This is a genomic window from Pseudomonas sp. PDM32 (genome assembly GCF_019219225.1).
GTDB classification, from domain to species: Bacteria; Pseudomonadota; Gammaproteobacteria; order Pseudomonadales; family Pseudomonadaceae; genus Aquipseudomonas; species Aquipseudomonas laurylsulfatiphila.
On the sequence record NZ_JAHUWE010000010.1, the window covers coordinates 230,013 to 287,683 of the forward strand.

The 57,671-nt window shown below is 60.7% G+C and carries 53 protein-coding genes and 1 pseudogene (2 of these 54 cut by a window edge); 27 read left to right on the top strand and 27 right to left on the bottom strand.

All coding sequences use genetic code 11. The features are described 5' to 3' along the window. Together KW846_RS20280 and KW846_RS20285 are read left to right on the top strand one after the other, a co-directional pair. Positions 1-123, top strand: the 3' portion of a protein-coding gene (locus tag KW846_RS20280) for a response regulator (RefSeq protein ID WP_218484652.1). The gene continues 4,740 nt to the left of window position 1, outside the view; only the last 123 of its 4,863 coding nucleotides appear in the window; its start codon lies off the left edge, out of view; it ends in the stop codon at positions 121-123. Then, positions 120-1,250: a response regulator gene (locus KW846_RS20285; protein WP_218484654.1), complete on the top strand. Its 1,131-nt coding sequence runs from the start codon at positions 120-122 to the stop codon at positions 1,248-1,250. The genes KW846_RS20280 and KW846_RS20285 overlap by 4 nt, the downstream gene beginning before the upstream one ends. Before the next feature lie 66 nt (positions 1,251-1,316). Here the strand turns inward: KW846_RS20285 and KW846_RS20290 are convergent, their stop codons facing one another. The 3 genes from KW846_RS20290 to galB are packed head-to-tail and all read right to left on the bottom strand — an operon-like array spanning position 1,317 to position 3,855. Beyond that, positions 1,317-2,405, bottom strand: a complete 1,089-nt coding sequence (locus tag KW846_RS20290; RefSeq protein WP_218484656.1) for a 4-oxalomesaconate tautomerase — start codon at positions 2,403-2,405, stop codon at positions 1,317-1,319. A gap of 2 nt (positions 2,406-2,407) precedes the next feature. After that, on the bottom strand, positions 2,408-3,124 hold the full coding sequence (locus KW846_RS20295; protein ID WP_218484658.1) for a 4-carboxy-4-hydroxy-2-oxoadipate aldolase/oxaloacetate decarboxylase: 717 nt from the start codon (positions 3,122-3,124) through the stop codon (positions 2,408-2,410). Next, entirely contained in the window at positions 3,121-3,855 is a 735-nt protein-coding gene (galB, locus tag KW846_RS20300) for a 4-oxalmesaconate hydratase (RefSeq protein WP_218484659.1), read from the bottom strand. Before galB ends, KW846_RS20295 begins: the two co-directional genes overlap by 4 nt. Positions 3,856-4,012: 157 nt before the next feature. On the opposite strand from galB, the gene KW846_RS20305 reads away from it, so the two are divergent. Beyond that, positions 4,013-5,224: a LysR family transcriptional regulator gene (locus KW846_RS20305; protein ID WP_218484661.1), complete on the top strand. Its 1,212-nt coding sequence runs from the start codon at positions 4,013-4,015 to the stop codon at positions 5,222-5,224. A gap of 95 nt (positions 5,225-5,319) precedes the next feature. Here the strand turns inward: KW846_RS20305 and KW846_RS20310 are convergent, their stop codons facing one another. The 3 genes from KW846_RS20310 to KW846_RS20320 form a co-directional block, all read right to left on the bottom strand. After that, a complete protein-coding gene (locus KW846_RS20310; RefSeq protein WP_218484664.1) occupies positions 5,320-6,567 on the bottom strand; it encodes an OprD family porin in 1,248 nt (415 codons plus the stop codon). 125 nt (positions 6,568-6,692) lie between these two features. Then, positions 6,693-7,955, bottom strand: a complete 1,263-nt coding sequence (locus KW846_RS20315) for a gallate dioxygenase (RefSeq protein ID WP_218484665.1) — start codon at positions 7,953-7,955, stop codon at positions 6,693-6,695. 25 nt (positions 7,956-7,980) lie between these two features. Beyond that, a complete protein-coding gene (locus tag KW846_RS20320) occupies positions 7,981-9,318 on the bottom strand; it encodes an aromatic acid/H+ symport family MFS transporter (protein ID WP_218484667.1) in 1,338 nt (445 codons plus the stop codon). A 341-nt stretch (positions 9,319-9,659) separates the two neighbouring features. Between KW846_RS20320 and KW846_RS20325 the strand changes: the two genes are divergently transcribed. Beyond that, positions 9,660-10,679 (top strand): amidohydrolase, encoded by a 1,020-nt coding sequence (locus KW846_RS20325; protein ID WP_218484668.1) that lies wholly within the window; start codon positions 9,660-9,662, stop codon positions 10,677-10,679. 39 nt (positions 10,680-10,718) lie between these two features. After that, positions 10,719-10,868: pseudogene (locus KW846_RS30115) on the top strand (MBL fold metallo-hydrolase); the annotation flags it as partial. 64 nt (positions 10,869-10,932) lie between these two features. On the opposite strand, the gene KW846_RS20330 reads toward KW846_RS30115, so the two are convergent. The 7 genes from KW846_RS20330 to KW846_RS20360 form a co-directional block, all read right to left on the bottom strand. After that, positions 10,933-11,931: a 3-hydroxybutyryl-CoA dehydrogenase gene (locus KW846_RS20330; RefSeq protein WP_218484670.1), complete on the bottom strand. Its 999-nt coding sequence runs from the start codon at positions 11,929-11,931 to the stop codon at positions 10,933-10,935. Then, positions 11,931-13,037 (bottom strand): NAD/NADP-dependent octopine/nopaline dehydrogenase family protein, encoded by a 1,107-nt coding sequence (locus KW846_RS20335; protein ID WP_218484672.1) that lies wholly within the window; start codon positions 13,035-13,037, stop codon positions 11,931-11,933. The genes KW846_RS20330 and KW846_RS20335 overlap by 1 nt, the downstream gene beginning before the upstream one ends. 96 nt (positions 13,038-13,133) lie before the next feature. Then, positions 13,134-14,108, bottom strand: coding sequence for an AraC family transcriptional regulator (locus tag KW846_RS20340; RefSeq protein WP_095967115.1), 975 nt, complete (start codon positions 14,106-14,108; stop codon positions 13,134-13,136). Between the two features lie 85 nt (positions 14,109-14,193). After that, positions 14,194-15,555, bottom strand: coding sequence for an MFS transporter (locus KW846_RS20345; protein WP_007971242.1), 1,362 nt, complete (start codon positions 15,553-15,555; stop codon positions 14,194-14,196). Between the two features lie 160 nt (positions 15,556-15,715). Continuing rightward, entirely contained in the window at positions 15,716-16,966 is a 1,251-nt protein-coding gene (locus tag KW846_RS20350; RefSeq protein ID WP_218484674.1) for an OprD family outer membrane porin, read from the bottom strand. A 638-nt stretch (positions 16,967-17,604) separates the two neighbouring features. Then, positions 17,605-17,955: a BON domain-containing protein gene (locus tag KW846_RS20355; RefSeq protein WP_218484676.1), complete on the bottom strand. Its 351-nt coding sequence runs from the start codon at positions 17,953-17,955 to the stop codon at positions 17,605-17,607. A gap of 134 nt (positions 17,956-18,089) precedes the next feature. Continuing rightward, a complete protein-coding gene (locus KW846_RS20360) occupies positions 18,090-18,554 on the bottom strand; it encodes a hypothetical protein (protein WP_218484678.1) in 465 nt (154 codons plus the stop codon). A 419-nt stretch (positions 18,555-18,973) separates the two neighbouring features. Here KW846_RS20360 and KW846_RS20365 point away from each other — a divergent pair, with 419 nt between their 5' ends. Then, the gene (locus KW846_RS20365) at positions 18,974-19,627 is read left to right on the top strand and encodes a hypothetical protein (protein WP_218484680.1); all 654 of its coding nucleotides are present in this window, start codon (positions 18,974-18,976) and stop codon (positions 19,625-19,627) included. 90 nt (positions 19,628-19,717) lie between these two features. Then, entirely contained in the window at positions 19,718-19,924 is a 207-nt protein-coding gene (locus KW846_RS20370; RefSeq protein WP_007971248.1) for a co-regulatory protein PtrA N-terminal domain-containing protein, read from the top strand. A gap of 579 nt (positions 19,925-20,503) precedes the next feature. On the opposite strand, the gene KW846_RS30255 is transcribed toward KW846_RS20370, so the two are convergent. The 9 genes from KW846_RS30255 to kynU form a co-directional block, all read right to left on the bottom strand. Continuing rightward, positions 20,504-21,139 (bottom strand): hypothetical protein, encoded by a 636-nt coding sequence (locus KW846_RS30255; protein WP_218484683.1) that lies wholly within the window; start codon positions 21,137-21,139, stop codon positions 20,504-20,506. Between the two features lie 400 nt (positions 21,140-21,539). After that, the gene (locus KW846_RS20380; RefSeq protein ID WP_007971251.1) at positions 21,540-22,289 is read right to left on the bottom strand and encodes a hypothetical protein; all 750 of its coding nucleotides are present in this window, start codon (positions 22,287-22,289) and stop codon (positions 21,540-21,542) included. A gap of 102 nt (positions 22,290-22,391) precedes the next feature. Then, positions 22,392-24,014, bottom strand: a complete 1,623-nt coding sequence (locus KW846_RS20385) for a DUF5666 domain-containing protein (RefSeq protein ID WP_116583084.1) — start codon at positions 24,012-24,014, stop codon at positions 22,392-22,394. Further along, the gene (locus KW846_RS20390; RefSeq protein WP_218484685.1) at positions 24,011-24,853 is read right to left on the bottom strand and encodes a DUF6502 family protein; all 843 of its coding nucleotides are present in this window, start codon (positions 24,851-24,853) and stop codon (positions 24,011-24,013) included. The genes KW846_RS20385 and KW846_RS20390 overlap by 4 nt, the downstream gene beginning before the upstream one ends. Before the next feature lie 129 nt (positions 24,854-24,982). After that, the gene (locus tag KW846_RS30125) at positions 24,983-25,723 is read right to left on the bottom strand and encodes a hypothetical protein (RefSeq protein ID WP_371321765.1); all 741 of its coding nucleotides are present in this window, start codon (positions 25,721-25,723) and stop codon (positions 24,983-24,985) included. A gap of 422 nt (positions 25,724-26,145) precedes the next feature. Then, positions 26,146-26,577, bottom strand: coding sequence for a glycine zipper domain-containing protein (locus tag KW846_RS20405; protein WP_218479819.1), 432 nt, complete (start codon positions 26,575-26,577; stop codon positions 26,146-26,148). A 122-nt stretch (positions 26,578-26,699) separates the two neighbouring features. Beyond that, complete coding sequence (locus tag KW846_RS20410; RefSeq protein WP_102699920.1) at positions 26,700-28,109, bottom strand: amino acid permease; 1,410 nt, start codon at positions 28,107-28,109, stop codon at positions 26,700-26,702. A gap of 85 nt (positions 28,110-28,194) precedes the next feature. Then, positions 28,195-29,508, bottom strand: coding sequence for an OprD family porin (locus tag KW846_RS20415; RefSeq protein ID WP_218484691.1), 1,314 nt, complete (start codon positions 29,506-29,508; stop codon positions 28,195-28,197). A 101-nt stretch (positions 29,509-29,609) separates the two neighbouring features. After that, positions 29,610-30,860, bottom strand: coding sequence for a kynureninase (gene kynU, locus KW846_RS20420; protein WP_218484693.1), 1,251 nt, complete (start codon positions 30,858-30,860; stop codon positions 29,610-29,612). A 209-nt stretch (positions 30,861-31,069) separates the two neighbouring features. Here kynU and KW846_RS20425 point away from each other — a divergent pair, with 209 nt between their 5' ends. After that, positions 31,070-31,543 carry an Lrp/AsnC family transcriptional regulator gene (locus KW846_RS20425; protein WP_007971266.1) on the top strand — a complete coding sequence of 158 codons (474 nt, stop codon included), beginning with the start codon at positions 31,070-31,072 and terminating at the stop codon, positions 31,541-31,543. Between the two features lie 14 nt (positions 31,544-31,557). Here the strand turns inward: KW846_RS20425 and KW846_RS20430 are convergent, their stop codons facing one another. Continuing rightward, positions 31,558-32,571, bottom strand: coding sequence for a helix-turn-helix domain-containing protein (locus KW846_RS20430; protein WP_218484755.1), 1,014 nt, complete (start codon positions 32,569-32,571; stop codon positions 31,558-31,560). Positions 32,572-32,945: 374 nt separating this feature from the next. Here KW846_RS20430 and antA point away from each other — a divergent pair, with 374 nt between their 5' ends. Genes antA through antC form a run of 3 tightly spaced genes read left to right on the top strand, consistent with a single transcriptional unit; the run spans position 32,946 to position 35,868 of the window. After that, the gene (antA, locus tag KW846_RS20435; protein WP_218484695.1) at positions 32,946-34,337 is read left to right on the top strand and encodes an anthranilate 1,2-dioxygenase large subunit; all 1,392 of its coding nucleotides are present in this window, start codon (positions 32,946-32,948) and stop codon (positions 34,335-34,337) included. Next, positions 34,337-34,828 (top strand): anthranilate 1,2-dioxygenase small subunit, encoded by a 492-nt coding sequence (gene antB / locus KW846_RS20440; RefSeq protein WP_218484697.1) that lies wholly within the window; start codon positions 34,337-34,339, stop codon positions 34,826-34,828. Before antA ends, antB begins: the two co-directional genes overlap by 1 nt. 17 nt (positions 34,829-34,845) lie before the next feature. Then, complete coding sequence (gene antC / locus KW846_RS20445; RefSeq protein ID WP_218484699.1) at positions 34,846-35,868, top strand: anthranilate 1,2-dioxygenase electron transfer component AntC; 1,023 nt, start codon at positions 34,846-34,848, stop codon at positions 35,866-35,868. A gap of 44 nt (positions 35,869-35,912) precedes the next feature. On the opposite strand, the gene kynB is transcribed toward antC, so the two are convergent. Further along, a complete protein-coding gene (gene kynB, locus KW846_RS20450) occupies positions 35,913-36,566 on the bottom strand; it encodes an arylformamidase (protein WP_218484701.1) in 654 nt (217 codons plus the stop codon). A gap of 400 nt (positions 36,567-36,966) precedes the next feature. On the opposite strand from kynB, the gene otnI reads away from it, so the two are divergent. After that, positions 36,967-37,770: a 2-oxo-tetronate isomerase gene (otnI, locus tag KW846_RS20455; protein ID WP_218484703.1), complete on the top strand. Its 804-nt coding sequence runs from the start codon at positions 36,967-36,969 to the stop codon at positions 37,768-37,770. A 52-nt stretch (positions 37,771-37,822) separates the two neighbouring features. After that, the gene (locus KW846_RS20460; protein WP_218484705.1) at positions 37,823-38,278 is read left to right on the top strand and encodes a VOC family protein; all 456 of its coding nucleotides are present in this window, start codon (positions 37,823-37,825) and stop codon (positions 38,276-38,278) included. 123 nt (positions 38,279-38,401) lie between these two features. On the opposite strand, the gene KW846_RS20465 is transcribed toward KW846_RS20460, so the two are convergent. Then, entirely contained in the window at positions 38,402-39,352 is a 951-nt protein-coding gene (locus tag KW846_RS20465; protein WP_205886327.1) for a LysR family transcriptional regulator, read from the bottom strand. Between the two features lie 406 nt (positions 39,353-39,758). Between KW846_RS20465 and KW846_RS20470 the strand changes: the two genes are divergently transcribed. The 10 genes from KW846_RS20470 to KW846_RS20515 all read left to right on the top strand — a co-directional run bounded on the left by KW846_RS20470 (position 39,759) and on the right by KW846_RS20515 (position 52,392). Beyond that, complete coding sequence (locus tag KW846_RS20470) at positions 39,759-40,088, top strand: DUF485 domain-containing protein (protein ID WP_103398016.1); 330 nt, start codon at positions 39,759-39,761, stop codon at positions 40,086-40,088. Beyond that, positions 40,085-41,734, top strand: a complete 1,650-nt coding sequence (locus tag KW846_RS20475) for a cation acetate symporter (protein WP_218484708.1) — start codon at positions 40,085-40,087, stop codon at positions 41,732-41,734. The genes KW846_RS20470 and KW846_RS20475 overlap by 4 nt, the downstream gene beginning before the upstream one ends. 173 nt (positions 41,735-41,907) lie before the next feature. Continuing rightward, on the top strand, positions 41,908-43,158 hold the full coding sequence (locus KW846_RS20480; RefSeq protein ID WP_218484710.1) for an OprD family porin: 1,251 nt from the start codon (positions 41,908-41,910) through the stop codon (positions 43,156-43,158). Between the two features lie 288 nt (positions 43,159-43,446). Further along, positions 43,447-45,150, top strand: coding sequence for an AMP-binding protein (locus KW846_RS20485; RefSeq protein WP_218484712.1), 1,704 nt, complete (start codon positions 43,447-43,449; stop codon positions 45,148-45,150). Positions 45,151-45,258: 108 nt separating this feature from the next. After that, complete coding sequence (locus tag KW846_RS20490) at positions 45,259-46,767, top strand: CoA-acylating methylmalonate-semialdehyde dehydrogenase (protein ID WP_218484714.1); 1,509 nt, start codon at positions 45,259-45,261, stop codon at positions 46,765-46,767. 89 nt (positions 46,768-46,856) lie between these two features. After that, positions 46,857-47,747: a 3-hydroxyisobutyrate dehydrogenase gene (gene mmsB / locus KW846_RS20495; RefSeq protein WP_218484716.1), complete on the top strand. Its 891-nt coding sequence runs from the start codon at positions 46,857-46,859 to the stop codon at positions 47,745-47,747. A gap of 2 nt (positions 47,748-47,749) precedes the next feature. Then, a complete protein-coding gene (locus KW846_RS20500; RefSeq protein WP_218484718.1) occupies positions 47,750-48,838 on the top strand; it encodes an enoyl-CoA hydratase/isomerase family protein in 1,089 nt (362 codons plus the stop codon). Positions 48,839-48,856: 18 nt separating this feature from the next. Beyond that, positions 48,857-50,008: an acyl-CoA dehydrogenase family protein gene (locus tag KW846_RS20505; RefSeq protein WP_218484720.1), complete on the top strand. Its 1,152-nt coding sequence runs from the start codon at positions 48,857-48,859 to the stop codon at positions 50,006-50,008. 66 nt (positions 50,009-50,074) lie between these two features. Next, entirely contained in the window at positions 50,075-51,703 is a 1,629-nt protein-coding gene (locus tag KW846_RS20510; protein ID WP_218484721.1) for a methyl-accepting chemotaxis protein, read from the top strand. Beyond that, the gene (locus tag KW846_RS20515; protein ID WP_218484723.1) at positions 51,700-52,392 is read left to right on the top strand and encodes a TetR/AcrR family transcriptional regulator; all 693 of its coding nucleotides are present in this window, start codon (positions 51,700-51,702) and stop codon (positions 52,390-52,392) included. The genes KW846_RS20510 and KW846_RS20515 overlap by 4 nt, the downstream gene beginning before the upstream one ends. A gap of 345 nt (positions 52,393-52,737) precedes the next feature. Here KW846_RS20515 and KW846_RS20520 read toward each other — a convergent pair whose 3' ends face one another. Next, positions 52,738-53,643, bottom strand: coding sequence for a LysR family transcriptional regulator (locus tag KW846_RS20520; RefSeq protein ID WP_218484725.1), 906 nt, complete (start codon positions 53,641-53,643; stop codon positions 52,738-52,740). A 117-nt stretch (positions 53,644-53,760) separates the two neighbouring features. Between KW846_RS20520 and KW846_RS20525 the strand changes: the two genes are divergently transcribed. After that, positions 53,761-54,603, top strand: a complete 843-nt coding sequence (locus tag KW846_RS20525) for a type 1 glutamine amidotransferase domain-containing protein (protein WP_218484727.1) — start codon at positions 53,761-53,763, stop codon at positions 54,601-54,603. A 72-nt stretch (positions 54,604-54,675) separates the two neighbouring features. Here KW846_RS20525 and KW846_RS20530 read toward each other — a convergent pair whose 3' ends face one another. After that, on the bottom strand, positions 54,676-55,356 hold the full coding sequence (locus KW846_RS20530) for a GntR family transcriptional regulator (RefSeq protein WP_007977089.1): 681 nt from the start codon (positions 55,354-55,356) through the stop codon (positions 54,676-54,678). 196 nt (positions 55,357-55,552) lie between these two features. Here KW846_RS20530 and KW846_RS20535 point away from each other — a divergent pair, with 196 nt between their 5' ends. The 3 genes from KW846_RS20535 to KW846_RS20545 all read left to right on the top strand — a co-directional run. Further along, positions 55,553-56,353, top strand: a complete 801-nt coding sequence (locus KW846_RS20535; RefSeq protein ID WP_007977091.1) for a shikimate dehydrogenase — start codon at positions 55,553-55,555, stop codon at positions 56,351-56,353. Between the two features lie 30 nt (positions 56,354-56,383). Next, positions 56,384-57,076 carry an SDR family NAD(P)-dependent oxidoreductase gene (locus KW846_RS20540; protein ID WP_218484728.1) on the top strand — a complete coding sequence of 231 codons (693 nt, stop codon included), beginning with the start codon at positions 56,384-56,386 and terminating at the stop codon, positions 57,074-57,076. A gap of 128 nt (positions 57,077-57,204) precedes the next feature. Next, positions 57,205-57,671, top strand: the start of a protein-coding gene (locus KW846_RS20545) for a glycerol dehydrogenase (protein ID WP_218484730.1). The gene runs 625 nt beyond the window's last position; only the first 467 of its 1,092 coding nucleotides appear in the window; it begins with the start codon at positions 57,205-57,207; the stop codon falls past the right edge of the window.

Genomic DNA, 57,671 nt, shown 5'->3' on the forward strand with positions numbered 1-57,671 from the left:
ACGGCCAAGGCGATGATGGGTGACCGTGAAAAGTGCATCGAGGCAGGCGCCTCGGACTATGTCAGCAAGCCGGTGGATACCGACCAGCTGCTGTCACTGATGCGCAAATGGCTCTATCGATGAAGCAACCTCCGGTATTCAAAGAGAACACCCAGGTGCGGCACCCTGCCCCGCCGGATGGCGTGCCAGCCTCCGTGTTGCTGGTGGATGACAATCCCGCCAAGCTCACGGCGCTCGCCGCGGTGATTACCGACATGGGCCTCGATGTCGCCACGGCGACGTCCGGACGCGAGGCGCTGCGCCTGCTATTGCAGCGCGACTTCGCCGTCATTCTGCTCGACGTGAAAATGCCGGCGATGGACGGTTTTGAAACCGCTGCACTCATTCACGGCCGCCCGAAGTCGGCCCATACGCCCATTATCTTCGTCACCGCGGAGGCCGACACGGATTCCGAGCGCTTCCGCGGCTATACGTCCGGCGCCGTGGATTACATCTTCTCGCCGATTGTGGCCGAAGTGCTTCGCGCCAAGATCCAGGTGTTTGTCGACCTGTTCTACTTGCAGCGCAAACTGACGATGCAGACCGAAGAATTGCTGCAATCGAAGCGGCAGCTGCGTGAACTGGCCTCCTATCAGGAGCACCTCAAGGAAGAAGAGCGAAAGCGCATCGCTCGCGACATCCACGACGAGCTGGGACAGAGTCTGCTGGCGTTGCGCATCGATGTCTCCATGCTGCAGGCGCGCACCGGTGCCATGCACCCCAGGCTCAACGAAAAGGCCAGCGATGCACTGCATCACCTCGATACAGCCATCCGCAGTGTGCGCAGTATCATCAATGATCTTCGGCCACCCGTACTCGACCTGGGATTGCAGGCCGCGATCGAGTGGCAACTTGAAGAGTTCCGGCAGCGCAGCGGGATCGAATGCACGATGTCGGCCAAAGACGAAAATTTCCGCTGCGACCTGAATGAAAAATCCGCCACGACGCTGTTTCGCATCGTGCAGGAATCACTGTCGAATATTGCCCGACACGCGCAAGCGACACAGGTGCACATCGAACTCTCCAGGGAGGGTCGCCGGCTTTACCTGCAGATCAAGGACAACGGCGTGGGCATGACGGATCGCAAAAAACTGAACTCGTTCGGGCTGGTGGGCATGAAGGAGCGCATCAGCATGCTGGGTGGGGAGTTCACGATCGACAGCGCACCGGACAAAGGCACGAAATTGAGCATATCGCTGCCCATCGACTGAGCTGGATGGCGTTCGGGGCTTTGCAGTCAAAGCGCCTGATTCTACGGGAGCCCTTGTACACACCGCTTAATCGCCCTGCTTGCCTGCCCATAGCGTTCGTGGGACACATACAGCCCCGTCCAGTAACAATCGGGCCGTTCTCATCAGGCCGCAACTCGTTAAACGATCATGTTCGAAGCGCAGCTCTACGGTGAACTCTCCCGTGGGGTGTTCAACCGAGAGTTGCCTGATGTCGCCCCCACCGACACACGCCACGCCTGCCGCCACGCTGCCCTCGATCAAGCAGGCAACCGCCACGCTCACCGCACCGAACACGCCGACGCTGGTGTGGCAGCGATGGGGGATGAAGGTCCGGGTGCTCAGTGCTCCACCCGCTTGCGCGGGTGCAATCAGGCACATCTTGGGCACATTGCGTTGGCTGACATCCCCAAGGTTCATGGGTGGGCCGGCCTGCAACCGGATCGATTCGAGTCTGGCCTTGATTGCGCTGTCGGCATCCAGTTGTTCAGGGCGTTCATGACCGCTGAGGCCGAGGTCTTCTGCGCGGATCAGCACCACCGGCATACCGTTGTCGACACAGGTGACTTCAACGCCGTCGAACAAATCGACCACGTTGCCTGTCGGCAGCAACGCACCACAACTGGAACCGGCGATGTCCTTGAACTCAACGACCAACGGCGCAGCGCAGCCCGGCACCCCGTCAATGCGTGCTTCGCCGGAGTAGCGCACGGTGCCGTTCGGTGTGGGCACATGAGCAATCGCGATCTGCCCGGTGTTCTCCATGAAAATGCGCACCGGCGTTATATCACCCGTCGCGGCCACCAGTGCGCGCTCAATGGCGAAGGGGCCGACACCGGCAAGAATGTTGCCGCAGTTCTGGCCATAATCGACCCGCGGTTCATCGACCAGTACCTGTGCGAACAGGTAGTCCACGTCGGCGTCGGCGCGCGCGGAAGGCTTGATGATCGCCACCTTGCTGGTCAGCGAGTCGCCGCCACCGATGCCATCGATTTGCCGCGCATCCGGCGAGCCCATGACCGCCAGCAATACGCGGTCTCGAAGCGCTTGCTCGTCGGGCAAGTCGCGGGCCAGGAAGTAGACGCCTTTCGACGTCCCACCGCGCATCAACAGGCAAGGAATACGTGTCTGGCCCATGTTCAGTCTCCGAGTTCATCGAGGCTGTCGACATAGCGCAGGCCCTTTTCCGCGAGCCGTGGGCGCATGTTGTAGATGTCCAGCCCCAACTCGCCCCTGGCCAGGCGCAAGGCCTTCTGCTCTTCCAGGTCGGCGCGGGCACGACTGGCTTCGACAACTTGCGCGACCTCGCCCCGACGCACGATGACCACGCCATCGTCGTCGGCGACCACCACGTCGCCCGGGTTGACCAATTGACCGCCGCACACCAGCGGCAGGTTGACCGAACCGAGGGTCTCCTTGATGGTGCCCTGGGCACTGATGGCACGGGACCAGACCGGGAAGCCCATCTCGCGCAAGGTATGGGTGTCACGCACCCCGGCATCGATCACCAGGGCACGCACGCCGTGGGCCTTGAGCGAAGTGGCGAGCAGGTCGCCAAAGTAGCCGTCGGTGCACGGCGAGCTGGGGGCAACCAGCAGAATATCCCCGGGGCGGCACTGCTCCACCGCCACATGGAACATCCAGTTATCGCCCGGTGCAACCAGCACCGTGACGGCCGAGCCGCAAACAACCGTTCCTCGTTGAATCGGGGTAATCGAAGACGTCAGCAGGCCTTTTCGCCCCTGGGACTCGTGGATGGTCGCGACGCCGAAGCGCCCCAGTTCATCGACCAGGGCCTGCTCGGCCCTGGGGATGTTGCGCACGACAACACCGGTTTTTCCGATCAGTTCGCTCATGCCAGGTTCTCCGTCACGCGGGGAAAGATGCTCTGGTAGCCCTCGCCATAAACGATGTCGCGGCTGGAGGTGATGCCAACGTTGCGCTTGGCCTGCACACCGCGTTGCAGGGCGACGCGAGTGTAGTACTCCCAGAGGTGTTCCTGACCGGCCATGCACTGGATGGCCGCGTACTTCTTGTCCCAGACCGAAGTGATGTCCAGCAACACATCGGGGCGCCATTCGCATTGCTCGGGCTGGTGCGGCTCGAAGCTGTAGACCGGCGGCGCACCGACAATTTTCTCCCCCGGCCTGTAGCCTTCGGCCTGGGCGATGATGCGGGCCTCTTGCGTCAGGTTCATGGCCAGCGGGTGATCGTAGTTGTAAGGGTCTTTCACCGAGTGGCTGAGGACGAACTCGGGCTGGACGCGACGAAACACATCCGCCAGGCGAAACAGGGTGTCCTTGTCGGCGCGCATCGGGTAATCGCCGATGTCGAAGAACTCAACGCTGGCCCCCAGGATATCGGCCGCAGCCTGGGCCTCTTCACGCCGTGCGGTTTTGACTTTCTCTTCGCTCATCTGGCCCTTGCGCCACAGCTTGGCGGACTCACCGCGCTCGCCGAAGGACAGGCAGACGATGTGCACGGCATAGCCCTGTTGCGCATGCAGCGCGATGGCACCGCCCGCGCGCCAGACGAAATCGGCAGAATGGGCGCTGACGACCAGCGCGTTTTTCGGTGAATCGATCATTGCGGATACTCCTCCTGCGTTTCCAACGAGCATCGCATCGCGGCCCGTCCCAGGAGTAATGCGTTGAAGTGTTGCAGGTATGCGTTTTTTTTATTGCCACTCGATCAGGGCAACGGCATAGTCCAACCGAAATGACTATTTGCAGAGCCCACGCACCATGGAAGCCACAGAACTGCCCAGCCTGATGCACGTCCGCGCCTTCGTCCGGGTGGCCGATCACGGGAGTGTTTCCAGGGCCTCTGTGGCGCTGTACCGCGCTCAATCGGTGGTGACCCGGTCGATCTCCGAGCTGGAAGCGCGGCTCGACGTGCCACTGTTCGAACGCCACGCCAACGGTATGCGCCTGACCGATTTTGGTGAGCGCTTGCTGCCGCGGGCTCGTCGTGTGCTGGCGGAGCTGGACAGCGTGCCGCGGCTGCTGGGTGCCGGGGATAAACGAGCGGTCGAGCCGCTGTACCTGTTCCAGGCCCGGCGCCTGCAAGTGTTCGTCAAACTCTGCGAAACCCGGCACATGCAGACCGTCGCCAGCCTGCTTGGCCTGAGCCAGCCGGCCATCAGCTCGACCATCAAGGTGATGGAAAGCGGGTGCGGCCAACCGCTGTTCGAGCGCACGCCTCGCGGGTTGCAGCCCACCCGCGCCAGCCACGAAATCCTCTTTGCGATCCGCCGTGCGCTGAACGAATTGCGCCACATCGAGACCGATATCACCGCTCTGCACGGCACCTTGCACGGCGTGGTGCAAGTCGGCGCCCTGCCCTTGGGCCGCACCCGAATATTGCCCGAAGCCATGGTACGCATGATGGCCGAACACCCGGGCATCCAGGTGATCACCAACGAAAGTCCGTTTGATCTGCTGGCCACAGAGCTGCGTGCAGGTGACGTCGATTTCGTCTTTGGTGCCCTGCGCCCGGAGGCCTACGCCAGCGACCTGGCCGGCGAAGCACTGCTCACGGAAGACATGGTGGTATTGGCGCGGCACGGTCACCCGCTCTGTTCGACAGCCGTGGCGCACGATGAACTGGGCGCCGCCCGATGGGTGCTGCCTCGCGCCGGCTCGCCGGCCCGGCAAATGCTCGATGAATGTTTCGCCCGGTTCGGCATTGCGCCGCCCCGGCCTGTAGTGGAAAGCGGCGACATGGCGATCATTCGCGGCCTGTTGTTGCGTTCGGACATGCTCGCCGCCGTGTCCGCCCATCAACTGGAACAGGAGATCGCCTCGGGCGAGTTGTGCATCCTGCCCCTGGAACTGAACCAGACCACCCGGGCTATCGGTCTGACTTATCGCAATGGCTGCCTGCACTCCCCGGTGGCCCAGGCCCTGATGGACATGATTCGCCGGGTGATCCGCGAGCAGGCAGCGCAGGAATGAGGTAACGGCTTCAAAAAAAGATCGCAGCCTTCGGCAGCTCCTACAGGGATATGTGAATATTGGTAGGCGCTGCCGAAGGCTGCGATCTTTTGATTTTACAGCAGGCTGATCGGATAGCTGACGATCACCCGGTTCTCATCGAACTCATTGCTGCTGAAGCTCTTGCGAATACTCGAGTTGCGCCATTTGACGTTGAGGCTTTTAAGCGGACCGCTCTGCACCGTGTAGGCCAGTTCTGACTCACGCCCCCACTCCTTGCCGTCGGTGATCGCGCCGGTGTGCACGTTATCGCCGCTGATGTAGCGGTTCATCAGGGTCAGGCCGGGGACGCCGAGGGCGACAAAGTTGTAGTCGTGACGCACCTGCCAGGATTTTTCCCGGGCGTTGTCGTAGCTGCTGTTGTAGCTGTCGTTGGCCAGTGTGCCGCCGCTGGTGCCATTGACCCGCATCCAGGCATCATCACCCGTGAGTTTTTGCAGGCCGACGTAGAACGTGCTGCCGCCATGCCGGGCCGATAGCAGCGCCGAGACGGTACGGTTGTCCAGGTCGCCGGCACGGGCACTGCCATCTTCACTGCCCCGGAAGTAGCCGAGGTTGGCGCCCAGCGTCCAGTCACCCATGGGCTGACTGTGGACCAACTGCAGGTATTGCTGCTGATAGATGTCCTTGAGCTCGGCATTCCACAGCCCGATCAACGTGCGTTTGTCGTTGAAACTGTATTCGCCGCCGACGAAGTTGAAGCGATCAGAGGTGAACGCAGTCTTGCCCTGCATGAACATGTCTTCCATGCTCGCATCGTTGCGTGGACTGTTCTGCCGGAACTGTCCGCCGTATAGGGTCACGCCGTCGATCTCTTGCGAAGTGACCTGCCCCCCACGAAAGGTTTGCGGCAACGAGCGACCGTCGTCGGAACGCAGGATCGGCAGCACCGGCATCCACTCCCCGACCTTCAGTTCGGTCTTGCTCACTTTCATTTTCCCGGCCACTGCCAGGCGACCGAAATCATCGGCGGGACGCCCATCGCCATGGATCGGCAACAGCTGAGTGCCGCCGGTGCCCTTGCCGCCATCGAGCTTGACCGAGTAGAGCCCCAGCGCATCCACCCCGAAGCCCACCGGGCCTTGGGTAAAGCCGGAGCGGACGTCGAGAATGAAATTCTGGGTCCACTCTTCGGCCTTGCCTTGCGGGTAGGCCGGGTTGGTGAAGTTGCGGTTGATGTAGAAGTTGCGCAGGTTCAGGTTGGCGCTGGCATCTTCGACGAAACCTGCAGCGGACGCTTGCAGCGGGAGTCCACAGACAACAGCCAGGGAACAGACGAATCGGTGATCAACGGTATTTTTCATTGTTATTGTTTTCCGATTTTCGGGTAAGGAAATGCCCTGCGCCCGCCATAACCGGGCACAGCAGGATCAAGAAGGAAAAGAATGGATAGCGGCCCGGGACGAGCCGCTGCACTAACCGCTAGAAATCAGCGTGGGCCTTTGCCCGCCACCGAGTAGAGCACCTGCTGGTTTCGGGTTTTCATGAAGGCTTCCAGGCTCTGTCCACGCATGGCGGCATAGACCTGCAAGTTGGGGATCCCGAGTACCGCCGCGAGTTTCTCCAGCACGAAGAAGATCGCCCCGTACTGGATCAGCCCGCGCCAGTCACGGCGGCGCAACAGATCCCGTTCTTCGTCGCTAAGGCCCCCTTCGTCGAACAACGCTTCCGGCGCCTCGAGAAAACGCTGGCGCCACTGCGGCTCGATCATGCGATGCAGGAACTTGTTCAGGCGATACCCCTTGGCGCTGCGCTCCAGGGTGAATGGATAGGTGCCCTCGAGTTTTTCAATGCCGGCCAACTGGTGCTGCATATGCTGCAGGTGGTGTGCATTGACCTCGACAGGCACCGCACGGTCCTGGTTTTCCAGCAACAGGGTCGCGATACCGGTCATGGATGGCAGGTAATAGTCCTGATGCAGATTTTTCACCGTGGCCGACAATGCACCACGCATGATCAGCCAGGTGATCACCTCCGAGCCTTCCATCCCGCCCAGGGTGGCATATTCGGCGTGGGTCATCTCGGTCAGGCGCTGCGGGTCGTTGACCAGCAAATCGATGAACTGCTCATCCCACTGCGGGTTGTTGAAACCGCAACGCTCGCCATGCACCTGATGGGACACGCCACCGGTGGCGACAATGGCTACCTTCAGGTCTTCGGGATAGCTTTCAATCGCCCGGCGCAGGGCCTGGCCCAACTTGTAGCAGCGCAATGCACTGGGGATCGGGAACTGCAACACCCCCACCTGCAGCGGCACGATTTGCACCGGCCACGCCGGGTCACAGGGCAACAGCGCCGACATCGGCGAGAAAAACCCGTGGTCCAGCGGCTTGTCGCGGAAGAAGCTCATGTCGAACTCATCGGCCATCAGGCTTTGTCCAATGTGCCGCGACAGCGCGGCATGCCCGCCCACTGCGGGCAGCGAGCGTGGATTGCCGCCTTCGTCGGCGACCTCGTAACGCTCATCGACACCGAGGGAGAACGCGCCATAGTGGTCGAAGAAAAACGACGTCACATGGTCATTGAAGATGTAGAACAGCACATCCGGCTGTTGCTCCTTCAACCACACCTTGATCGGTTCGAAGCCTTCAAAAATCGGCGCCCAGGCCGCTTCATTCTGTTTATCGTGATCGACAGCGAAGCCGATGGTAGGTGTATGGGAGACAGCGAGGCCACCGATGATGCGTGCCATGATGAGTTCCTGTGTTCGAAAAAGTTTATTGCGCCAGCAGCGCCCGGTTGACCCGGCGCCGTGCAAGACCGTTGGCCAGGATCGCCAGGGCGGCGATGAAGGCCGGCACGCTCAACAGTGCGAACAGCAACGGCAGGCCCAATCCGAGACTGAGCACCGCACCACCGATGAGAGAGCCAAAGATACCGCCGAAACGACCGATGCCGAGCATCCAGCTCACGCCTGTGGCACGGAAATCCGTCGGGTAGTAACCCGGGGCAAACGCGTTGAGGCCCGTCTGCGCGCCGCTCATGCAGAAACCGGCGGCAATCACGCCAAGCGCCAGCAGGCTCGACTCCAGGCTGAAGGCCCCCAGCAGCAGGATAAACACACCACCTAGTGCATAGGAGGTGGCGATCACGCCGTTCGGATTGCGTCGGTCCATGATCCAGCCCACCACGATCGCCCCGACCGTACCGCCGATCTGGAACAGGCCGGTGATGGTGGCAGCGCGCTCGATGGACAGACCGCCTTCGCGCAACAGGGTCGGCATCCAGCCCATGGTCAGGTAGATCACCAGCAGGCCCATGAAATAGGTCAACCACAGCGCCAGGGTGCCGGCCCGATAACGTTCGGTGAACAGCATGCGCACCGGCGCCTTGTGCTGGGCCTGGGGTTCGGCGAGGGTGAAATTCGTGGTTGGCGAAAATTTGCCCCCCAGCTTGTTCAATACTTTGGCGATCTGGGCAGCCGGCGCATTGCGCGCTGCCAGGAAACGCGCGGACTCGGGCAGCAACAGCCAGAGGAAAGGCAGCAGCACCATTGGCAGAATGCCACCGGCGAGCAACACCGATTTCCAGCCGTACAGGGGAATCAGCCAGGCTGCCAACAAGCCACCCAGCCCCGACCCCATGTTGAACCCGGTAAACATGATGGTGATGAACAGCGAACGATTGCGCTCCGGCAGGTATTCGGCAAGCAGCGTGGTGGTGTTGGGCATCGCGGCGCCCAGGGCCACACCGGTCAATAGCCGCAAGGCCGCCAGCTCATAGGGGTTGCGCGCAAACGCACACGCCAGGCTCAGTACACTGAACCCTGTCACCGCCAACAGCAGCACTTTCTTGCGCCCCACACGATCAGCGTAAGGGCCGGCGGTCAGGGCGCCGATGGCGAGCCCGATCATCCCGGCACTCATGACCGGGCCAAATGCCGCTTTGGACAACCCCCACTCCTGAATCAGTGAAGGCGCGATAAAACCCATGACCGCCACATCCAGCCCATCGAATAGAACAATGAAGAAGCACAGGCTCATGATGAGCCACTGGTACCCGGCAACCGGTCGGTTGTCGATCCACGCCTTGATGTCGACCGTTTCGTGACTCATGTTTTCACCTTCTTATTTTTGTAGAGATAGCGAACGGCCTGGAGATCGCTGCAGGCCAGAGGCCGCCCGACAGCCGAACGCTGGGCGTGACTTTAAAGCCGCAGTCGTCTGCACCGCCTCTGGGAAATCCTTAAACGGGTATCTGTTTTTCTTATCGGATGATTTGAAACGCGCAGGAGCCCAGTCATATGGAAATGCCCATAACTAAAACCGATACCTGCTTAACGACTTCACAGAGGACGCTTGGGAAGCGCTTGTTCTAAGGTCGACGTAACTGCCTTGACGGCGGTTGCAGTGATGGACGCTCTGTAGCTGCACACACTAAAAACAAGGGTTTGAACATGACCACACATCTCGATGACACGGGCTTGTCCCGCCGCTCGCTGCTCAAGAAAGGCTCCGTCGTGCTCAGCGCCAGCGCCGCGCTTGGCATGCCGGTCCTGAGCCAGGCCTCCCGCAACAGCACCACGCAGCGCGCAGACAATGAAGGCACCGATCAATCGCCTGGTACGGTTATGGACCCCCAACTACTCAGTCTGCTGTCGCAACCCAAGATCGATTGCCACCATCATGTGATCGACCCTGTCCAATACCCTTATCCGGCTGACTCTACCTACCAGCCGGCAGGCCCTGAGGTCGGCCCCGCGGCGTATTACGAGCAGGTCATGCAGGCCTATGGGATACGCCATTCAGTGATCGTGCAGCCGACCTCTGCCTATGGCTACGACAACCGTTGTCTCCTGGACACGCTGGCTCGTAACAAGGGCCGTCATAAAGGTGTGGTCGTGGTGCCGAACGACATCTCCAGCGAGACGCTCGCGCAGTACAAGGCGCAGGGTGTCGTCGGTGTGGCGCTCAATGCTGCGCTGCTGGGTCCTGAGCGCTTTCTGAAGATCGACACCCTGATGGGACGCTTGGCCGATCTGGACCTGTATGCCCAGATCCAGGTCAAGGACGATCAGTTGCTTGCGCTGTTGCCGCTGCTGCAGCGCACACGGTCCCGGCTGCTGATCGACCACTCCGGCCGACCCGATGCCAGCGCCGGCTTGCAGCAGCCGGCTTTCCAGGCATTGCTGTCGCTGGCCGGCAACGGACGGACCTTCGTCAAACTCTCCGGGCTGTCGCAATACTCCAGGGAGAGTTACCCCTTTGCCGATGCCAAGCCATACCAACTGGCACTGCTGCAGGCGTTCACTGCCGAAAACTGTATGTGGGGCACGGATTGGCCGTTCTTGCGCGCACACCAAAACATGGAGTTGGGCACCGTCCTGACAAACTTCGGCGAGATGTTCCCGAATGCCAGCGACCGCCACCAGATACTGTGGGAGACCCCAAAACGCCTGTTCGGCTTTAGTGCCTGACCCGCAAGGTCTCGGATAAATCAAACTGATGCCGCATGCGAGCGCCTGACCTTCGCCGGTGACGCCCTGTTCCCGGTGGCCTTCGACCATCCCGACTGACACAACGGCTTCGAGCACGATCCCAAGGAATTGGTTCGCGTTCGAGTCCGCCTGCTACAGGAAGCGGCGGCGAGCTGTTCGCCATTTCTACGATATGGCGAAGGCCCCCGCTGTAACCTCGTGTAGTCAGGGCCCGGCATCCGGGCCCTGAGGCTCAGACCTGCTTCAAGGCGCCATCGAACGCTGGCGTCATCCCCGACAATTGCAGCTTGCGGACAAAATCGCCAAGACGCTGCTGCTTGTAGGCTTCCACGTCCATGTCACGGTAGTCGTAGAAACCTTGGCCATCTCGCAAGCCATTGCGACCGTTTTGCATGTTGTCGGCGATCACCTGTGGCGATTCGAAGCGCGGTGACAGCGCTCCACTCAGGTAGCGCGAGGCGTAGTACAAAATGTCGCCGCCGCCCCAGTCGATGAATTCAAGCAGGCCCAGCACCGAGAAGCGCAGCCCGAAACCGACGCGCACTGCGGTGTCGATATCTTCTGCGTTGGCCACGCCCTCCTCCACCATCCGTGCGGCTTCGTTCATCACCAACGCCTGAATGCGCGGCACGATGTAGCCAGCCACCGGATTGCACACCACGGGCACCTTGCCGATCCGCTTGAGCAGTTGCAGCAGCCGTTCGACGACCTGAGGGCAGGTCGCGTCGCTGCGGCTGACTTCCACCAGCGGCATCAGGTATGCGGGATTGAGCCAGTGCGCGTTCACGAAGCGCGCAGGCGTGCTGACCATTTCGCTCAACTCGGTGACGAGAAACGTCGACGTCGTCGAGGCGATGATGGTCGACGCCGGGACATGCTCGCTGACCCAGGCGAAGGTCTCCTGCTTGACCGCGATGACCTCCGGCACCGCTTCGAACACCAGGTCGCACTGAGGCAGTGTCGCCGCGGCCTGGGATTTCGATTGCACCGTCAGCCGGGCTATCGCGATGTCCGCCTGATCTCCCTCGAGCACACCAAGGCGTACCAGCATCTGCAATTCGCTGCGGATGTTGTTGCGCACACGCTCGAAGTAGCCCTGTCGCTCATCCTCCGCGCGATCCTTTATATCGATGAGGGTGACCGGCAGGCCCGCATGGATAAACGCCAGGGCAATGCCCTCGCCCATCCGGCCGGCGCCGACCACGCTGACCTGGGGCAGCGCGGCGTTCATCAGTTGTAGCTCTTGGTCAGCAGTTCGGTCATCTGCGCCCGACTCAGCGTAGCCAGACCGAGGTTTTCCAGGGTGCGGCCTTCGGCGTAGAGATCCCGTGCAGCGACGACCGAAGCAATGCTCAGCAGGCCCTGCGCGACCGGAGTCGGCACACCGGCCCAGCGGCCGACGGACACCAGGAAAGACAGGCCCAGGCGTGTGTCTTCAAGCATATAGCGGTGCTTCTGCAGGTCGATGTCTTCGCGCCAGTCGCCGCTGTCGGTCAGCTTGCCATGGGCACCGCGACCGTACATCCACTCATCGCCTTCGGTGGTGTTGTAGTGGTCGGCCAGGGGGAAGTGCGGCGCGCCGTAGGTCAGTGCTTCGCGCACGGCCATGCGCTCGGCATCGAGCTGGTTGGTCACGCGGCGGATCGACGGTTGGGTACCTTCGTTATGAATGTCCCAGGCCTCGAAATGCTCCAGGGGACCGGCGTTCATCATGATCAGCGGCGGATGGATGATCGGGCCTGCGTTCATCAGCGCACCGCTCAGGGCGTCTTCAATCGGCTCGACGCTCGGATAGGCCTCGCGTAGTACCGCGAAAGCATGCTCGGACAGGTTGCTGGGGAATACGCCGGTCGGCAGGCGGGTGGCGTAACCGCTGATCACCAGGTCGCTGGCGCCATGCTTGCGTACCAGATACGGCAGCGTACCGGTTTCAGCGAAGGCGACCTTGCTCCGGTTACCCGCATCGGCCATGGCCTTGGCGAACACGAAGCTGCCGAAAGTGCCCGGCGGCAGGAACACCACCTGACCGTCGTGCAGGTGCGGCGCAACATGTCTGGCCAGGTCTTCGTGGGAGGTCGACGGCAGCGGGATGATCACCAGTTGCGCGTCGCCCAGGGCTTCGGCCAGGTCGTCGGTGAACGACAGCTTGTCGCCCTGCTGGCCGACGGACAACTGGCGAGTGCCCTTGTAGTCCTTGATGGTCAGGCTGCCGATGGCCAGCAGCTCCTTGAGCGCGGTGGAGTCTCGACGCCACAGGCGGGTCGGGTACCCCTTTTCAGCCATTTCGACAGCAGCGGCGTAACAGCCGTGACCACCACCCAGCACAGTAATATTCATGCAGATACTCCTTTTTATCAGTGACTCGATCCTATCGAGCCGCACCGTCGCGCACTTATCCGATTGCGCAGCCGACTGACGGATTGCGCAGGAGTCTCAATGCTTCTGCCGCCGCAGGGTGTCCGACGGCAGACAGCCATAGCGTTGCCGATAAGCGCTGGAGAAATGCCCGAAACTGTTGATGCCGTGACGCAACAGGATATCGGTGACGGTTTCACCGGCCCTGCCCTGTTTGAGCGATTCGTGGATCACCGCCAGGCGACGGTCACGGATGTATTCGACCGGTGCCTGCTGAAGGAACTGGTTGAAACCGTTTTGCAGGGTGCGCACCGAGACGCCACACAGTTCGCTCAAGGTCGTCAGGCTGATCGGTTCGTCGAGGTGTTCCTCGATGTAGTCACGGGCCTTTTTCACGTGGTGCGGCAGCGGCGCGCGCGAGTCGATCAACAGGTCCGCCGAGTAGTTGTGCGGCAGCTGTGTGAGCAGCAGTTGCATCAGGTATTCGGACAAGCCGCTGGCGAGACGCGAACCGTCCACGCCGCTGCCGTACAGCCGGCAGATGTAGTCCAGGGTGTGATAGAGGCTGACGACGCCCGCGCCCAGGTGGTCGACGCTGACATCAAAGATCACCGACTGCCGCAGACTGCGGCCGAGCAGGCGTTGCAATTGTGTCTCCAGGGCATCACGGTCGACGCGCAGGATCAGGTTGCGGCACTCGCCATCGGTGACGATGCGGCTTTGCGCGAACGGCGAGGAAACGCTCAGGTAGCCCGACTGCATCGCCGCGCTGCGCCGCCCGTGGGCCACTTCGCAGTGCCCCTGCAAGGTAATGCGGAACAGGTACTGATCGGCAATGTCGCCGATGGTGATTTCCACCGGCGCGCCATAGCGCAGGTCGAGCAGCGCCGAATCGCCGAAAAACACCCCGTTGAGCCGAGTGTGGATGGGCTCGTCACGCAGCACGTTGAAGCTGTGCGGGCACAGGTATTGGCTGACCTTGTCCTTGATCTCGCGGTAATCGGCCGAGCTGAGCAGGCTGTGCCGTTCCAGCAGGTGTACATCATTCAACATCACGGGTTCTCCTGTCCTGAAGCACCTCGGCCCCGCCCCCTTCAAAGGGAGCGAGGCCGGGGCGCCGAACGTGGACTATGACCAATCAGGCCCGGGTCGGATACTCCCGGGCATAGCTTTCCCGAAAACGACGGCAGCCACGCCAGAGTAGTAGCACCGTCAACACCGATGCACCGGCGATCACCAGCGACATCGACGAACCCACCGCCGCGGGCGATCCGAAGTAGCGGTCGGTCAACAGCGCCACCAGCGTGGTGCCCAGGCCCAGGCCCAGCAGATTGCTGATCAGCAGGAACACCGCCGAGACCTGTGCGCGCACCTGGTTCGGCGCGAGGATCTGCATCGCCGCCGTGGACGCCGGCATCGGGAACGAAGCGAAGAACATCGCCGGCACCAACAGCGTCACCGACAGCCACAGTTGATCGACTTGCGGGAACAGCACGGCCGGCACCGCCATGCCGAGAGCACCGATGACGCCGGTGCGCATGGCGGCGTCCTGATGACCTTTCTTGGCCAGGTAGTCGGTGAGCCATCCGCCGAACAGCACGCCTGCGGTATTGGCCACCAACAGCACGGTGCCGAGCATGTAGCCGGCCTCCATTGGCGACAGGCCGAACTTGCGGATGTACAGCGCCGGGCTCCAGCTCATCATGCAGAACAGGGCCATGGCGTAGAACGAAAAGCCCAGGTAATGGCAGGTGAAGGTGGCACGGTGGCGACCGAGGAAACGCAAGCCATCGCTCATCGCAACCTTCTTGGCCTGACCCTGTGCATCGACCTGCAGCCCCTTGCGCGCCGGGTCGCGCACGGTAAGCCAGATCAACAGGCCGACCACGATACCGGGCAGGCCGACAATGAAGAACGCCAGTTGCCAGGCCTTCATCGCACCGAGAACGGCGACTTCGATAGTGTTCATGTCCTTGAGCATCGCGATCACATAGCCACCCACCAGGAAGGCCAGGCCACCACCGACGAACGAGCCGATCGAGTAGATGCCCACGGCGCGGCCAAGTTTTTCCTTGGGGAACATGTCGCTGAACATCGAGTAGGCCGAGGGCGACAGGGCCGCTTCGCCGACACCGACGCCAATGCGGGCGAGGAACATGTGCAGGAAGTTCTTGCTCATGCCGCAGGCAGCCGTCGCCAGGCTCCAGAACACCACGCCGACGGCGATGATCTTCGGCCGGGAGAAGCGATCCGCCAGGTAGGCGATGGGCATGCCCATGAAGGCGTAGAACAACGAAAAGGCCAGCCCATGCAGCAAGCTGAACTGAGTGTCGCTGATCTGCAGGTCGGCTTTGATCGGTTCGATCATCAGCGCCAGGATCTGCCGATCCACAAATGAAAAGATGTAGGCGATCATGCACAGGCCGACCACGTACCACTCGTAAATGTAGGTTTTCTTCTTCTGCTGTTGCAGGACCGCGTTATCGACCTGGATATTCACTAGTGTTTGCTCCTCTTGGAATCCGCTCATGGGCGCAGCGCGCCGGGTGACGGTGCACAGCGCACCGACTGGGAAGTTGCGGGGCAGATGTAAAGGACAAAGGGTTCGAACATGGTCAGGCCTCTTATTGTTATGGGGTCAAACTCCGGATGGACCGGGCTTACCAGAACTTCCAGGTGTAGGTCGTGGCGAAACGGAATTCGTTGTAGTCGTAGCCGTACTTCTGTTTCACGTCGATGTTGCGCAGGTCCAGCCCCAGGCCTTGCAGCGCCCCGCTCTGCACCACGTAGCTGAGCCCCAGGAAGCGTTCGCTTTCCTGGTTGTCGCTCAGGTTGGCGCCACGGTCCCAGTTGGTTCCCTTGATGTAGCGGGTGTAGAGCTTCAGCCCCGGCATGCCCATCCCGGCAAAGTCATAGCTGTAGCGCGCGCCCCAGGACTTTTCATCCGGGCGGACAAACCCCAGGGACGACCAGTGCACCAGATAAGGTTGCGGGATAAACCCGTTCATCGTCGGGAACACGCTGTCACCGAGCATGCGCTGGTAACTGAGGCCAAACATGTGGGCGCCTTTGAGCAAGGTGAACAAGCCACCGTAGGAACGGTTGTCGATCTCACCGTTCAAGGCACTACCATCTTCATTGTTATTGAAGTAGCGCAAGTCGGTCTTGAGTTTGTAGCCATTACCCAAGTCAGCCATATGCATCAGGCCGAAATAGTGCTGCTGATAAATATCGTGCAACACGCCATAAAAATAACTGGCTTGCAGGTTCTTTGTAATGTCGTAAGTTGCGCCGCCGAAGTCCAGGCCGTCACTGTCGAGATTATCGGTGGAGCCAAACTTGTACAGTTTCTCGTGGTTGGAAGATTCCCGTGTCACGGCAGACCAGAACCGGCCACCGGTCATCGTCAATCCATCGACTTCCCTGGACTCGACCACCGCCCCTTGATAGATCGTATCCAGTTGCCGACTGGTGTCATCGTACGCCACCGGCAATTGAGGGCGAAGGTCACCGACCTTCAACTCGGTCTTGCTGTAGCGCATCTTGAAGGTTGCACCGGCGCGACTGTAGTCATCCGCCGTCTGCTGGTCACTGACGCTGAAAGGCAGCGAACCGTCGTTGCCCGATGAATCCAGGCGCACTGCGTATTGCGCATCCACATCAAGGCCGATCGCCAGGGCCGTGTCGGTGTAACCGGACGTAAACTGTGCATCGAACCCCTGAGACCAACTATGCACTTCAGAAACCGGCGCATTGTTATTGGTGTAATTACGGTGCAAATAGAAGTTACGCGTATCCACTTTCAAGTGACTATCATCGACAACATCGGCATAGGCTGCCAATGGCGAACAGATCATTCCCAACACGCCGGCAACACCAAGCCCACGGCAAGATTGTTTTACCTGAAGCATCTAACTTCTCCACATCTGTATGTGCTGAGCACTGTATTTATAGGAGCAGATTCGAACTAAAAGTTAAGAGTTCCGGCAGCCGAACACCGAGCCTTCCTGCGCAGGAAGGCGAATTGCATCAGGGATATAAAGAACGATGGGTTCGAGCATTGTCAGGCCTATTGTTGTTATGGGATAAAACGCCAGGCGGGCTCAATGCAGCAGCCAGCCAAGACGACACGCCTCTTGTCTACCCAAGGTAAGTCAGTAGGCGCCGCGCCGATATCGAGATGAACAGCATCCGTTGGGGGGAAAACTTCAACCCGGCTAAAGGTTTCCCTTAGTCAACTCAAACGCGCAGGGCACACAGTGCGAGATGGCAAGCCTGTATTGCATAAGCCTTCCTATAGCGAGGTCTTGTTGTTGGATGGGCCCTAAACTAGCGATTGCGCTGCCTGCCAACCTCCCCGATTGCGCAGGCGATTCTCCAATTACGCAGCCTGATGCAAACCCTTGGATGACAGGCAGAGAACGGCCTGAGCAGCCAGTCGCAAATGTCCACGAAACCATGGGCGTTTCACTCTGGGGTACATAGGCATTCAGCTTCCCTGCGCTCCCGGTTCCCGACTGGGAGCGCGGCGCCTACAAAGTTGCCATTGTCATTTGTCGTCCATCTTTGTCGACGATTGTGGCCGGCGCTCAGTGCTCTCTTCGGCGTTGGGCGCTTCTGGAAAACTCCCTGGCGTGAACACATGGGTCTGCAGGTCGCTGGAATCGACTTCGGCGACACCATGAACCGAACGGGCCAGCTCAATGGCCTGTTCACGCTGCCTATGAGTGTTGACGCGGCCGCTTAACCCCACTATGCCCGCATGGGTTTTGACATTGATATGCAGGCCAAGGGTCGGATCGGAAAATGCCAGGGCCGACTTCACCTTGGCGGTAATCCATGCATCGTGAACGGCCATTTCCAGACCATGAGAGTAATGCTGGAAGGAGTGAATTTTCATGACTGAACCCTCTCTCGAGTCATCAGACGTATTGTCCATCCCTTTTGCTGTGCTGCCCTCTACCTGTCAGGTGAACGCTATCTATGGATACCTGATTCGTTTTGGAGCGCTCGCCACACAAACATTGACAGACATTAATTATAGTACGGCCGTTGCCTGCGGTCAGAGCGCTGTCCCCGTGCACGTCCGCCCTGGTCGCTTTGTGACAGGCGCAATACCTGCAGAGCCTCCAAACAGACCTTGCTTGGCCGATTGCTACCTGTCGCCAGTACCTCATGGGTTGCGCTGACGCCCTCCCGGGCGGTGCTGACCGCCGTGTTAATGCGAAAAGTTTGCTCAAAAACCTGCACATTTTTATTCTTCAAACCAAAGCCGTCGTCGGGCGCCCTCTCACACCCGCAAACATTGCCGGAGTAAGAAGGAGCATTGCACGACGCAATCAACTGTCCGGAATGTGCTTTTTTCGAGGGAAAAATGGCAGTGCATTGACCTGGTTTTTTACCCCGACCAAGGCTTTTTTGATGGCCGATTGGCTTATAACCCCCGATTTTCACCCTGGAATATGGAAAAAAAGACGAAAAAATCGACGGGGCTTTCATGCGCCTCCCGACTCGCCGAAAGTCAGTCATGGTGCTGGCTGCGCCCTCCGGTGATAGCAATATGCGACCAATTTCGGCACTGCCGTTGGTCAGCAAAATTGATCAAAAAATGAACGCAGACGGTTTTTTTCGTTCAGAATACGCAACAGGTCACACGGGCTCCGATGCTCAGCTGACTCAAGAAGCGGAAGTTAAACCTCATATAGACGCCCAGTGCGAATGAGGTTTTTTGTTACCTGAAAATGGAACTAACCGAATGTTCAAAAAGTTCATTCGCTAAACTCGCTTTTTTCTTCGCAGCAAAATGCCGCAAGATTAAATAATAGAAATTGCTGGATCCTGACTGCAGTCAGCAACGGATAAATTCAACTAGCCGTGCTGAAGTCATGTTGATCCACTAAGAGTACAAAGAGGTAATCATGGAACTTGGTATACTGACTTCGCCAGCTGCGGAATATATTCGCTTGGGCGTTGTATATTTCCATCTTATCGCCTGCTGCGTGGCAATCGGACTTGTGTTGACCAGTGACATTGCAATGGTCAAGCAACTCCTGAAGGGGGATGTGTCGGGGCACCATGATGACGCGCATCTGGAAAGCCTTCAAAAAACCGTATCGCTTGCACTTGTAGCGCTTTGGATTACGGGCATTGCTATTATCGGAATAGATTATGCCGGCAAGGGGATGGAATATTTCCTCAATCCAAAGTTGCAAGCCAAAATCGGCATCGTTGTGTTATTGACCTTTAACGGTTTCCTGTTGCATAGCGCTGTATTGCCGGCACTGAAGAAAGCCGGTTCGATACTCAAACTCTCTTTTAACTTGCGCATGCTGGCGCTGTTCTCCGGCGCGCTCTCCGGTGTGTCGTGGTTCTATGCCGCCATGCTCGGTGTCGGTCGTCCGCTGGCCTGGAAATACTCGCTGGTCGAGTTGCTGGCAGCCTATCCGGTTCTCATCGTCGGTGGCTTTGGAATGATGGTGCTGCTCACCGTCTGGGCGAAAAACAAAAACGCTGAAGGCCGTATGGAGCAAGGCACCTGGGGAACCAGAAACGCCGCTCTGGCTGGCTGGTGAAGTCAGGTTGAACAAGCCCGTTCAGCCTTTGCCAATGAATTCCGTTTTTAACTATTTACCTATCTCACTTTCTCACTTGAGGATATCCAAATGAAATCCATGAAAGCTCTGTTCGTAATTGCCGCTCTGACCGCTTCTTCTCTGGCGATGGCCACCGGTGGTGGTGACAAGACATTCAATCGCATGGAGTCGGCCCGCAAGGTCTCGATGGAAGCCTTCCAGGTTGCGCAGAAGCAGAAGGCTGAAGCCGCTGTAGCGCAAAGCAAGGCCAAGGCAAGCAATCGCAGCAACGGCTGATCGGTGTAGCGCGACCGCGCAACACGATGGCAAAAAAGGGACTTCACGGAATCCCGGGGCACACAAATAACGAAATATCCGTGTAGGAGCTGCCGCAGGCTGCGATCTTTTGATCTTGCTTTTGCGATCTGAAAATTGCTGAAGATCAAAAGATCGCAGCCTGCGGCAGCTCCTACAGGTATCGGTGTTCCTCGCCATTACGTGAACAACCAAAAAAGTCGCAAACCCTGCAGGGTTTGCGACTTTTTTTCGATACGACCTTCAACTCCCCGGGACGTTTTCTACGGGTATGCCTGACGTTGCGTAGCGTGCAGGCTTAGTTCTGTACCTCAACCACGTCGACATCCGGGGCGTCTGGAGCGTCTGGAGCGTCCGGGGCATCCGCCACATCCTCTCTGGCTGCCCTCTTCTCGGCCTTGGCCGCCTCTCTGGCCGCATTCGCATCAGCTTTGGCGGCGTTCCGGGCAGCATCCGCAGCAGCCCGGGCTGCATCTCTGGCTGCATCTGCGTCTGCCTTGGCAGCGTCCCTGGCGGCATCTGCAGCGGCCCTCGCAGCATCTCTGGTGGCATCTGCACCCGCTACACCTGCAGCTTTTGCAGCGTCACGGGCAGCATCCGCCGCCGCTCTGGCGGCATCTCTGGCTGCGTCTGCATCCGCTCTCGCAGCATCCCGGGCTGCGTCTGCATCAGCTCTGGCCGCGTCCCTGGCTGCATCTGCGTCATTTTTGGCAGCGTTCCGGGCTGCATCTGCGGCATTGTTGTCAGCCCTATTAGCCTTATCGGCTCTATCGGCTCTATCAGCCTTATCGGCTTTATCGGCTTTATCGGCTTTATCGGCTTTATCAGCCTTATCGCCACGGGCATTGCCTTGGCCTGCGTTTCCGGCAACACCACCATGGTCAGCATCGCCGCGGCCCATGCCGCCATGTCCTGCGCCACCGTCACCGCCACCATCGCCATGGCCACCGCCAGCGTTACCGCCTCCGCCATTACCACCGTGACCACCGCCTCCGGAGCCTCCGGAGCCACTGCCGCCACCGTGACCACCACTGTTACCACCACCACCGCCGCCGCCACCGTGGCCGCCTCCGCCGTCACCACCATGACCGCCGCCTCCGGAGCCACCGCCACCACCGTGACCGCCACCGCCTCCGTTGCCTCCGTTGCCTCCTCCGCCTCCGCTGCCACCACCACCGCTGCCGCCATCTTTGGCATGCACGCTGGAGAAGCTACCGACGTAATCGGGCACCAGCACAGTCGATGCAGACAGGACTGCGCCAATTGCCAGGGCCAACAAACATTTTTTGAGAAGCATGATGCACCTCCGCTTGGAGTTGCGTAGTCATGTCCGTATCGAACGCAATGTCCAGTGAGTTCCCGGCCGCCCATTGGAGCGGCCAGCCAACCGGCACGGCCATTAATTTGCAGCAAAAACAAGCAACTGCGGTTCCAAACGATCCTTCAGAGCCAGTTGGCATCTATGCGTGGGAAATATTCCCACATATTTAGATTAGGCCTGTCGGCCTCTGTGTCAACGACCGAACATCAGGACTGCAGCAGGCGCACGCCCGGGTTGAGGCGACGAAACCCATCAGGGCCGGGAAACAGGCGGGTATCAGTAGGTGTGGGTGAACACCAGTCCAGCCTCGCCATCCGGGCTGGCATCGGAAAATCCCTTGACGGCATACAACTGAAACTTCCAGTTCTGATTGAGCTTGTGGGTCAGGAAGAGGGTGAGTTCCTTGATCTGGTCGCCTGTGGAAACGACCTTCTGCCGCCAGTCGTAGGACACCCCCGCCGTGGTGCGCGCGAACACGGGCATGGCGAAACCGAGGCCGGCGAATATCGGGTTGTCGAAATCGGAGCCCGACGGATCGCCGTATTTTTTCCAGCCCAGGGTGGCGAACCCGGTCACCCGGCCGAAGGCCTTGGCGACATCGACCTGGGCGGAGTAGTCGGTTTTGCCGGTGCCCAGACACTTGTCTTCGTCGGCGGTGGGCAACTTGACCTTGCCGATCAGGTCCACGAACAGCCCGCCAATGTTGCCGTCAAGCACGGCGTAGTCGGCACCGGCGACAGTGTCGCCCAGACCGCTTTCCACTTTGCCGCAACCGCCGGGCAACGGCTCACCGTCAGGGCCGACCGAAGGATTGGTGATGCGCAACCAGGGCACAGTGAGCTTGTAGGTCATGGGACCGGTTTCGTATTTGCCCACCAGCGGGACGTACCAGGTTTCGGAAGTAGTGCCGGTGCCATAATCGCCCCGGGAGTAGTCGGTTCCGATCGAGGTCGAGAAGGTATCGGCCAGGGCCGGCAAGGCCAGGCTGGCCAGCCAACCGATGAGCAGGATGCGCTTGGGGTCCATGTTCACCTCGTGTCTTGCGTCATCGAAGTCCACACGCAGGCTTTGTTGCGTGACTTACACAGCCTAGTGACTTATGGCGCAAGTGCATCATGCCTTCACGGTTTATCCCGACTTGCCAGAGCGGTCGACCTTTTCAACCTTCTCGATTTTTTCAACTTTTTCAACTTTTTCGACCTTCTCGACTTTTTCCGGCCGATCAACTTTCTCAACCTTTTCTGGCCGATCGACTTTCTCGACTTTCTCCGGACGTTCGACCTTTTCGACTTTCTCTACCTTCTCTACCCTCTCCACTCTCTCGACCTTGCCGGATTGCTCGACCTTCTCGACACGCTCTGACTTGCCGGACTTGTCCACGTCCACGCGTTCGATATTGTCGCCACCACCATGACTGTCATTGCCCCCGTGGCGAGTATCGTCGACAACGCTCTCGGAGCGGCCGCTCCTGTCACTGCCCGAGTTCCCCGAATCCCCCGAGTGACCGGAGCCGTTGGAGTCGCTTGAGCCGCTCGAGTCGCCGGAGTTGTTGAAATCGTCCGAGCTGCCCGAATGGCCCGAGCCACTTGAGTCGTCCGTGTTTTGCTCACTGTTTCGAAGTTGCCCGTGCCGGTTGCCGGCTGGCGAATCGGAGCGCTCGCGGGGCAATTCGATACGCGTGGCCTGTACCTCCCGTGCGCCGCTGAACACGCCGGTGATCCGCACGCGTCGATCCAGCGTCAGCTGCGAAGACTGCACACCGACAAACACGGTGTCGCTCGCCATCGTCACATTAAAGCCACCCACCACCAGGCGACGGTCCTGCCGGCCCTGTACCAGGCCCTCGATCACCGCATTGTGCGCCCGGCCAATGAAAGGCAGGCTCGGGTCGGGGCGACTCTGGCTCACCTCCAGTTCGCGGCCCGACCACTGGCCACGCACCAGCATTTCCTGCGCCGGTCCCGGATGGTTGCCGAGTTTGAGCCCCTGCAGATAACCGCTGCGATCGACCGGGCCGATGGCGCTGGCCTCCTTGAGGCCGGGCGCGCGGTCGATGCGGCTGGCCACCACTTCACCCCGGGCATCGCGCAGCCCGCTGACCCGTACGGGATCACCCGCACGCAAACCGGGAGCGACTTGAGCACCATTGGCCAGGCGTACCGGTTGGCCCATGACACGCATGGGCATGGAGTCTCTGGGCAGGGCTGTCAGAGGGCCTTCGTAGACATGCAGGATAGCAATGCGCCCGGCCTCCAGACCGCGCCGGGAATTGAACGCCTCCACGGCAACCACCTGCCCTACTGCCAGGCGGGTGCTGGTGGCGGCAATGCCGTTCTCGCTGACAGGCACGTTTTTGTTGAAGTGCACTTCCACGCCATTGACGCAGATCGAGGCGAACCCGGTGATGGTGCCGACAATGCCGGTGCCGCCGATACCGCCGTTGTCGTTGCTGATGCCCGTGCCACCCACGCCGCCGGCAATTGCACCGGTGCCGCCTATGCCGCCTGGACGCTTGTTCAGGGGGGCGCCGGTACCGCCCACCCCGCCGTTGTCGGTGCCGATGCCCGTACCGCCCATGCCGCCAGGCGCCGCCCCCGTACCGCCGGTGCCACCCGGAGCCTCCATGAGCGGCACTTCACTGCTGCCCGCCTCATTCTGGCTGACACAGGCCGGCGCGGCTTGCAACACAATCGGAAGCCCGAGGCCCAGAGCGAGGGCGGCTGCTCGAATCAGGCGCAGATTGACAGTCATGGCTTGGGAGCCGTCGGTGAGTTGGGATCGGAAGTTTCAGTGTAGAAGTACAGGCCGACCGTGATGCGCTGACGCGGTTCGGGGCTGGGCAGGTCGCGAAATTCCAGCTCGGCGGCGAGTCGGTTGAAGCTCAACAGGGCCTGCATCCCCTCGCTGGCAACGGCCTCGCGCAGCGCCTCGACGCTCATCGGGGCCAGTGCGTCATAGTGGACGCTGCGTTCAAAAAAGGCCGGACCTTCGCCGCTCAAGTTGTGTACCGCTGCGCAGGCATGATCGTGCAGGTTGTGCCCCAGGTAAGCCGCTTTCTCATCGAAGCCCTTTTGCGGCACGAAGGCCTGGGCTTCGAGGTGCACACGCTCTTGCTCGTCAAGGCGCACGACGCCCAGGCGCAGCCATTCGTCCAGCACCACCCGCGCCCGGATGTCCGTGCTGACCTTCGCCACCAGCGCATCAAAGGAACGGTCGCCACCGACGCTGGCCAAACGAGGCAGCGGCAATGGCTGGCCGGCGTCGTTGCAAAAGGGTGCGGTGGTCCAGGCGTTGACCAGTTGCGCACCGAAGGTGATGTTTTCCGGAAGCGTGGAAGTGGCGGGGTCGCCGCTGTTGCGCAAACGCCGTACGTCCTTGCGGTGCACGCCGGTGAGCAGGCTGATGCGGCTGTCGGTCGGTGCCTTGTCGTCCAGACGGAACTCTCGGTCCGCCACATCGACGAAAACCTCCTTGAGCAGGTCGGCGAAAACCAGGTACGTGACGCCTTTGCGCAGCATCAGACGTACCAGCGGCCGCATGACATGGCGCAGGGCTTTGAGGAGCGAGGTGGGCAAGGTAGATGATTGCATTCAGCGCATTCCCGGATAGTTAACCCCAGTATAGCTGCGTGGGAAATAATCCCATGAATGCAGGCTGTTTTTTTGCGTGCCCCCATGCAAAACCGGTCTCCCGGGTTTTGCATGGGGCATCAGGCCGCTTCAGGTCCGGCTGTTGTCGTCGCCGGGTTCGCCGCCAGTGTGAACGCCATTGTCGTCACCCGGTTCGCCGCCCGCGTGAACACCCTTGTCGTCGCCCGGCTCGCCACCGACATGAACACCATGGTCGTCACCGGGCTCACCACCAACGTGAACGCCGTGATCGTCACCTGGCTCACCGCCAACGTGAACGCCATGATCGTCACCCGGCTCGCCGCCTACGTGAACGCCATGATCATCACCCGGCTCACCGCCTGCGTGGACACCATGATCGTCACCCGCTTCTGCATGGGTACCACTGCGACCGGAGTTCGAGTTTCCGGTACCGGCATGGCCTGAATTCCCATTGCCATGGTCGCTGCCGCTATGGCCACTGTTGCCGCCATTGCCACCGCTGTTACCACCGTGGCCTCCACTGTTGCCACCGCCGTTACCACCGTGGCCTCCACCACCGTTACCGCCACCGCCGTCGCCACCGTGGCCTCCACCACCATTACCGCCACCGCCGTTGCCACCGCCTCCACCACCGTTACCGCCACCACCGTTGCCACCGTGGCCTCCACCACCGCCGCCGTTGCCACCACCACCACCACCACCACCACCACCACCACCACCACCACCATCCTTGGCATAGGCAGTGGCGTCATGGGAAATGGAGTCCGGTACCAAAACGATGGAGGACGAGAGGACGCCACCGATTGCCAGCGCCAATAAACCTTTCTTGAAAAGCAGGTAAGTGTTCATCGTGCATTCTCCTGGTGATTAACCGCGAGCAGTGTCAACGCGATCCGCGTTGCAATCCGGGAGCGGCATGGGAGTAAGCTTTGTTGTTTTTCCTGAAATCTGGCGTGGGATTTTTTCCCACTCGATGAAAGCTAGCCCTTTCTGGCGCCGGGTCAACCCGCGCAGCAGAAAGCCGACCGACGGTGGGACACGTCAGCACCCGGCATCAATGGATAACGCGGTGTGAAAGCAATCGAATCATCGGCAGAACGCCAATGGCTCATGGATGAAGGACGAGTGGTCGAGAGGCCTCTACCCCGGGTGCTCACCGAGACGTCAAGGCGGCTCGGGCACGACCTGAAAGACCACCCATAAGGGGAGCGCCATGCCCGCTCCCCTTTTTCAAACAAAGCATTCCGAATGCTCTGTCTCGGCACCCGCGATCAATCGTGATGTTTGTGTTTATGTTTATTCTTGTGTTTATTCTTTTGCTTGTAGCCCGAATCGTGGTGGTCGTCGTCATCGGCCATATTGTTGCCGATCGCACCACCTGCTGCGCCGCCCAGACCCGCGCCGATCAGGCCACCGGTGGAACCACCGACACTGTTGCCGATGACCTGGCCACCCGCTGCACCGAGACCTCCGCCAATAGCGGACTCGGTCTTCTTGCCACTCTTGGCGGTCATGGCACCCCCGGCCGCGCCACCGACGCCGGCGCCGATCGCAGCGCCAGTGCTACCGCCCATAGCCTGACCGACCACGCTGCCAAGAGCGCCGCCGACACCGCCACCGATAGCCGTGTTGGTGGCTTCGCCGGCGAGGGAGTACTGCGATACAAGCAGACTTAATGCAACAACAGTGAATGACTTACGCATCAGACGGACCTTTAGGAACACACAAAAGGAGAAAGTCTGTTGGTACGAAACAGCCAGGTCAACAGATATTCGGCCGGGCGTTACAAACAAGGGAGCCCCGCAACAGCGAGGCTCCCTTCGGTCTAGCCCCTGGGCTGCGGATTCAGCACCGTAACGGCCTTGGTTTTCCTGAAGAAAATGCCGTAGACAACCGACAGCACCAGCAAGAACGGCACACCGAACACCAGGGTCATCTTGAAGGCCTCTGTAAAGTAGGTCGTGATCATCACGGCCCCCATCAGGACCAACCCCAACAATGTGCTGTAGGGAAACAGACGCATGCGGAACGACAATTTGCGGTTGCCATTGCGTTCATGAAAACGACGGAAACAGTAGTGAGTGAGGAAGATCATGAACCAGGTAAAGATGGCCCCGAACATCGAGATTGCCATCATCAGGGTGAACGAACTTTCCGGGTACAGGATGTTGAGCAAGGTCGCCAGGGCGATCCCCGAGCTCGAAAGCAACAGCGCGTTCAACGGGATCCCGGTCTTGCTCAACACCCCCATGGATTTTGGCGCGTAGCCGGCTCGAGACAGGCTGAACATCATGCGCGTGGTGATGTACAACTGGCTGTTCATCGCCGACAACGCCGCAATCAGGATCACGAAGTTCATCACACCGGTGGCGCCGGGAATACCGATGGCCTGCATGACCGTGACGAACGGACTCTGGGCATGGCCAGCCTGGACCCAAGGCACGATCGCCAGCATCAATGCCAGGGTCAACAGGTAGAACACCACCAGGCGCACGATAGTCCCGCGAAAGGCTTTCTTCACCGCTTGCTCCGGATCCTTTGCCTCACCGGCCGCCACCGCGATCATCTCCACGCTCAGGTAGCTGAAGATCGACACGATCACCGCGATCCACATCCCTTGCAGGCCATTGGGGAAAAAACCGCCGTGAGCGGTGTAATTGTGCACGCCGTATTCGGGATTGCCGGAACCGAACACCACATACACCGCCAGGATAATGAAGCCGACAATCGCGCCGATCTTGATGGTCGAGAACCAGTACTCGAAGGTACCGAAGGTCTTCACGCTGATGGCATTGAGGACGATCAACACGCTGGAGAACGAGACGATCCAGATCCATTCCGGCACATTGGCAAACCAGTACTTCATGTACATCGCCACCGCCGTCACTTCCGTACCGACCGCGAGCACAATCGCCGCCCAATAGGCATAGCGCACCAGGAACCCGGCCAGCGGGCTGACATAAAACTCGGCATAGGCGCCGAACGAACCCGAGGTCGAATGGGCCACGGTCATTTCCGCCAGGCAGCCCATCAGCAGCAAGGTGATGATTGCGCCAATGGCATAGCTCAACAGCACGCTCGGCCCGGCATAACCGATGGCATAGGCGCTGCCCATGAACAGCCCGGTGCCGATTGCACCCCCAATGGCGATCATACTCATCTGCCCCGACGTCAGTTGACGCCGCAGGCCATGTTCACGGTTGGATATCGTTTCGAAACCGCAGTTATCGGTCATTTCTATGTCCTCTGGATTTTGTCTTTCTTGAAGAGCATGTCGTGGGTTTAACGGTGGGGATCAGCCACGCACAGCAGGACACGGATCAGAAGATACTCAGTGGATATTCGATGATCACCCGGACTTCGTTGTTGTCCGTGGTGTCGGCCCGGGCGACTTGCGCGGTGGAGCGCACACTGGCCTGGCGCACGCGTATTGACAGGTCCCTGGCCTTGCCCGACTGCACGACATAGCGCGCCTCGAGGTCGCGCTCCCAGCGCTTGCCGTCATCGCCATAACGTCCATAGGCGCCATTGGGGCCACCGTCGTAATGGCTGTCATCGATGTGGTCGCCACTGACGTAACGCGACATGAAGCTCAGCCCCGGCACGCCGAAAGGCGCCATGTCCAGGTCATAGCGCAGTTGCCAGGAGCGTTCGTTGGGGGCGTTGAAGTCGAGGACCTGAATCGAGTTGGCGAGAAAAATCGACGTGCCCGGTTGCTGGTCGAAACCCAGGTAATCGAACGGTTCTTCGCCATCGACCCGCTGGTACGCCAGGGTCAACCGATGAGCACCGAACCTGTACGCGGTGGCAAACGACCAGGTGGTGTTGTCGATCCTGCCGGCCAGGCTGTCGCCGTTATCGTTGGTGCGATAGAGATTGAAATCCAGGTTCAGCAACTGGTCTGGCGTCAGCACATAGGTGTAGTTGACGTTGCCGTAGTACTGGCGCCAGATGTCGGTGAACTGCGAACCGTACAGGCTGACACTCAATTGATCGCTCAGCGCATAGCTGCCGCCCAGGTAATCGACACTGCGGGTTTCCACCCCGGCGTACAGCGCTTTAAGGGCGCCATCGGCATTGGTCGAATTATTGTCGTTGCCGGCAGTGAAGTGGCCAATGTCCAGTTGCAATGCCTTGAGCTCATTGCTGGTCAGCTGGAAGCCGGTGGCACTGCTGGTGAACAGTCGCGCATTGCCGGTGCCGAACACCGGATTGAGCGGTGTCAGGTTGCCGTACTTGAGCTCGGTCTGCGAAATCCGCGCCTTCAGCGCACCACCGGCTTCGGAGTACTCATCCTCGGGACGGCCATCGGAATCGACCGGCAACAACCCTGTGCCCGTGCGCCCCTTGCCACTGTCGAGCTTGATACCCAACTGCGCGTAGGCATCGACCCCGAACCCCAGCGTTCCCTGGGTGTAGCCTGAACGGTAGTCGAGCATGATCCCGTGGGCCCACTCGTCCCGATAGTTCTGACCGCCCGGGTTGTTGAGGTTGTTGCGGTAGAAATAGAAGTTGCGGTTGGTCAGGGTCAGGCTGCTGTCTTCGACAAATCCGTTGTCAGAGGCGGCACAGGCCATTTGGCCAAGGCAACTGGAGATGGCGAGCGGCAAGGCAGGCCAGAGGGACAGTTTCATTCTGCGTGCTCCTTATTATTGTGATTGCAGAACTGGTTATTGCCGGCGACCGAACGCCCGCCGCGGAAAATGCCCGCAGCTGGACCAGGACGCCGCAGGTTTCAAGTCACGCTGTGGCGAACCTGGTATCGCGCTTGCGACCAGGTGTTGCGGTCGAGGATCTCACCGAGGATCTGCACCGCATCCCAGACTTCGGTGAAGGTTGTGTACAACGGGGTGAACCCGAACCGCATGATGCGCGGCTCGCGATAGTCACCAATCACGCCACGGTCGATCAGGGCCTGGATCACCGCATAACCTTCGGGATGTTCGAAGCTGACATGACTGCCGCGTCTGGCGTGTTCACGCGGCGTGATCAACTTCAGTTCGTGAGCCGCGCAACGCTGCTCGACCAGTTCGATGAACAGGTCCGTCAGGGCCAGGGATTTGCGGCGCAGGCTGGCCATATCGGTCTGGGCGAACACGTCCAGGCCGCACTCGACCATCGCCAATGAGGTGATCGGTTGAGTGCCGCACAGGTAACGCGCAATGCCGCTGCTCGGCTCGTAATGCGACTCCATGGCGAATTGCCGCGAGTGGCCGAACCAGCCGGACAAGGGTTGTGGCACCAGATCGCACAATGACGGCGAAACCCAGACAAAAGCCTGCGATCCCGGCCCGCCATTGAGGTACTTGTAGGTGCAGCCGATGGCATAGTCGGCACCGGCCTGGTGCAGGTCGACCGGTACTGCGCCTGCGGAATGCGCCAGGTCCCAGATGGCCAGCGCGCCACATTCATGGGTCAGCGCGGTCAGGGCCTGCATGTCGTGCATGTAGCCGGTCTTGTAATTGACGTGGGTGAGCATGACCACCGCCGTGTCCTGGTCAATGGCTTGCGGCAAGGCTTCAGGACTGTCGACCATGCGCAGGGTATAACCCTGCTGCAGCATCTGCGCGAGGCCTTCGGCGATGTACAGGTCGGTGGGGAAATTGCTCGATTCGCTGACGATCACTCGCCGCTGCGGTGACCTTGTGGCCTGTACGCGCAAGGCAGCGCTCAGCACTTTGAACAGATTGATCGAGGTGGTATCGGTCACCACGACCTCCCCCGTCCCCGCGCCGATCAAACCCGCCAGGCGGTCGCCCAGACGCTCGGACAGCTCGCGCCAGCCAGCGCTGTTCCAGCTGCGGATCAAGCCATTGCCCCATTCCTCGGCGACCACCGCTTGTGCCCGCGCCAATGCCGCGACCGGCCGCGCACCGAGGGAATTGCCATCGAGGTAGATAATCCCTTCGGGGAGCGCGAATTGCTGGCGCAGGGGCGCCAGAGCGTCCTGGGCATCAAGCGCCAGGCAACTGTTTCTTGTCGTCATCGGGTGTCCTGTTTTTTGTCATGGGACGCCATCCGGGCGGGTTGCATCAGCCGGATCAGGCGCCCTGTTTCAAGGCGATCAACCTGCCTTTGGGTAGAGAGATAATGAACGAACCTTTGGAGAATTTTCGTGCAAAGTAACCCGCCATGTAGTAGTTATTTCGCAGATAATTCGAATCCAACACCCATAAACGCGGATTTATTCAAACCATGAATCTTGACTCGACAGACCTGCGAATCCTGCATCAGTTGCAACAGGATGGCCGAATCAGCAATCAGGAACTGGCGGAGAAAGTCGCCTTGTCACCGTCGGCCTGCCTGCGCCGGTTGCGCCTGCTGGAAAGCGAAGGAATCATCACCGGCTATCGCGCGGTACTGAATGCCGAACGGTTGGGCATCGAGCTGGAAGCCATCGTCCATGTGTCGTTGCGACAGGACGTCGAGGACTGGCACGAGACCTTTATCAAGAAGGTCCAGCAGTGGCCGGAGGTGGTCACCGCCTATGTCATTACCGGGGCGAGCAACTATGTGTTGCGGGTCCAGGCCCGCAACCTCAAACACTTCTCGGATTTCATCGTCAATCACCTCAACCGCACCGCCGGCGTCACCGACATACGTTCGGAGATCGTCCTGCAGAAAATCAAGGAGCGCGAGCAGTTGCTCGATCTGGTGGTACGCAAGTAAGACCGCAGCGTCCTTCAGAGCCCGTGCAGGCGCCGGGCCTCCTTGCGCTGCAACGTCATGCTCGGGGTTTCGTCGAACAGCTTGCGGTATTCGCTGGAAAAGCGGCCAAGGTGCATGAACCCCCAGCCCATGGCTATCCCGGAAATGTTGCGTGCCGAGCCGTGCTCGAGAATTTCCTGGCGTACGGCATTCAAGCGATACTTTTTCAGGTAGGCCATGGGCGACAAGGCGAAGTACTTCCTGAACGCGTCGAACAACTTGAAGCGTGAAACGCCGGCAGCGGCTTCGATGTCCTCCAAGTGCAACGCTTCGCGGGCGTTGTCGTGGATGTACTGTCGAGCCCTGACCAGATAGTGCGGCAATTTCACGCCCAACGCGTCCCGCAGTTCCTGCGAATAGTTGTTGGGCTGGGCGAGGATCAAGCCTTTGATCAGTGAACTTTCAATGTCCCGGGTAAAGGCCACCTGCTCGAAAAGTTCGCTGCTGCGTTCCAGCTCGTCGATGAAATAACGCGCCATGCGCCACCACGACGCCGACGCCCCATCGATCGCATCCATCATCGGCTCGAAGCGCAGCGGCACATCCAGCGGCCGTTGCAGCATCCCTTCCAGAGCCTCGCTCATCGCCACTCGGGTAATCACCACCTGGACCTTGCGGCAGTCACCGGAAATCGCCAGCAGTTGATGTTCATTGGGGGAAATGATGACCCCTTGATCGCGGTCGGACCTGACCACGCTGCCCGCCTTGCTCAGCTCCTGTTCGCCCGACAACGGCAGGCTCAGGCTGTAGCTGCTGAAGTGCTCGGCGTCTTCGATATCGATGGTGACGTCGGTACCGTATTCGATGGTGCCCAGGGTGGTGGCCATCGATTTGAACATGTTGGCGTTGTGATGAAAGCGGATCCGTTCGGGGGTCGCGCTCACGAGTCGATGGGGTCCGCAGATACCGGACATCCAGCTTCTGGCAGCCTCCAGGTCATCGCTGTCGACACGAATGTCGCGAAACTGCGGATCCACTTTGCTACTCATCATGGTGCACTCACGGAGTCTGGTTCTGCGCGCTCTGGTGGCGCTTGTCAGGCGGGATGGGAGCAACTTCCACGCCATAAAACGTCGGCGCCCAATTAACGGATAGTGATTGGCAACTAAGCGGACAAGACATGGCTGGCGAAGCCGCAAAAGCCCTCGATCCGCACTCGACGTCGTGCAAAACAGTATCTGATTGGCGCCATCAGGTGCAGCCGTTTATCACCTGGTGGCGGATTTGTGTCATCGCTGCCCAACCGACTGTTACCTGGCCCCCAATTTTACGGACTGCCTTCGCCAACTTATCGGATAGACCATCACCCGCCCCGCTTCTCTAATGAGCGCACCGATTAGCCGAATAAAAAAAGGTGCACACCATGAGTGGCGAAAGAAACGTCGAGCAATGGAAAACGTTTATCGAAAGCTGCCTGGACTTCCGTCCCGCAGAGGGCGTGTTCCGCATCGCCCGGGAGATGTTCACCGAGCCGCAGCTGTTCGATCTGGAGATGGAACTGATCTTCGAGAAGAACTGGATCTATGCCTGCCACGAAAGCGAACTGGCCAACAACCACGACTTCGTAACAGTGCGCGCCGGCCGCCAGCCGATGATCATTACCCGCGATGGTGAAGGTCGGCTCAATGCACTGATCAATGCCTGCCAGCATCGCGGCACGACGCTGACCCGCGTGGGCAAGGGCAATCAATCGACCTTCACCTGCCCGTTCCATGCCTGGTGCTACAAAAGCGACGGCCGTCTGGTCAAGGTCAAGGCACCGGGCGAGTACCCGGAAGGCTTCGACAAAGCCACACGCGGTCTGAAAAAAGCCCGCATCCAGAGCTACAAGGGTTTCGTCTTCATCAGCCTGGATGTGCACGCCGACAACAGCCTGGAAGACTTCCTCGGCGATGCCAAAGTGTTCTTCGACATGATGGTCGCCCAGTCGCCGACCGGTGAGCTGGAAGTACTGCCCGGCAAGTCGGCCTACACCTACGACGGCAACTGGAAGCTGCAAAACGAAAACGGCCTCGACGGTTATCACGTCAGCACCGTCCACTACAACTACGTCGCCACGGTGCAGCATCGCCAGCAGGTCAACAGCGAAAACGGCAACGCCGCCAGCAGCACCCTCGACTACAGCAAGCTCGGCGCCGGCGACGCCAATACCGATGATGGCTGGTTCGCGTTCAACAACGGTCACAGCCTGCTGTTCAGCGACATGCCCAACCCTTCGGTACGCTCCGGCTACGCGACGATCATGCCGCGGCTGATCGAAGAACATGGCCAGCAAAAAGCCGAGTGGATGATGCATCGCCTGCGCAACCTGAACATCTACCCGAGCCTGTTTTTCCTCGATCAGATCAGCTCGCAATTGCGCATCATCCGTCCGGTGGCGTGGAACAAGACCGAAATCATCAGCCAGTGCCTGGGGGTCAAGAACGAGTCGGACGCCGACCGCGAAAACCGCATTCGCCAGTTCGAGGATTTCTTCAACGTCTCGGGTTTGGGCACACCGGATGACCTGGTGGAATTCCGTGAAGCCCAGCGTGGCTTCCAGGCGCGCCTGGAACGCTGGAGCGATATCTCCCGCGGCAGTCACCGCTGGGCCAGCGGCGCCACGCCCAACAGCGAAGCGATCGGCATTGCCCCGGCCATGACCGGCACCGAATTCACCCATGAAGGGCTTTACGTCAACCAGCACAGCAACTGGCAAAAATTCCTGCTCGACGGCCTGGACGCCAAATCCCTGAAACTCCGTGAGGTGCAATGATGAATGCGCAACTGCAGTACCGGATCGAACAGTTTTTCTATCGCAAATCCGAACTGTGCGACGCCCAGGACTGGGATGCCTATGTCCAGCTGTTCGCCGAGCACAGCGAGTTCCACTTGCCGCAATGGGACTCCGAACACGTCTACACCCGCGATCCCAAACGCGAAATGTCGCTGATCTATTACCCCAACCGTTCAGGCCTGGAAGACCGCGTGTTCCGCCTGCGCACGGGCAAGTCCGCGTCCTCGACGCCGATGCCGCGCACCCTGCATCAGATCAGCAACGTGCGGATCGCCCCCCTGGAAAACGACGAGCTGGAAGTGCAGCTGAACTGGCACACCCTGTATTACCGCCTGGCCACGGCCGAACAGTTTTTCGGCCGCGCGACCTACCGCCTCAAGCCCCACGCCGATAGCTGGCTGATCGTTCGCAAGCATGTGTTGCTGCTCAACGACACCATCAATTCGGTACTCGACTTCTATCACCTCTGAACCCAGGGAGACCGTGCATGAACCATAAAGTCGCGTTCAGCTTTGCCGACGGCAAAACGCTGTTCTTCCCTGTGCAGGCCAATGAGATCCTGCTCGACGCCGCCCTGCGCAATGGCATCAACATCCCCCTGGACTGCCGCGAAGGCGTCTGCGGAACCTGCCAGGGGCGCTGCGAGTCGGGCGATTACAGCCAGGACTATGTGGATGAGGAAGCCCTCTCCAGCCAGGACCTGCAACAACGCAAAATGCTCACCTGCCAGACCCGGGTCAAATCCGACGCAACGTTCTATTTCGACTTCGCTTCCAGCCTGTGCAACGCCGCTGGCCCCGATCAACTCACGGCAACGGTCACCGAGGTCAAACAGGTGTCGGCCAGCACGGCGATCCTGCATCTGGATCTGGGCGATATGGGCCAGTCGCTGGATTACCTGCCCGGGCAGTACGCCCGGCTGCAGATTCCGGGGACCGAGAACAAGCGTTCCTACTCCTTCGCCAACCGGCCGGGCGTCAGCAATCGGCTGCAGTTCCTGATTCGCCTGCTGCCCGATGGCGTGATGAGCAACTACATCCGCGACCGCTGTCAGGTGGGTGACCCCATCGTTCTGGAGGCACCGCTGGGGGCTTTTTATCTGCGGCACGTCGCCCGGCCACTGATCCTGGTGGCTGGCGGCACCGGACTTTCCGCCTTGCTGGGCATGCTCGACGAACTGGCCGAGCGCAGCTGCGAGCAACCCGTGCATCTGTACTACGGCGTGCGCGATGCGGCCGACCTGTGCGAACAGGCGCGCATCCAGGCGTATGCGCAACACCTCCCGGGGCTGCGATACACCGAGGTGGTCAGCGAACCGTCGCCGCACTGGACCGGCAAGCGCGGCTACATCGCCGAACACTTCGACGTCGCCGAACTGCGCGACGGCCCGGTCGACATGTACGTCTGCGGGCCGCCGCCGATGGTGGAGTCGATCAAGACCTGGCTGCAGGCACAGGCACTGGACAGCGTGCAGCTGTACTACGAAAAATTCACCGAGAGTAACGCCTGACACCGGCCACCGGAACCGGGGCCCGGTTCCGGTGGCCGAATAGGTCACTCGCGTTGATGTGTACCCAACGGCCGCAAAATCGCCCGGACCGGGCTGGCGTCGAGGTTGGCAAAACGTAGCGGCAAGGCGATCAACTCGTAATCCCCTTCCGGCACGTCATCGAGCACGACCCCCTCAAGAATGGCCATGCCGTGACGGGCCACGGCACGGTGCGAATCCATCGTCTTGGATTGCTGCGGGTCCAGTGACGGCGTATCGATGCCGATCAACCTCACACCCAGGCTGGCCAACAAATCGACGGTTTCCCTGGCAACGGCCGTGAACGCCGGGTCCCAGGCAGCCAGCGGTGCCTGGCGATAGGTCCGCAGCAGCACGCGCTCGGGCACATCGTGCAAACGCCCTTCCAGTTGCCCGGGCCGCACCAGGTCGCCGCTGTCCAGGCAATGCAAAACGCGGCAAGGCCCGATATACACATCCAGCGCGACTGCGCCAATCGCCGCGCCGTCAGCGCTGTAATGCAGCGGCGCATCGACGTGGGCACCGGTGTGCGGTGACAGGGTGATGCGTCCGACATTCACCGGGCACTCGGGACCGTAGGTCCAGACACGCTCCTCCAGAAAAGGCGTGTCCCCCGGCCAGGTCGGTGTTTCGCTACTCAAGGGTGGACTGATGTCCCACAGGGTCGTGTTTTTTGTCATCGCAAATGCTCAGCGTTTTTACCGAGTGAAATGATACGAGCGACAGCAGTGCAGATTCGTGCGAAAACCCCGGGCAAGCGAGCGGGTTTTCGCACAAAGCGCCATGGATGAGCGTGATGGCGGCAGGAAATTTCAACGTGCATCCTTCGACGAGGGGTCTTCACAGGCAGCAACGCGCGATGAGAGACCAAATGACAGTGGACATTACCCGCCGCAAGGCGCTAGCGTCGACCGCTTCAATTCGACGGCCGTACCATTGGATGCAATTGCCGACGACTCAAACGAATACCATCGCCTTTGCGTCATGAAACTCTGGGGGCGGCGCTCGATGAGTTGCACGAAGCCTTTGGTATGCAGTGGCAACAACCCACAGATCGATTTTTTGACCGCAGGAGTCTTCATGCCTCGTTTCGCTGCCAACCTCAGCATGCTCTACCCCGAACATGACTTTCTCGACCGTTTCGCCGCAGCTGCCGCCGATGGTTTTCAGGCAGTGGAATACATGTTTCCCTACGACTACAGCCCACAGCAATTGAAACAGCGGCTCGACGACAATGGCCTGGTCCAGGCCCTGTTCAACGCACCGCCTGGCAATATCGCGGCCGGCGAAAAAGGCACCGTGTCCCTGCCTGGCCGTGAGTCGGAGTTCCGCGCCGGTTTCGACCAGGCCCTGGAATACGCCGCGGTACTGGGCAACGACCGCATCCATGTCATGGCCGGGCTGCTGGCCAACGAAGCGGATCGCGCCAGGCACCAGCAAACCTACCTGGAAAACCTCAGCCACGCAGCGACAAAAGCCGCCAAAGCTGGCATCACCGTATTGCTGGAGCCGATCAACACCCGCGACATGCCGGGGTTTTTCCTCAACCACCAACATCAGGCCCAGGCCATCTGCAAGGCGGTCGGCCAGGCCAACCTCAAAGTCCAGTTCGACGTCTACCATTGCCAGATCGTCGAGGGCGATGTGGCGACGAAGCTGCGACGGGATTTCGCCGGCATCGGCCATATCCAGATCGCGGGCGTGCCGGATCGCCACGAACCCGACATGAACAACGAGCTGAACTATCCCTACCTGTTCGAGCTGATCGATCGACTGGGGTACACCGGTTGGGTCGGTTGCGAGTATCGGCCGCGCGGCGACACCTCCGAGGGCCTGCAATGGCTGCGCGATTGGCAGGGTCGGTCAAGCCAGGGCCAGGCATAGACTGCTTTTCACCCAAGGGTCACCAGGACGCCGAAGCAGCAGGAGGCATGCAATGGAACTGAAGTTCAGTCACATCGATGTACTGGTCAATAATCTCGACGAAGCCTGTGCCTACTACGCACAGATACTGAACGCCAGGATCTCCAGAACGCTCGTCTGGGAACGAGGTGGCCTGCACGTGCGCTACGCGATCGCGCTGATCGGCCAAGAGCGTTTCATGTTGGTACAGCCTCTGGCCGGGAACCTGAGGGAGCTACTGGACTCCTCGGGTGAAGGGATGATTTATCGCCACTGCTATTCGACGCCGGACATCGAGAAGGCCTATGACGAACTGATGGTCGCCGGTGTGCAGCCAGAAGATGAAAACGGAAAGCCATTGGCCCGCGCGAACCTGCAATCCCCGTCCGGGACACGCATTATCTGGTTGCCCAAACGCTTCGGGCACTTCTCTATCGAAATCCTGGAAGACAAGGCGCTAGAGGCATTTGTAGAAGCTGCATTTGCATGAGTGATGGATAGCCTCTGATTGCCTCGGTGTGCCGAGATTCGGACCGGAGCAACGCCTTGACTCTTTGGTCTTTTCGCCAACCAGCACCTCGCTTTACTTCTGGCGGCACAACGCCCACTCCCCTCAGGGTGACGGTAGATAGCTCATCACACGTGACTCGCCCATCAGCAACGGACGATTCAATTCCGCGCAGGCGCGCAGGTACTCGGCCACCAGGGTAATCCGTTTCAGCTTGCGCAGATCTTCGCTGTAGTACATCCAGAATTGCCGCGTGATCTCCACTTCACCGGGCAGCACTTCGCACAGGCGGGGATCGGGGCCGGCGAGGAAGCAAGGCAGGATCGCCAGCGCCCGTCCTTCCAGGGCTGCGTGGTAATGGGCCACCACGCTGGTGCTGCGCAGGCGGCTGTTGGCTCCGGGCATCAGGTCGTTCAGGTAGAGCAGTTTGAAGCTGAAGGCCAGGTCCTCGACATAGGTCACGAACGGGTGGCCGTCCAGGTCCTCGCGGCAACCGATCGGCGGATGATTCGCCAGGTACTCCGGCGTCGCATAAAGGCGCAGGCGGTAGTCACACAATCGCGAGCACACGTAAGGACCGCGCTCGGGCCGCTCCAGGGTGATGGCGATATCCGCCTCGCGCCGTGACAGGTTGATGAAATGCGGGACCGGCAAAATGTCCGCCGAGATGTTCGGGTAGTGCTCAAGGAAGTGGCTCATCTGCGCCGTGATGAAACAGGTTCCGAAGGCTTCGGTACAGCCGATGCGCAGATGCCCGGCGAGCCCCCCGGTGGTGCCGAAAACCTGCTCGCAGGCTACCAGCAGCGTACTTTCCAGGGATTCGGCATGGCCGACCAGACGCTGTCCCTCCACGGTCAGGACAAAACCGGACGTTCGCGACTTCTCGAACAGCAGGGCCCCTAGGCACTGCTCCAGGGCGCGGATACGCCGCGACACCGTGGTGTAGTCCACTCCGAGGCGGCGCGCCGCACCGCTGGCGGTGCGAGCACGGGCCACTTCGAGAAAGAAACGCAAGTCGTCCCAGTTGAGTGGGGGCTGCGTTGTGCATTTTTGCATATCCATCGGGCTTTTCCGCCAATACATATGGGAAATATGCACTTATATACTCGCATCTCACCCAACTTGACCAGTGTCGTTTTCAGGTCAGGAAAGCCCCCCACCCGAATAATAAATATCGAGGGCTGACAGCATGAGCGCACGGAAAAAAATCGGCTTGAACGCCGGACACAAGCAGCTGCGCAACAGCGCAATCGCGGCCACGGTTCTCGTCTGCCGTTGGCCCGATCCGTGGCGCCCCGCCGCCCTCCCGCACCGCCCCCTCGCCACTGGAAGGTCATCCGGGCGGCAATAACTACAGCACATCAGCATTCAGGTGGCGTCCCGCATCGGGTCGCTGCCCGGGTACCCGTACGCCCCTCAAAAGGCCGAACAACAAAAACAACTAGAAAAACGGAGCCTCACCATGACGACTGACCATCCGAACCACGCCCAGACCTGTGCACGGGTCAGGGCCAACCCCAAGTTCCAGCGCCTCGCGCGTCAGCGTGCACTGCTGGCCTGGACATTGAGCGGCGCGGTCCTGGCGATCTATTACAGCTTCATCATGGTGGTGGCTTTCGCTCCCGCCTGGCTGCACCTGCCGCTGTACGACGGCAGCCACCTCAGCCTCGGCATGCCCATCGGCGTGACGATCATCCTGTTGTCCTGGCTACTCACCGCCTGGTACGTGCACAGCGCCAACACCCGCTTCGACGTGCTCAGCTCGCAGATCCTCCAGGAGTCCCGCGCATGAAACGCCTGTCCGCCCTTCTCGCCCTCAGCCCTGTGCTGGCCCATGCCGACCCCATCATTGCGCAGAAGCAACCGCTCAACCTGCACGCCATCGGCATGTTTTTCGTCTTCGTCCTCGCCACCCTGCTGATCACCTGGTGGGCGGCACGACGCACCCGCTCCGCCGCCGATTTCTACAGCGCCGGCGGCGGTATCACCGGCTTTCAGAATGGCCTGGCAATCGCCGGTGACTATATGTCGGCCGCCACTCTGCTGGGCCTGTCGAGCCTGGTCTTCGCCAAAGGCTACGACGGCTTCGTCTACATCATCGGCTTCTTTGTCGGCTGGCCGATCGTCACCTTCCTGATGGCCGAGCGCTTGCGCAACCTGGGGCGCTACACCTTCGCCGACATCGTCTCCTACCGCCTCGATCAAACCCGCGTGCGCAGTTTCGCCGCCCTCGGATCACTGACCGTGGTGTGCTGCTATCTGGTGGTGCAAATGGTCGGTGCCGGTCAACTGATCAAACTGCTGTTCGGTCTCGACTACCGCACGGCGGTGGTGGTGGTCGGACTGTTGATGCTGGTCTATGTGATCTTCGGCGGCATGCTCGCCACCACATGGGTACAGATCACCAAGGCAGTCCTGCTGCTGGCGGGCGGCACCACCCTGGTGCTGATGGCCCTGAGTCGCTTCGACTTCAGCTTCGAGACGTTGGCGGCCCAGGCGGTGGCGGTGCATGCCAGCGGGGTGCAGATCATGGGCCCGGGCACCTTGCTGGCCGACCCGATCAACGCAGTGTCCTTATCCCTCGGCCTGGTCTTCGGCATTGCCGGCCTGCCGCACATCCTGATGCGTTTCTTCACGGTGCCCAATGCCAAGGAGGCGCGTAAATCGGTGCTGTTCGCCACGGTGTTCATCGGCTTCTTCTTCCTGGTGGTATGCGTCCTGGGCTATACCGCCATCGTCATCGTCGGCACAGATCCGCAGTACTACGTCGACGGCAAGCTCGGCGGGGCGATGATCGGCGGCGGCAACATGGTGGCCATGCACCTGGCGAAGGCGGTGGGCGGCAACCTGTTTCTCGGCTTCCTCTCTGCCGTGGCGTTCGCCACCATTCTCGCGGTGGTGGCCGGCCTGGCCCTGGCCGGTGCCTCGGCCATCTCCCATGACCTTTACGCGTCGGTATTGAAGAAGGGCTGCGCCGACGAGAAACAGGAAATGCGCGTGTCACGCATCGCCACCGTTTGCCTGGGCATCGTTGCGATTGCCCTTGGCATTCTGTTCGAGGGCCAGAACATCGCCTTCCTGGTCGGCCTGACATTCGGCATCGCCGCCTCGGCGAACTTCCCGGTATTGATCATGGCCATGTACTGGGGCGGCCTGACCACACGTGGCGCCCTCTACGGTGGCCTGACCGGCCTGCTCAGTGCACTGGCCCTGGTGATCGGCTCGCCGTCGGTGTGGGTCGGCGTACTGGGGCATGCCCAGGCGCTCTTTCCTTACGACCAGCCGGCGCTGTTCTCCATGCCACTGGCCTTCCTGGTCATAGTGGTCGCTTCCAGGCTTGACCGCAGCGAACGCGCCGACCGCGAACGCGCCGCCTATGCCGACCAGTTCGTGCGTGCCCAGACCGGCCTTGGAGCTTCCATGGCCAGCAGTCACTGACGCTGATTTTTCCGGGGCTGACGCCCCGAGCGCGAGTCCGCTCCTTTGCTTCGCGCTTTTTTACACCCGTCCTGCGCCGCTCGGCGCAGGACACCCCCAATAGCGCCCTTCCCTCGCCACTCCAAGTGGCGCGGGAGCGGCTCGTCGACAACAAAAACAACAAAAGGCCTCCAATGAAACCCACCACCCTCACTCTGTTCCTGGCCGGCAGCGGCCTCGCTGCACAGGCACATGCCGACTTCCTGGCAGACAGCACGGCCAGGCTGGAGATGCGCAACTTCTACTTCAACCGCGACTTCCGCCAGGCTAATGCCGCCCAGTCCAAGCAAGAAGAATGGGCCCAGGGTTTCCTGCTGCGCTACGAATCCGGTTATACCGATGGCACGGTCGGTTTCGGTATCGATGCCCTCGGCCAGCTCGGCGTCAAGCTCGATTCCAGTCCCGATCGCGCCGGCACCGGCCTGCTCAAGCGCGACAGCCAGCCGCCCAGGCGCGCCAAGGACGAGTATGGCGAACTGGGCCTGACGGCCAAGTTCAAAGCGTCCAACAGCGTGCTCAAGCTCGGCACCCTGGCCCCGAAGCTGCCGGTGCTGCTGGCCAATGATTCGCGCCTGTTGCCGCAAACATTCCGCGGTGGCCAATTGAATGTTCAGGAGATCAAAGGGCTGAGCGTCGACGCGGGGCGCGTGGATCGGGTCAATCAGCGCGACTCCTCGGACTACGAGAAAATGACCATCACCACCACCGGCGCCAAGGGCATTGTCGGTGGCCAGGCCCGCAGCGACGCCTTCAATTTCGCCGGCCTGGCCTACCAGTGGAACGAGCGGCTGAACACGGGCTACAACTACGGTGGCCTGGACGACTTCTATCACCAGCACCAGTTCAGTCTGGTCCACGTCCTGCCGCTGGGCGCAGGCCAGACGTTCAAGAGCGACCTGCGCTACGCCCGCTCCACCGACGATGGCCACAGCAACATCGACAACAATGCCTTCGGCGCCATGTTCACCTATGCCCTCGGCGGCCATGCCTTCGGTCTCGGTTACCAACGCATGAGCGGCGACACCGGTTTTGCCTATGTCAATGGCACCGACGCCTTCCTGGTCAACTTTGTGCAGATCAACGATTTCGCCAACAAGGAGGAGCGTTCCTGGCAGGCGCGCTACGACTACAACTTCGCGGCCCTCGGCGTTCCCGGCCTGACCTTCATGACCCGCTACTTATCCGGCGACAGCATCGACCTGGGCGCCGGCAAGCCCGACGGCCACGAATGGGAGCGCGACACCGACATCGGCTACGTGCTCCAGAGCGGCCCGCTGAAAAACCTCGGTCTCAAGTGGCGCAACGCTACGGTGCGCACCGCCCACTTCGGTAACGACCTCAACGAAAACCGCCTGATCCTCAGCTATACCCTGGCGCTCTGGTAAGTCCCCGCACAAGGCGTGTGCTGCCTGCATCGCTTGACGGTGCGGGCAGCGCACGCCTTGTGCATTTTTGTCGATTCAACGATGCAGCAGGTCCATGCTTTTTTGCACAACATACGGGATTTTTTGAGCATTCTTATTTGATTTATGCCTGCCTATACTCGATTCAACCACCTGGCCATGAACCCGGTCAGTCCCAATAAAAATAAATAGGGCACCCACCGTGAAGCTATCTTTGCTTGCCGTCGTCTCCCCACTTTCAGGTACCCGCGCGCGTCTTGGGAGCCTCCAATGAACAACCACTGCCAATCCTTCCTGGCCGCTCGTGATTTCCTGCTGGCCCACCGTACCGACTACGCCACCGCCGTACGTGACTTCCGCTGGCCGCAACTGCACGAATTCAACTGGGCGCTGGATTACTTCGATGCCATGGCCGAGGGCAACCAGGCCAATGCCCTGTGGATCGTCGAAGAGGACGGCAGCGAACAACGCTACAGCTTCCAGCAACTGGCCGCGCGCTCCAACCAGGTGGCCAATCACCTGCGTGCCCTCGGTGTGCGCCGTGGCGAACGCATCCTGCTGATGCTCGGTAACGATGTCGCCCTGTGGGAAACCATGCTGGCCGCCTTCAAACTCGGCGCCGTGGTCATTCCCGCTACCGCACTGCTGACCCCCGATGACCTGCGCGACCGCATCGAGCGCGGCCATGTTCGCCATCTGGTGGTCGGTAGCGCCCATGTCGACAAATTCGTCGGGCTGGGTGAAAACTGCAGCCGCATCTGCGTCGGCCCGTCCCCCGCCGGCTGGACCCCGCACAGCGCCGCCAGCGAGCATTCCGAGCAGTTCGAAACAGAGGGTCGCACACTGGCCACCGACCCGATGCTGCTGTACTTCACCTCCGGCACCACCTCCAAGCCGAAGATGGTGTTGCACAGTCACCAGAGTTACCCGGTCGGCCACCTCTCGACCATGTACTGGATTGGCCTGCAGCCGGGCGACCTGCACCTGAACATTTCGTCCCCGGGCTGGGCCAAGCACGCCTGGAGCTGCCTCTTTGCACCGTGGAATGCCGGTGCCTGCATCTTTATCCACAACACTGCACGCTTCAGCGCGCCAGCCCTGCTCGGCGTGCTCGAGCGCTATGGCGTCACCAGCCTGTGCGCGCCACCTACCGTGTGGCGCATGCTGATCCAGGAAGACCTGGCCAGTTACAAGACTCGCCTGCGCCTGCGCGAACTGGTGGGTGCCGGTGAGCCGCTCAACCCGGAGATCATCGAGCAGATCCTGCATGCCTGGGGCCTGTTGCTGCGCGACGGCTTCGGCCAGTCGGAAACCACCGCACTGGTCGGCAACACGCCTGGCCAGCGGCTCAAGCCGGGCTCCATGGGCCGTCCGTTGCCGGGCTACCGGGTGACCATGCTCGACCCCGATGGCGTGCCGGGTAACGAAGGCGAAGTGGCCCTGCCGCTGGACGTACGCCCGCTTGGCCTGATGCTGTGCTACGAGGACAGCCCGGAAAAGACCGCCGAAGTAATGCGCGACGGCTACTACCGCACTGGCGACACCGCACAGATCGACGACGAGGGCTACATCACCTTCGTCGGCCGTGCCGATGATGTGTTCAAGGCCTCCGACTACCGCATCAGCCCCTTCGAGCTGGAAAGCGCGCTGATCGAGCACCCGGCGGTGATGGAAGTGGCCGTGGTGCCAAGCCCCGACCCAGTGCGCCTGGCAGTGCCCAAGGCCTATCTGATCCTGGCCCATGACGCACAGGGCAGTCACGAACTGGCCGGCAGCATCCTCGCGTTCGCCCGCGAGCACCTGGCGCCCTACAAGCGGGTACGGCGCATCGAATTTGTCAGCGAGCTGCCCAAGACCATCTCCGGAAAAATCCGCCGGGTGGAACTGCGGCAAATGGAAGTGCAGCGTCGCCAGGGCGACGCACGTGGCCCGCAGGAATACTTCGAAGAAGACTTCCCGCAACTCAAAGGCTGACCCCTGGGGCCGGCATGCCGGCCCCTCCCCCCGAATCCAGACCCGACCGCTCGGCCAACCACGCCGAGGGGACTCTTTCGCCCTAACAAAAGCAGGCAGGACCCGTAAATGACCTCTTCCAACGTTCCCAGCGTCAAGCTCCTCATCAACGGCGAGTTCGTCGAATCGCGCAGCACCCAGTGGCGCGACGTGGTCAACCCGGCCACCCAGGAAGTCCTGGCCCGCGTCCCCTTCGCCACCGCCGAGGAAATGAACGCCGCCGTGGCCAGCGCCAGGCAAGCCTTCAAGACCTGGCGCAAGACACCGATCGGTGTCCGTGCCCGTGTGTTCCTCAAGTACCAGCAGCTGATCCGCGAGAACATCAAGGAACTGGCCGCCCTGCTCACCGCCGAGCAGGGCAAGACCCTGCCGGATGCCGAAGGTGACGTGTTCCGCGGCCTGGAAGTGGTCGAGCACGCCGCCAGCATCGGCAATTTGCAGATGGGCGAATTGGCCAACAACGTGGCCAACGGCGTCGACACCTACACCCTGCTGCAGCCGCTGGGCGTGTGCGCCGGCATCACCCCGTTCAACTTCCCGGCGATGATCCCGCTGTGGATGTTCCCGATGGCCATTGCCACCGGCAACACCTTCGTCCTCAAGCCATCCGAGCAGGATCCGCTGGTGACCATGCGCCTGGTGGAACTGGCCCTGGAGGCCGGTGTGCCCAAGGGCGTGCTCAACGTCATCCACGGCGGCGTCGACGCGGTGAACCTGATCTGCGACCACCCGGACATCAAGGCCGTATCCTTCGTCGGCTCGACCAAAGTCGGCACCCACGTCTACAACCGCGCCACCCAGAACGGCAAGCGCGCGCAGTGCATGATGGGCGCGAAAAACCATGCCATCGTCCTGCCTGATGCCAACAAACAACAGACCCTGAACAACCTGCTGGGCGCCTCCTTCGGTGCTGCCGGCCAGCGCTGCATGGCCCTGCCCGTGGTAATCCTGGTGGGTGAAGCGCAGACCTGGCTGCCGGACCTGATCGAACGAACCAAGACCCTCAAGATCAATGGCGGCACCGAGCCGGGCACCGACATCGGCCCGGTGATTTCCTGCGCCGCCCTGGAGCGCGTCAACGGTCTGATCGCCAGTGGCATCGAAGAAGGCGCCCGGCTCGAACTGGATGGGCGCAACCCGAGCGTGCCGGGCTACCAGGATGGCAACTTCGTCGGCCCGACCATTTTCTCCGGCGTCACCGCGCAGATGTCGGTGTACCGCGAAGAAATCTTCGGCCCGGTGCTGTGCGTCATGCACGCCGCCAACCTGGACGAGGCGATCGAGATCATCAATGCCAACCCGAACGGCAACGGCACTGCCCTGTTCACCCGCTCCGGCGCTGCCGCGCGGCACTTCCAGGAAGAGATCGACGTCGGCCAGGTCGGCATCAACGTGCCAATCCCGGTACCGGTCCCGCTGTTCTCCTTCTCCGGCTCGCGCGCCTCCAAGCTGGGCGACCTGGGCCCCTACGGAAAGCAAGTGGTGACCTTCTACACCCAGACCAAGACGATCACCCAGCGCTGGTTCGACGAGGACGATACCGGCGGCGCGGTGAACACCACCATTACCCTGAAATGACCTTTGCCGGCCGGCGCCTTGCGTCGGCCGACGACAAGCGCGCGCAGGGATTCCTGCGCCACTGCCCCCACTCGTAAAAGGTAGCCAACATGCATATCGGATTTCTCGGCCTGGGCAACATGGGCGGCCCAATGGCCCGCAACCTGCTCAAGGCCGGCCACCGCCTGACCGTCTTCGATCCCTTCCCCCAGGCGGTCGCCGCCCTGGTGGAGGCAGGCGCCAGCGCCGCCGACTCGCCCGCCGCCGTGGCCAAGGCCAGGGTTGAGGTGATCATCACCATGCTGCCGACCGCCGAGCACGTGAAGCAGGTCTATCGCGGCAAGGATGGCCTGCTGGCCAATATCGGCCCGGGCGTGCTGTTGATCGACAGTTCGACCATCGACCCGCTGAGCACCCGCGAGGTGGCCAAATACGCCCTTGCCCAAGGCAATCCGATGCTCGACGCGCCGGTATCCGGCGGCACCGGCGGTGCAGCAGCAGGCACCCTGACCTTTATGGTCGGTGGCCCGGACAGCGTGTTCGACCTGGCCTTGCCGATCCTCTCGGCGATGGGCAAGAACATCGTGCACTGCGGCGCAGCAGGCAACGGCCAGGTGGCCAAGATCGCCAACAACATGCTGCTCGGCATCTCCATGGTCGGCGTCGCCGAAGCCATGGCCCTGGGTGTAGCCCTGGGCATGGACGCCAAGGTCCTGGCCGGAGTGATCAATACCTCCACCGGTCGCTGCTGGAGTTCGGAGGTCAACAACCCGTTCCCGGGCGTGCTGGAAAATGCGCCGGCCTCACGGGGCTACAGCGGCGGCTTTGGCAGCGACCTGATGCTCAAGGACCTGGGCCTGGCCACTGAAGCGGCCAGGCACGCGCGCCAACCGGTCGCGCTCGGTGCCGTAGCCCAGCAGCTGTATCAGACCTTCAGCCTGCAAGGTCATGGCGGTCTGGATTTCTCCGCCATCATCAACCTGTTCCGCGGAGAAGCCTGAGCATGAGCGAGCAGCAAGCCCCGGTGCTGGCCAGCGTACGCAACCGTGTCGGCCACCTGACACTGAATCGGCCAAGCGCGTTGAACACCCTGGACCTGCCCATGGTGCGTCTGCTCTGCCGGCACCTGTGGGCGTGGGAGCAGGACCCGGAGATCGTCGCCGTGACCCTTCGCGGCGCCGGTGAAAAGGCCTTCTGCGCCGGCGGCGACATCCGCATGCTCTACGACAGCTACAAGGCCGGCGACAACCTGCATGAGCTGTTCCTCGAGGAGGAGTACGCCCTGGACGAGTACCTGCATGGCTACACCAAGCCCGTGCTGGCACTGCTCGATGGTTTTGTCCTCGGTGGCGGCATGGGCCTGGCCCAGGCGGCCTCGTTGCGGGTGATCACCGAGCGCACGCGGATGGGCATGCCGGAAGTCGGCATCGGCTTTTTCCCCGACGTCGGTGGCAGCTATTTCCTGCCGCGCCTGCCGGGTGAACTGGGAACCTACCTGGGTATCACCGGCTGCCAGGTGCGTGCCGCCGATGCCCTCTATGCGAACCTTGCCGACTACTACCTGCCCAGCGAACGGCTGGCCGAGCTGGATGCCTGCCTCGACCACCTGAACTGGACCGCGGCGCCCGTCGAAGACTTGCAGGACCTGCTCGCCGACATGGCCACCGAGCGACTTGCCGGTTCCGAGCTCAAGGCCTGTCGCCAGGCGATCGACGAGTATTTCGCCCTGCCCGATGTCCCGGCCATTCACGCCGCGCTGCAGCGCGAACAACGCCCCGAGCTGCAAGACTGGGCCGAGCAGACGGTGAAGCTGCTCGACAGCCGCTCGCCATTGGCGATGGCCACGACGCTCGAGTTGTTGCGCCGTGGTCGTGACCTGAGCCTGGCCGAGTGCTTCGCCCTTGAGTTGCACCTGGACTACCAGTGGTTCGACAAGGGCGACCTGATGGAAGGAGTGCGCGCCCTGATCATCGACAAGGACAAGTGCCCACGCTGGAACCCGCCAACCCTGACAGAACTGGTACCTGCCCGGGTGCAAGCCTTCTTCAATGACTTTGAACGCGCCTCCGGCAAGCCCGTTCGCACCGCCTGATCGGCAGGAGACTTTGCAATGCACGATATCGAATTGACCGAAGAACAACGCATGATCCGCGACATGGCGCGCGACTTCGCCCGCAGCGAAGTCGCGCCGCATGCCCAGGCCTGGGAGAAGGCCGGCTGGATCGATGACGCCGTGGTGGCGCAAATGGGCGAACTGGGCCTGCTGGGCATGGTCGTACCGGACACCTGGGGCGGCAGCTATACCGACTATGTGGCCTACGCCCTGGCCGTTGAAGAAATCTCGGCCGGTGACGGTGCCCTCGGCGCGCTGATGAGCATCCACAATTCGGTGGGCTGCGGCCCCCTGCTGAAATACGGCACCCCCGTGCAGCAGGACAGCTGGCTGCCGCTGCTGGTCAGTGGTCAAGCGATCGGCTGCTTCTGCCTGACCGAGCCACAGGCCGGCTCCGAAGCGCACAACCTGCGTACCCGTGCCGAACTGCGCGACGGCCAATGGGTACTCAATGGCGCCAAGCAGTTCGTCAGCAACGGAGAGCGGGCCAAGCTGGCCATTGTCTTCGCCGTCACTGATGCGCAACTGGGCAAGAAAGGGCTGTCGGCCTTCCTGGTCCCCACTGACAACGCCGGATTCGTGGTCGACCGACGCGAACACAAGATGGGCATCAAGGCCTCCGATACCTGCGCGGTGACCTTGAACAACTGCACCATTCCCGAAGCCAACCTGCTGGGTGAACGCGGCAAAGGCCTGGCCATTGCCCTGTCGAACCTGGAAGGCGGCCGCATCGGCATCGCCGCCCAGGCCCTGGGAATCGCCCGCGCCGCCTTCGAGGCCGCCCTGGGCTATGCCCGCGAACGCATCCAGTTCGGCAAGCCGATCATCGAACACCAGAGCGTGTCCAACCTGCTCGCCGACATGCACACCCGGCTCAACGCCAGCCGCCTGATGGTTCTGCATGCCGCGCGCCTGAAAAGCGCCGGGCAACCGTGCCTGTCCGAAGCCTCCCAGGCCAAGCTGTTCGCCTCGGAAATGGCCGAACGCGTGTGCTCCAGCGCCATGCAGATCCATGGCGGTTACGGCTACCTGGAGGATTACCCGGTGGAGCGCTACTACCGAGACGCGCGCATCACCCAGATCTACGAAGGCTCCAGCGAAGTCCAGCGCCTGCTGATCGCCCGCGAACTGAGCCACTACGCACTCTGACCCCCTCGAGCCGGACGCGACTGCCGCCTCTGGCTTTCACCTGCCTTCCCTCTCGCGGAGTTGCCCATGCCCGGCTTGCGCAATATTTCCATTAGCCGACGTCTGTGGCTGATTTTGCTGACATCCATCCTGATGCTGCTGATTCTCGCCGGCCTGATGCTCAAGCAGAGCCATGACGACCTTTATGCGGCCAAGGCGCTGAAAACCCGCCACGTGGTCGAGACCGCCAGCGGCATCCTGCGCCACTTCCAGAGCCTGGAAGCCCAGGGCCTCAATCGTGAGCAGGCGCAGCAGCAGGCCATCGCGGTCATGCGCGACTTGCGCTACGACCGCCAGGACTACTTCTGGCTCGAAGACCTCGACACACGCATGGTCATGCACCCCAATGCCAAGCTCGAGGGCAAGCGCATGGCCGGTACACTCGATCCGGACGGCAAGGCGCTGTTCGACGAAATGGTCGCCACGGCCAAACGCGATGGCGCCGGGCTGGTGCACTACCGCTGGCCCAAGCCGGGTTCCGACGCGCCGGTGGAGAAGGTTTCCTACGTCGAACTGTTCAAGCCCTGGGGCTGGATTGTCGGTTCGGGCATCTACATCGACGACGTGCAGGTCGAGTTCCGCCGCCAGTTGCTCCAGGCTTTCGTCATATTGCTGACGATCACCCTGATGCTCAGTACGCTGATCCTGCTGATTGCCCGCAGCATCGCCTCGCCACTGGCGCGGGTGGTCGATGCTATGGAAAACATCGCCAGCAGCGAAGCCGATCTGACCCGCAATCTGGATAACCGCTGGCGCGATGAACTGACAGACTTGAGCGGCCATTTCAACGTTTTCACCAACAAGCTGCGTGGCGTGATCGGCCAGTCCATGCAGTCCGCTGACAGCCTGGATCAGGCTTCGAAGTCGCTCGGTGAAATCGCTGCCGATAGCCAGAACCACAGCCAGCAGCAATCGCAGCAGATGGAGCTGGTCGCCGCCGCCATCCATGAGGTTTCCTACGCCGTGCAGGAAGTGGCGAAGAACGCCGAGCACGCGGCCAACGAAGTTCGCCAGGCCGAAGAGCAGGCACGTCGGGGCCAGAACAACATCGACACCAGCCTGCGCCAGATCGATCAGTTGTCCGATACGATCGGCCAGGCCGTCGAGGTGATCCAGAGCCTGGCCCGGGAAAGTACCCAGATCGGCAGCGTGCTGGAGGTGATCCGCGCCATCGCCGAGCAGACCAACCTGCTCGCCCTGAACGCCGCCATCGAGGCGGCGCGCGCTGGCGAACAGGGTCGCGGCTTCGCGGTGGTGGCCGACGAAGTTCGCCTGCTGGCACAGCGCACCCAGCAGTCCACCGCGCAAATCCAGGACATGATCGAGCGCCTGCACGGCAACTCGCAAGCCGCGGTGAATGTCATCAATGCCAGCAGCCAGGCCGCTCGACAAACCGTGGAGCAGGCCCACCAAACGGCTGAAAGCCTGCACCAGGTACTCGGCGCGCTGCGCAACGTCACTGAACTGAACGCCTCGATCGCCAGCGCCACCCTGGAGCAGTCACACGTGGTCGAAGACATCAACCAGAATGTGTCCCGCGCAGCCTCTCTGGCCCACGAAAATGCCCAGGCAGCAGACCGGTCCAACGCGGCGAGCCAGGAATTGGGCCAACTGGCGGGTCAGCTCAATCGGCTGTTGGGGCAGTTTCGCGTATGAGGTGGATGAGCAACATGCAGTCTTCCAGATCCCTTTTTGCCATACCTGTCGACGAAGAGCGCAACACGCGCTACCTGGAAACGCGGCACAAGGCGGTCGAGCTGTTCGCCAGGCACGGTTTCAGCCGGGTCAGCATGCGCGACCTGGCCACTGGCCTGGGGATCACGGCCGGCTCCCTCTACAACCACATCGATAGCAAAGAGGCACTGCTGTGTGAATTGATCGAGGAACTCTACGAAGCGTTGCTGGATGGCGCCAGCCTGGTGACCCGTCGCAAATCCGCCCCTGCTGTACGACTGCAGGGCCTGCTTGAGGCGCACCTACGGCTGCACGAGCGCATGGCCGCGCATTTCCGCCTGGCTGAGTACGACCTCCATTGTTTGAGCGACGAACAGCAAGACTCGATTCTGGCCCTGCGCCGACGCTACGAGCAGCATCTGGTGGAGACCATAGAGCAACTCACCGGTAAACCGGCCGGCGCCACCCGGCGCGCGACCGTAAGCGGCATCGTTTCCCTGCTCAATCAACTACCGGCCTGGGTTGGGCAGCCCAAGGCCGGCATTGGAGCACGCCGCAAGCTGCTGCATGAGATGGTGATGAGTACGCTGCAGGGCGCATTGCGGGCCACTGAGGCCGCAGACCTGGCGGCAGTCGTTCACCCATCGCCCTCCTCCTTGGCACTTGAATAAGTACCTGATTCCGATACCCTCTGCCGGCAGCCGACAAACCCTCGGATTTTATTTTCTAACTCTCCACTGGCCACGATGTTCATCGCTTCACGTCGGGCCAATCAGTCCTGCCACTGCACACCCCACCATAGATCCAGCCCTGCGGGCTTTGGGTCGGCGGTGCTGCAGTTTGTCCTTCACCCTTGCACAAGGGAATATGAAACCGGTAAAAGTGGCTTCACATAAAACTCTCGGCACTCAAATTAGTTTGACGCAAAGAAGCCAATCCAGAGTTTTTTTCAACACCTGTACAACCGGACCAGGAAGTTCGATCCCTCACACTCTTGGGTGTCAAGTCGATGAAATTCAGGACTGAGTCTTGGCTAAAATGAAGTCGATCAACGCTCTGGATGCGGCTGACAATTGCCGGTGAGGCGGATAGATAATCGAGAATGGCCTGCTGCGCCCGCTCAACTGCACAAGGATCTCCACCAACTCACCGCGCAGCACCCTCTCGCGGATGATGAAGTCATAGGTCTGGCAGATGCCCAGACCGCTTTGTGCCAGTGAAACGATTCCTAGGACATCATCCGACACCACGACATTGGCTTGTGGTACCCAGTCCAGGTTTTCCCCGTCAAGACAGAACAGCCACGGCCCGATCTTGCCGCTGCTGGGCATGATGAACGGCAGGCAAACATGTTCCCTCAACTCGTCGAGGGTTTCAGGGATACCGGTGCGAGCCAGGTACTCGGGGGAGGCAACCAGAGACAGACGAGCATCTTCGAGCTTGCGTCCAACCAAACCACTGTCCGGTAAAGGCCCCAAACGGATCGCCAGGTCATAGCCTTCGGCAACCAGGTCAACGTTGCGATTGGTGATGCTCAGTTCCACCTGGACAGCAGGGTATTGCCGGGCAAAAGCGCTGAGCAGCGGTGGCAGACGGTGATGCCCGTAGGTTGTCGGTACGCTCATGCGCACGCGTCCGCTCAACTCGCCTTCCTGGCCACGAATGGTCCGCTCCGCCTCTTCGATCTGTGTGAACGCCAGACGGGTCTGCTCCAGGTACAACCGGCCGGCATCTGTCAGGCTGAGCCTGCGGGTGGTACGTCGCAACAGCTGCACGCCAAGGCGCGACTCAAGCCTGGTCAATGCGCGGCTGAGCACCGAAGGCGTCGTCGCCAGCGCGATGGCAGCTGCGCTGACTGTGCCCTGCTCTACCACACGTATGAAGGCCTCCACATCGCCAAGATGGTCGAATTTACGTGGCATTATTGCTTTCTCGGGCCAAATGATTTCCGTTTTAGGTAGTTTATCGCCATATAACACACCAATAGAGTGTCCAACCAAGGGGCGACAACCGTTCGCCTTACTGTTTGCGGACTCGACATGAAGACAATGACCCGTATTGCCCTGACCACAGCCCTGATTGCCACCAGCGTGACGGCGAACGCCGGCAACGTGCTTGTGGTGCTTTCCGACTCGGCGACGCTCGATCTGAAGGACGGAAAAACCTTCGCGACCGGTTTCTACCTGAACGAGCTGTTGCAACCGGTGAAGATGCTGCTCGACGCCGGCCATGAAGTGACCTTCGCTACCCCGAAAGGCAAGGCCCCGACTGTGGATCAGACGTCCATCGACAAAATGTACTTCAACAACGATGAAGCCACGCTCGAGACCTACAAGCACCTGCTCGACCAATTGAAACTGACCGTGCCGGAGCAATCACCGGTCATCAGCCTCGACCGGGTGGAACAGATCGGCTACGCGCATTTCGATGCGGTCTACATTCCCGGCGGCCATGCACCGATGCAGGATCTGCTGCACAGCCCTGCGCTGGGTCGCTTGCTGGTGAATTTCCATGATCAAGGCAAGACCACCGCCCTGGTCTGCCATGGCCCGATCGCCCTGCTGTCGACACTGACTGACTCAGAGAGCTTCACTCGAAAAGTCCAGGCAGCCAAGCCGGTAAACGCCAGCACCGACTGGATCTATGCGGGCTACAAGATGACGGTTATCAGCAACAAGGAAGAGCAAGCTGCCAAAGGCCTGCTCAATGGCGGCGAGATGAGGTTCTACCCGCAAACCGCGCTGGAAAAAGCCGGTGGCTTATACAACAGTAACACGGCCAACTGGACGCCCTATGTCGTCGTCGATCGCGAATTGATCACGGGCCAGAATCCAGCCTCGGCCAACGAGGTCGGCAAGGTATTGCTCGGAAGGCTGAAATAACGCGCCTGCTGCGCATGTGCAAAACGACATCGCCCGCCCCCTACGGGGTCGCTCGGGCGACGGCGACAGGGCTCAAGCCTCGGCCAGGCTTTCTTTCTGTTCCAGCCATTCGATCATCAACTCGCCCCACGCAATGTCTGCTTGCATGGCGTCTTTGGCCTTGTCCGAATCCCGATTACGCAAGGCCTCCAGTACTTCGAAATGCTTGTGCTTGGAACTGGCGAGTTCTCGCTTTGGCACTTCCGCGTGGAAGCGGCTCAAGAGCGGTCCCATGATGACCCACATGTTCTCCAGGGTTTTGGCCACGACGGGCATGCGCGCGGCGGAAATCAACCCGAAGTGGAATTCCCTGTTGAGCAGCGCGGCTTGCTTGTAGTCGACGGACACCGCTTTTTGGAAGGCATCCTGAATGGCTTCGAGTTTCGCCAGTTCCGGCTTGGTCACCCGAAGGGCTGCCATGCCCGCCGCCTCGCCCTCCAGCAAATGGCGGATCAATTGAATTTCCCGCAACTGGCTGACTGTCAGCTCGGGGACATAAATAGACGTCGCGGCCTTCATGTCCAAAGCGTGGTCGCTGACCAGGCGGAAAATCGCTTCACGTACAGGGGTGATCGACACACCGAACTCTTCGGCCAGGGCGCTGATCCGCAAACGGTCCCCGGGTTGATACTGCCCGTCCATCAGCGCGGTGCGGATTATGGAGTAGACCCGCTCGCTCAAGTTGCCTTTATCGATGGGCTTATGCACGGTCACGGTTGCTCGGTCTCCAGAGTAAAAAAGAGTGTGGCGACCTGGCGTGTGGATACGACAGCAGGCGGCGACGAAGATAACGCATCATACATCATGACCTTTTCATCTCCACTGCTTCAAGGCAGGGACACGCAGTTGACGCGCGATCAGATCAAGGATATATCATATATCACAACAACAACTCATCAAGGACATCCAAATGCCTATCAGCGGTAAAACACGGGTCGTGGTCCATCTGACCTACCCCGCCAAGCACCTGCGTACACCGGAATTTTTCAACCCGCTGCTGGAGCGCCTCGGATATGACGGAGTGTTGGTGCCCTGGGAAGTGTCGCCTGCCAACCTCGCCACCGCGTGGGAGGGGTTGCGCGGTATCGAAAACCTGGCGGGGGTGATCGTCACCGTTCCGCACAAGCTGGAGGTGGCGACATTGTGTGATGAACTCCAAGGCACTGCCCGTCTGCTTAACGTGTGTAACGTCGCCAAACGTCTGCCCGACGGGCGCTTCAGCGGGCGCATGTTCGATGGCGACGGCTTCGTTGCCGGCCTGAAAAAACAGGGCCATGACCTGCAAGACAAACGCGTGTTGCTGCTCGGCGCGGGCGGCGCGGCCACCGGCATCGCCCATGCGTTACTGGCCGAAGAGATCCGGGAATTGGTGATCAGCAATCGTTCGCCGGCCAAGGCCGAAGAGCTGGTCGACGAACTTCGCCGAATTTTTCCTGCTCGCCAGATCAATGCCGGCCCCTCCGATGGCAGCGGTTTCGACGTGGTGATTAATGGCACCGCGCTGGGACTTAAAGCCGATGATCCCTTGCCCCTGCCAGTCGAGACCCTGGCCCCGGGAACGGTGGTCGGCGAAGTAGTGATGAATCCGGATATCACACCCTTGCTCAGTGCCGCCGCCGAACGCGGCTGCGTGATTCACAAAGGTGCGCACATGATCACTGGCCAGATTGATTTGCTGGCCGAGTTTCTGTTTGCCCAATGCGGCAGCTGATTTGCCTTTGACCAACCTGGAGAAAACGCCATGAAAAAAACTGCCATTGTCACCGGCGGCGGCTCGGGCATCGGCCTGGCCACTGCACAACGTTTGCTCGCTGACGGCTATGAAGTGTTCACCCTCGGCCTCGGTGAGCCGGAGTTGCGCGTGGAGGGCATTCATTACCAGGAACTGGACGTAACCAACGACGAAGCGGTGAACGACTTCTTCGCGCAGTTCGAGCGCGTCGATGCAATCGTCAACGCCGCCGGCATCATCGATCACAATCGCGAGTGGGAGCTTGATGGCTTCAGCCGGGTCATGGACGTCAATCTGACAGCCGTCATGCGCATCACCAATGCCGCCCTGCCCGGCCTGAAAGCCGCACGCGGCGCAGTGGTGAATTTCGCTTCGATGTGGGGCATCTTCGGCTCAGCCAAAACCCCAGCATATGCGTCGAGCAAAGCCGCTATCAGCGAGTTGACGCGTTGCATGGCTGTGGCCTGGGCCACCGATGGCGTGCGCGCCAATGCCGTGGCACCGGGCTGGATCCTGACCAATCTCTCGCGCCGGGCATTTGAAGACCCGGTGCGCTCAGAAGGGATCATGGCGCGGATTCCCATGAAAGCCTGGGGCGCTCCGGAAGACGTGGCCAACGTAATCGCCTTCCTGGTCTCGGAAAACGCGCGGTATGTCACCGGCACGACGCTGCCGGTAGACGGCGGATATTCGATCGCCTGAGATCAACTCATCGATTGAGCGCTTGACCGCAAAAAAACATGATATATCATGCATCATAACAGAATCGAGCACTCGGCAGCTCGCCGCCGATGCCTCAAATAACAATAAGCAGTGAAGAGAGGTGTTGAATGAATCTGGTTTTCGGCTCACCCGGAAGATACGTCCAGGGCACGGAGGTGCTCGCTCAGGCGGGTACTTATCTGGCGCACTGCGGACGCAAGGCCGTGGTGGTCATCGACAGTTATGTCCTGGGCTTGATCAGGTCGCGACTGGATGACACCTGTGCACACGCGGACGTCGAATTGCACTACATCACCTTCGATGGCGAGATCACTGCCGCCGGCATCGCCGACCTCAGAAGCACTGCCGCAGCCATCGGTTTCGACATGATCCTGGCCGTCGGTGGCGGCAAGTGCATCGACGCCGGCAAGGCCCTCGCCCACAGCTCAGGGCGTGCGCTCATCACCATGCCCACCGTGGCCTCGAACGATGCGCCGACCTCGAAAAACTACGTGGTTTACGACGACCATCATCAATTGAGCGAAGTCGGCCATCTGCTCTGCAGCCCCCGCTATGTGCTGGTCGATACCGGACT

Bases quoted from the DNA above. Each gene is read 5' to 3' on its own strand.
- KW846_RS20285 (WP_218484654.1), top strand. From the start codon at position 120: ATGAAGCAACCTCCGGTATTCAAAGAGAACACCCAGGTGCGGCACCCT.
- KW846_RS20290 (WP_218484656.1), bottom strand. From the start codon at position 2,405: ATGGGCCAGACACGTATTCCTTGCCTGTTGATGCGCGGTGGGACGTCG.
- KW846_RS20295 (WP_218484658.1), bottom strand. From the start codon at position 3,124: ATGAGCGAACTGATCGGAAAAACCGGTGTTGTCGTGCGCAACATCCCC.
- galB (WP_218484659.1), bottom strand. From the start codon at position 3,855: ATGATCGATTCACCGAAAAACGCGCTGGTCGTCAGCGCCCATTCTGCC.
- KW846_RS20305 (WP_218484661.1), top strand. From the start codon at position 4,013: ATGGAAGCCACAGAACTGCCCAGCCTGATGCACGTCCGCGCCTTCGTC.
- KW846_RS20310 (WP_218484664.1), bottom strand. From the start codon at position 6,567: ATGAAAAATACCGTTGATCACCGATTCGTCTGTTCCCTGGCTGTTGTC.
- KW846_RS20315 (WP_218484665.1), bottom strand. From the start codon at position 7,955: ATGGCACGCATCATCGGTGGCCTCGCTGTCTCCCATACACCTACCATC.
- KW846_RS20320 (WP_218484667.1), bottom strand. From the start codon at position 9,318: ATGAGTCACGAAACGGTCGACATCAAGGCGTGGATCGACAACCGACCG.
- KW846_RS20325 (WP_218484668.1), top strand. From the start codon at position 9,660: ATGACCACACATCTCGATGACACGGGCTTGTCCCGCCGCTCGCTGCTC.
- KW846_RS20330 (WP_218484670.1), bottom strand. From the start codon at position 11,931: ATGAACGCCGCGCTGCCCCAGGTCAGCGTGGTCGGCGCCGGCCGGATG.
- KW846_RS20335 (WP_218484672.1), bottom strand. From the start codon at position 13,037: ATGAATATTACTGTGCTGGGTGGTGGTCACGGCTGTTACGCCGCTGCT.
- KW846_RS20340 (WP_095967115.1), bottom strand. From the start codon at position 14,108: ATGTTGAATGATGTACACCTGCTGGAACGGCACAGCCTGCTCAGCTCG.
- KW846_RS20350 (WP_218484674.1), bottom strand. From the start codon at position 16,966: ATGCTTCAGGTAAAACAATCTTGCCGTGGGCTTGGTGTTGCCGGCGTG.
- KW846_RS20355 (WP_218484676.1), bottom strand. From the start codon at position 17,955: ATGAAAATTCACTCCTTCCAGCATTACTCTCATGGTCTGGAAATGGCC.
- KW846_RS20360 (WP_218484678.1), bottom strand. From the start codon at position 18,554: ATGAAAGCCCCGTCGATTTTTTCGTCTTTTTTTCCATATTCCAGGGTG.
- KW846_RS20365 (WP_218484680.1), top strand. From the start codon at position 18,974: ATGGAACTTGGTATACTGACTTCGCCAGCTGCGGAATATATTCGCTTG.
- KW846_RS20370 (WP_007971248.1), top strand. From the start codon at position 19,718: ATGAAATCCATGAAAGCTCTGTTCGTAATTGCCGCTCTGACCGCTTCT.
- KW846_RS30255 (WP_218484683.1), bottom strand. From the start codon at position 21,139: ATGCCAAAGATGGCGGCAGCGGTGGTGGTGGCAGCGGAGGCGGAGGAG.
- KW846_RS20380 (WP_007971251.1), bottom strand. From the start codon at position 22,289: ATGGACCCCAAGCGCATCCTGCTCATCGGTTGGCTGGCCAGCCTGGCC.
- KW846_RS20385 (WP_116583084.1), bottom strand. From the start codon at position 24,014: ATGACTGTCAATCTGCGCCTGATTCGAGCAGCCGCCCTCGCTCTGGGC.
- KW846_RS20390 (WP_218484685.1), bottom strand. From the start codon at position 24,853: ATGCAATCATCTACCTTGCCCACCTCGCTCCTCAAAGCCCTGCGCCAT.
- KW846_RS30125 (WP_371321765.1), bottom strand. From the start codon at position 25,723: ATGAACACTTACCTGCTTTTCAAGAAAGGTTTATTGGCGCTGGCAATC.
- KW846_RS20405 (WP_218479819.1), bottom strand. From the start codon at position 26,577: ATGCGTAAGTCATTCACTGTTGTTGCATTAAGTCTGCTTGTATCGCAG.
- KW846_RS20410 (WP_102699920.1), bottom strand. From the start codon at position 28,109: ATGACCGATAACTGCGGTTTCGAAACGATATCCAACCGTGAACATGGC.
- KW846_RS20415 (WP_218484691.1), bottom strand. From the start codon at position 29,508: ATGAAACTGTCCCTCTGGCCTGCCTTGCCGCTCGCCATCTCCAGTTGC.
- kynU (WP_218484693.1), bottom strand. From the start codon at position 30,860: ATGACGACAAGAAACAGTTGCCTGGCGCTTGATGCCCAGGACGCTCTG.
- KW846_RS20425 (WP_007971266.1), top strand. From the start codon at position 31,070: ATGAATCTTGACTCGACAGACCTGCGAATCCTGCATCAGTTGCAACAG.
- KW846_RS20430 (WP_218484755.1), bottom strand. From the start codon at position 32,571: ATGAGTAGCAAAGTGGATCCGCAGTTTCGCGACATTCGTGTCGACAGC.
- antA (WP_218484695.1), top strand. From the start codon at position 32,946: ATGAGTGGCGAAAGAAACGTCGAGCAATGGAAAACGTTTATCGAAAGC.
- antB (WP_218484697.1), top strand. From the start codon at position 34,337: ATGAATGCGCAACTGCAGTACCGGATCGAACAGTTTTTCTATCGCAAA.
- antC (WP_218484699.1), top strand. From the start codon at position 34,846: ATGAACCATAAAGTCGCGTTCAGCTTTGCCGACGGCAAAACGCTGTTC.
- kynB (WP_218484701.1), bottom strand. From the start codon at position 36,566: ATGACAAAAAACACGACCCTGTGGGACATCAGTCCACCCTTGAGTAGC.
- otnI (WP_218484703.1), top strand. From the start codon at position 36,967: ATGCCTCGTTTCGCTGCCAACCTCAGCATGCTCTACCCCGAACATGAC.
- KW846_RS20460 (WP_218484705.1), top strand. From the start codon at position 37,823: ATGGAACTGAAGTTCAGTCACATCGATGTACTGGTCAATAATCTCGAC.
- KW846_RS20465 (WP_205886327.1), bottom strand. From the start codon at position 39,352: ATGCAAAAATGCACAACGCAGCCCCCACTCAACTGGGACGACTTGCGT.
- KW846_RS20470 (WP_103398016.1), top strand. From the start codon at position 39,759: ATGACGACTGACCATCCGAACCACGCCCAGACCTGTGCACGGGTCAGG.
- KW846_RS20475 (WP_218484708.1), top strand. From the start codon at position 40,085: ATGAAACGCCTGTCCGCCCTTCTCGCCCTCAGCCCTGTGCTGGCCCAT.
- KW846_RS20480 (WP_218484710.1), top strand. From the start codon at position 41,908: ATGAAACCCACCACCCTCACTCTGTTCCTGGCCGGCAGCGGCCTCGCT.
- KW846_RS20485 (WP_218484712.1), top strand. From the start codon at position 43,447: ATGAACAACCACTGCCAATCCTTCCTGGCCGCTCGTGATTTCCTGCTG.
- KW846_RS20490 (WP_218484714.1), top strand. From the start codon at position 45,259: ATGACCTCTTCCAACGTTCCCAGCGTCAAGCTCCTCATCAACGGCGAG.
- mmsB (WP_218484716.1), top strand. From the start codon at position 46,857: ATGCATATCGGATTTCTCGGCCTGGGCAACATGGGCGGCCCAATGGCC.
- KW846_RS20500 (WP_218484718.1), top strand. From the start codon at position 47,750: ATGAGCGAGCAGCAAGCCCCGGTGCTGGCCAGCGTACGCAACCGTGTC.
- KW846_RS20505 (WP_218484720.1), top strand. From the start codon at position 48,857: ATGCACGATATCGAATTGACCGAAGAACAACGCATGATCCGCGACATG.
- KW846_RS20510 (WP_218484721.1), top strand. From the start codon at position 50,075: ATGCCCGGCTTGCGCAATATTTCCATTAGCCGACGTCTGTGGCTGATT.
- KW846_RS20515 (WP_218484723.1), top strand. From the start codon at position 51,700: ATGAGGTGGATGAGCAACATGCAGTCTTCCAGATCCCTTTTTGCCATA.
- KW846_RS20520 (WP_218484725.1), bottom strand. From the start codon at position 53,643: ATGCCACGTAAATTCGACCATCTTGGCGATGTGGAGGCCTTCATACGT.
- KW846_RS20525 (WP_218484727.1), top strand. From the start codon at position 53,761: ATGAAGACAATGACCCGTATTGCCCTGACCACAGCCCTGATTGCCACC.
- KW846_RS20535 (WP_007977091.1), top strand. From the start codon at position 55,553: ATGCCTATCAGCGGTAAAACACGGGTCGTGGTCCATCTGACCTACCCC.
- KW846_RS20540 (WP_218484728.1), top strand. From the start codon at position 56,384: ATGAAAAAAACTGCCATTGTCACCGGCGGCGGCTCGGGCATCGGCCTG.